The sequence below is a fragment of the Streptomyces sp. 1114.5 genome, from assembly GCF_003635085.1.
In the GTDB taxonomy this organism is placed as follows: Bacteria; Actinomycetota; Actinomycetes; order Streptomycetales; family Streptomycetaceae; genus Kitasatospora.
The window spans coordinates 3086738-3141977 of sequence record NZ_RBXE01000001.1 but is presented as its reverse complement, the minus strand read 5'-3'; the positions used below and the strand labels follow the sequence as shown (position 1 = coordinate 3141977).

The 55240-nt window shown below is 72.6% G+C and carries 53 protein-coding genes, 1 pseudogene and 2 riboswitches (2 of these 56 cut by a window edge); of the genes and pseudogenes, 24 read left to right on the top strand and 30 right to left on the bottom strand.

Annotation, left to right across the window (positions count from 1 at the left end; genetic code table 11):
• The 3 genes in view from BX285_RS13890 to BX285_RS13880 are tightly spaced (at most 29 nt apart) and all read right to left on the bottom strand, a layout consistent with a single transcriptional unit that may run on beyond the window.
• Nucleotides 1-503: the 5' portion of a response regulator transcription factor gene (locus BX285_RS13890; RefSeq protein ID WP_257032822.1), read on the bottom strand. It extends 196 nt beyond the left edge of the window; 503 of the gene's 699 nt are visible here — the first part of the coding sequence; it begins with the start codon at nt 501-503; its stop codon lies off the left edge, out of view.
• On the bottom strand, nt 500-1720 hold the full coding sequence (gene macS, locus BX285_RS13885; RefSeq protein WP_257032821.1) for a MacS family sensor histidine kinase: 1221 nt from the start codon (nt 1718-1720) through the stop codon (nt 500-502). The genes BX285_RS13890 and macS overlap by 4 nt, the downstream gene beginning before the upstream one ends.
• A gap of 29 nt (nt 1721-1749) precedes the next feature.
• Nucleotides 1750-2598, bottom strand: a complete 849-nt coding sequence (locus tag BX285_RS13880; RefSeq protein ID WP_121177499.1) for a 1-acyl-sn-glycerol-3-phosphate acyltransferase — start codon at nt 2596-2598, stop codon at nt 1750-1752.
• A gap of 193 nt (nt 2599-2791) precedes the next feature.
• Here BX285_RS13880 and BX285_RS13875 point away from each other — a divergent pair, with 193 nt between their 5' ends.
• Together BX285_RS13875 and BX285_RS39210 are read left to right on the top strand one after the other, a co-directional pair.
• Nucleotides 2792-3586: a carboxylesterase gene (locus tag BX285_RS13875; RefSeq protein WP_097238249.1), complete on the top strand. Its 795-nt coding sequence runs from the start codon at nt 2792-2794 to the stop codon at nt 3584-3586.
• A 10-nt stretch (nt 3587-3596) separates the two neighbouring features.
• A complete protein-coding gene (locus BX285_RS39210) occupies nt 3597-4391 on the top strand; it encodes a hypothetical protein (protein WP_310794205.1) in 795 nt (264 codons plus the stop codon).
• On the opposite strand, the gene BX285_RS13865 is transcribed toward BX285_RS39210, so the two are convergent.
• The 5 genes from BX285_RS13865 to BX285_RS13845 all read right to left on the bottom strand — a co-directional run bounded on the left by BX285_RS13865 (nt 4388) and on the right by BX285_RS13845 (nt 8655).
• Nucleotides 4388-5221, bottom strand: a complete 834-nt coding sequence (locus tag BX285_RS13865; RefSeq protein WP_121175293.1) for an endonuclease/exonuclease/phosphatase family protein — start codon at nt 5219-5221, stop codon at nt 4388-4390. The two genes, BX285_RS39210 and BX285_RS13865, sit on opposite strands and share 4 nt — an antisense overlap.
• Nucleotides 5222-5351: 130 nt before the next feature.
• Nucleotides 5352-6296 (bottom strand): ROK family glucokinase, encoded by a 945-nt coding sequence (locus BX285_RS13860; RefSeq protein WP_097238248.1) that lies wholly within the window; start codon nt 6294-6296, stop codon nt 5352-5354.
• Between the two features lie 192 nt (nt 6297-6488).
• On the bottom strand, nt 6489-6929 hold the full coding sequence (locus tag BX285_RS38350; RefSeq protein ID WP_121175292.1) for a DUF5304 family protein: 441 nt from the start codon (nt 6927-6929) through the stop codon (nt 6489-6491).
• A 93-nt stretch (nt 6930-7022) separates the two neighbouring features.
• Nucleotides 7023-8195, bottom strand: coding sequence for an ArsA family ATPase (locus BX285_RS13850; protein WP_121175291.1), 1173 nt, complete (start codon nt 8193-8195; stop codon nt 7023-7025).
• 25 nt (nt 8196-8220) lie between these two features.
• The gene (locus BX285_RS13845; RefSeq protein WP_097238245.1) at nt 8221-8655 is read right to left on the bottom strand and encodes an SRPBCC family protein; all 435 of its coding nucleotides are present in this window, start codon (nt 8653-8655) and stop codon (nt 8221-8223) included.
• A 509-nt stretch (nt 8656-9164) separates the two neighbouring features.
• Between BX285_RS13845 and BX285_RS13840 the strand changes: the two genes are divergently transcribed.
• Nucleotides 9165-10958, top strand: coding sequence for a long-chain fatty acid--CoA ligase (locus tag BX285_RS13840; protein ID WP_097238244.1), 1794 nt, complete (start codon nt 9165-9167; stop codon nt 10956-10958).
• A gap of 62 nt (nt 10959-11020) precedes the next feature.
• On the opposite strand, the gene BX285_RS13835 is transcribed toward BX285_RS13840, so the two are convergent.
• On the bottom strand, nt 11021-12157 hold the full coding sequence (locus BX285_RS13835) for a glycosyltransferase family 4 protein (protein ID WP_097238243.1): 1137 nt from the start codon (nt 12155-12157) through the stop codon (nt 11021-11023).
• 234 nt (nt 12158-12391) lie between these two features.
• On the opposite strand from BX285_RS13835, the gene BX285_RS13830 reads away from it, so the two are divergent.
• Nucleotides 12392-13765 (top strand): glycosyltransferase 87 family protein, encoded by a 1374-nt coding sequence (locus tag BX285_RS13830; RefSeq protein ID WP_097238242.1) that lies wholly within the window; start codon nt 12392-12394, stop codon nt 13763-13765.
• 16 nt (nt 13766-13781) lie between these two features.
• On the opposite strand, the gene BX285_RS13825 is transcribed toward BX285_RS13830, so the two are convergent.
• The 6 genes from BX285_RS13825 to BX285_RS13800 form a co-directional block, all read right to left on the bottom strand.
• Nucleotides 13782-14804, bottom strand: coding sequence for a hypothetical protein (locus BX285_RS13825; protein ID WP_121175290.1), 1023 nt, complete (start codon nt 14802-14804; stop codon nt 13782-13784).
• Between the two features lie 191 nt (nt 14805-14995).
• The gene (locus BX285_RS13820) at nt 14996-16042 is read right to left on the bottom strand and encodes a C40 family peptidase (protein ID WP_097238240.1); all 1047 of its coding nucleotides are present in this window, start codon (nt 16040-16042) and stop codon (nt 14996-14998) included.
• Nucleotides 16043-16265: 223 nt separating this feature from the next.
• The gene (locus tag BX285_RS13815; RefSeq protein ID WP_097238239.1) at nt 16266-17387 is read right to left on the bottom strand and encodes a C40 family peptidase; all 1122 of its coding nucleotides are present in this window, start codon (nt 17385-17387) and stop codon (nt 16266-16268) included.
• Between the two features lie 10 nt (nt 17388-17397).
• Nucleotides 17398-17551, bottom strand: a riboswitch (cyclic di-AMP (ydaO/yuaA leader).
• A 338-nt stretch (nt 17552-17889) separates the two neighbouring features.
• A complete protein-coding gene (locus tag BX285_RS13810; RefSeq protein WP_097238238.1) occupies nt 17890-18927 on the bottom strand; it encodes a C40 family peptidase in 1038 nt (345 codons plus the stop codon).
• Nucleotides 18928-19126: 199 nt separating this feature from the next.
• Nucleotides 19127-20461, bottom strand: a complete 1335-nt coding sequence (locus tag BX285_RS13805; protein ID WP_121177494.1) for an NYN domain-containing protein — start codon at nt 20459-20461, stop codon at nt 19127-19129.
• 250 nt (nt 20462-20711) lie between these two features.
• Complete coding sequence (locus tag BX285_RS13800) at nt 20712-20975, bottom strand: hypothetical protein (RefSeq protein ID WP_097238237.1); 264 nt, start codon at nt 20973-20975, stop codon at nt 20712-20714.
• Nucleotides 20976-21176: 201 nt separating this feature from the next.
• Between BX285_RS13800 and BX285_RS13795 the strand changes: the two genes are divergently transcribed.
• Both BX285_RS13795 and BX285_RS13790 read left to right on the top strand, forming a co-directional pair.
• Entirely contained in the window at nt 21177-21959 is a 783-nt protein-coding gene (locus BX285_RS13795; RefSeq protein ID WP_097238236.1) for a rhomboid family intramembrane serine protease, read from the top strand.
• 42 nt (nt 21960-22001) lie between these two features.
• The gene (locus BX285_RS13790; protein ID WP_030060206.1) at nt 22002-22283 is read left to right on the top strand and encodes an Lrp/AsnC ligand binding domain-containing protein; all 282 of its coding nucleotides are present in this window, start codon (nt 22002-22004) and stop codon (nt 22281-22283) included.
• Nucleotides 22284-22305: 22 nt separating this feature from the next.
• On the opposite strand, the gene BX285_RS13785 is transcribed toward BX285_RS13790, so the two are convergent.
• From BX285_RS13785 to BX285_RS13775, 3 genes are all read right to left on the bottom strand, one after another.
• Nucleotides 22306-23664 carry an aminotransferase class V-fold PLP-dependent enzyme gene (locus BX285_RS13785; protein ID WP_097238235.1) on the bottom strand — a complete coding sequence of 453 codons (1359 nt, stop codon included), beginning with the start codon at nt 23662-23664 and terminating at the stop codon, nt 22306-22308.
• A 52-nt stretch (nt 23665-23716) separates the two neighbouring features.
• Nucleotides 23717-23835: riboswitch (SAM riboswitch) on the bottom strand.
• Between the two features lie 145 nt (nt 23836-23980).
• Nucleotides 23981-25057 (bottom strand): anthranilate phosphoribosyltransferase, encoded by a 1077-nt coding sequence (trpD, locus tag BX285_RS13780; protein WP_097238234.1) that lies wholly within the window; start codon nt 25055-25057, stop codon nt 23981-23983.
• Nucleotides 25058-25175: 118 nt separating this feature from the next.
• Complete coding sequence (locus tag BX285_RS13775; protein ID WP_097238233.1) at nt 25176-25601, bottom strand: hypothetical protein; 426 nt, start codon at nt 25599-25601, stop codon at nt 25176-25178.
• Nucleotides 25602-25995: 394 nt separating this feature from the next.
• On the opposite strand from BX285_RS13775, the gene BX285_RS13770 reads away from it, so the two are divergent.
• The 5 genes from BX285_RS13770 to BX285_RS13750 all read left to right on the top strand — a co-directional run bounded on the left by BX285_RS13770 (nt 25996) and on the right by BX285_RS13750 (nt 30820).
• The gene (locus BX285_RS13770) at nt 25996-26616 is read left to right on the top strand and encodes a heme-copper oxidase subunit III (RefSeq protein ID WP_097238232.1); all 621 of its coding nucleotides are present in this window, start codon (nt 25996-25998) and stop codon (nt 26614-26616) included.
• Between the two features lie 187 nt (nt 26617-26803).
• Complete coding sequence (locus BX285_RS13765; RefSeq protein WP_097238231.1) at nt 26804-27613, top strand: c-type cytochrome; 810 nt, start codon at nt 26804-26806, stop codon at nt 27611-27613.
• Nucleotides 27614-27621: 8 nt separating this feature from the next.
• A complete protein-coding gene (locus BX285_RS13760; RefSeq protein WP_179852901.1) occupies nt 27622-28674 on the top strand; it encodes a ubiquinol-cytochrome c reductase iron-sulfur subunit in 1053 nt (350 codons plus the stop codon).
• Nucleotides 28671-30329 (top strand): cytochrome bc complex cytochrome b subunit, encoded by a 1659-nt coding sequence (locus BX285_RS13755; RefSeq protein WP_097238229.1) that lies wholly within the window; start codon nt 28671-28673, stop codon nt 30327-30329. Before BX285_RS13760 ends, BX285_RS13755 begins: the two co-directional genes overlap by 4 nt.
• A 119-nt stretch (nt 30330-30448) precedes the next feature.
• Nucleotides 30449-30820: a GntR family transcriptional regulator gene (locus BX285_RS13750; RefSeq protein WP_121175289.1), complete on the top strand. Its 372-nt coding sequence runs from the start codon at nt 30449-30451 to the stop codon at nt 30818-30820.
• Nucleotides 30821-30851: 31 nt separating this feature from the next.
• Here BX285_RS13750 and BX285_RS13745 read toward each other — a convergent pair whose 3' ends face one another.
• The 4 genes from BX285_RS13745 to coxB all read right to left on the bottom strand — a co-directional run bounded on the left by BX285_RS13745 (nt 30852) and on the right by coxB (nt 35323).
• On the bottom strand, nt 30852-32108 hold the full coding sequence (locus tag BX285_RS13745) for an Ig-like domain-containing protein (protein ID WP_097238227.1): 1257 nt from the start codon (nt 32106-32108) through the stop codon (nt 30852-30854).
• A 172-nt stretch (nt 32109-32280) separates the two neighbouring features.
• Nucleotides 32281-32697, bottom strand: coding sequence for a cytochrome c oxidase subunit 4 (locus BX285_RS13740; RefSeq protein WP_097238226.1), 417 nt, complete (start codon nt 32695-32697; stop codon nt 32281-32283).
• Nucleotides 32697-34472 (bottom strand): cytochrome c oxidase subunit I, encoded by a 1776-nt coding sequence (gene ctaD / locus BX285_RS13735; protein ID WP_097238225.1) that lies wholly within the window; start codon nt 34470-34472, stop codon nt 32697-32699. Before ctaD ends, BX285_RS13740 begins: the two co-directional genes overlap by 1 nt.
• Complete coding sequence (gene coxB, locus BX285_RS13730) at nt 34469-35323, bottom strand: cytochrome c oxidase subunit II (RefSeq protein ID WP_097238224.1); 855 nt, start codon at nt 35321-35323, stop codon at nt 34469-34471. Before coxB ends, ctaD begins: the two co-directional genes overlap by 4 nt.
• A 363-nt stretch (nt 35324-35686) precedes the next feature.
• Here coxB and BX285_RS13725 point away from each other — a divergent pair, with 363 nt between their 5' ends.
• Nucleotides 35687-37090: a cysteine desulfurase/sulfurtransferase TusA family protein gene (locus tag BX285_RS13725; protein WP_259470526.1), complete on the top strand. Its 1404-nt coding sequence runs from the start codon at nt 35687-35689 to the stop codon at nt 37088-37090.
• Here BX285_RS13725 and BX285_RS13720 read toward each other — a convergent pair.
• Nucleotides 37083-38060, bottom strand: coding sequence for a carbohydrate kinase family protein (locus BX285_RS13720; protein WP_121175288.1), 978 nt, complete (start codon nt 38058-38060; stop codon nt 37083-37085). The two genes, BX285_RS13725 and BX285_RS13720, sit on opposite strands and share 8 nt — an antisense overlap.
• 279 nt (nt 38061-38339) lie before the next feature.
• On the opposite strand from BX285_RS13720, the gene BX285_RS13715 reads away from it, so the two are divergent.
• Together BX285_RS13715 and BX285_RS13710 are read left to right on the top strand one after the other, a co-directional pair.
• Nucleotides 38340-38546, top strand: a complete 207-nt coding sequence (locus BX285_RS13715; protein WP_121175287.1) for a hypothetical protein — start codon at nt 38340-38342, stop codon at nt 38544-38546.
• Between the two features lie 104 nt (nt 38547-38650).
• Nucleotides 38651-39331, top strand: a complete 681-nt coding sequence (locus BX285_RS13710; RefSeq protein ID WP_121175286.1) for a hypothetical protein — start codon at nt 38651-38653, stop codon at nt 39329-39331.
• A 92-nt stretch (nt 39332-39423) separates the two neighbouring features.
• Here the strand turns inward: BX285_RS13710 and erpA are convergent, their stop codons facing one another.
• Nucleotides 39424-39777: an iron-sulfur cluster insertion protein ErpA gene (gene erpA, locus BX285_RS13705; protein WP_049651846.1), complete on the bottom strand. Its 354-nt coding sequence runs from the start codon at nt 39775-39777 to the stop codon at nt 39424-39426.
• 150 nt (nt 39778-39927) lie between these two features.
• On the opposite strand from erpA, the gene BX285_RS13700 reads away from it, so the two are divergent.
• Nucleotides 39928-40884 carry a GNAT family N-acetyltransferase gene (locus BX285_RS13700; protein WP_121175285.1) on the top strand — a complete coding sequence of 319 codons (957 nt, stop codon included), beginning with the start codon at nt 39928-39930 and terminating at the stop codon, nt 40882-40884.
• A gap of 90 nt (nt 40885-40974) precedes the next feature.
• Here the strand turns inward: BX285_RS13700 and BX285_RS13695 are convergent, their stop codons facing one another.
• From BX285_RS13695 to BX285_RS13685, 3 genes are all read right to left on the bottom strand, one after another.
• On the bottom strand, nt 40975-42342 hold the full coding sequence (locus tag BX285_RS13695; protein WP_121175284.1) for a pyridoxal-dependent decarboxylase: 1368 nt from the start codon (nt 42340-42342) through the stop codon (nt 40975-40977).
• Between the two features lie 192 nt (nt 42343-42534).
• Nucleotides 42535-42999, bottom strand: coding sequence for an Lrp/AsnC family transcriptional regulator (locus tag BX285_RS13690; protein WP_051829676.1), 465 nt, complete (start codon nt 42997-42999; stop codon nt 42535-42537).
• Nucleotides 43000-43168: 169 nt separating this feature from the next.
• On the bottom strand, nt 43169-44092 hold the full coding sequence (locus BX285_RS13685) for an NADP-dependent oxidoreductase (protein ID WP_097238218.1): 924 nt from the start codon (nt 44090-44092) through the stop codon (nt 43169-43171).
• Nucleotides 44093-44282: 190 nt separating this feature from the next.
• Between BX285_RS13685 and nadA the strand changes: the two genes are divergently transcribed.
• Nucleotides 44283-45467, top strand: a complete 1185-nt coding sequence (nadA, locus tag BX285_RS13680; RefSeq protein WP_373560516.1) for a quinolinate synthase NadA — start codon at nt 44283-44285, stop codon at nt 45465-45467.
• A gap of 80 nt (nt 45468-45547) precedes the next feature.
• Here the strand turns inward: nadA and BX285_RS13675 are convergent, their stop codons facing one another.
• Both BX285_RS13675 and BX285_RS13670 read right to left on the bottom strand, forming a co-directional pair.
• A complete protein-coding gene (locus tag BX285_RS13675; RefSeq protein ID WP_097238217.1) occupies nt 45548-45841 on the bottom strand; it encodes a PspA-associated protein PspAA in 294 nt (97 codons plus the stop codon).
• A 37-nt stretch (nt 45842-45878) separates the two neighbouring features.
• Complete coding sequence (locus tag BX285_RS13670; protein WP_097238216.1) at nt 45879-46697, bottom strand: PspA/IM30 family protein; 819 nt, start codon at nt 46695-46697, stop codon at nt 45879-45881.
• Nucleotides 46698-46999: 302 nt separating this feature from the next.
• Between BX285_RS13670 and BX285_RS13665 the strand changes: the two genes are divergently transcribed.
• Both BX285_RS13665 and BX285_RS13660 read left to right on the top strand, forming a co-directional pair.
• The gene (locus BX285_RS13665) at nt 47000-47599 is read left to right on the top strand and encodes a DUF3043 domain-containing protein (protein WP_097238215.1); all 600 of its coding nucleotides are present in this window, start codon (nt 47000-47002) and stop codon (nt 47597-47599) included.
• Nucleotides 47600-47772: 173 nt separating this feature from the next.
• Complete coding sequence (locus tag BX285_RS13660) at nt 47773-48513, top strand: class I SAM-dependent methyltransferase (protein WP_179853070.1); 741 nt, start codon at nt 47773-47775, stop codon at nt 48511-48513.
• A gap of 55 nt (nt 48514-48568) precedes the next feature.
• On the opposite strand, the gene BX285_RS13655 is transcribed toward BX285_RS13660, so the two are convergent.
• Nucleotides 48569-48769: a hypothetical protein gene (locus BX285_RS13655; protein ID WP_097238213.1), complete on the bottom strand. Its 201-nt coding sequence runs from the start codon at nt 48767-48769 to the stop codon at nt 48569-48571.
• A gap of 109 nt (nt 48770-48878) precedes the next feature.
• Between BX285_RS13655 and cobU the strand changes: the two are divergent.
• The 6 genes and pseudogenes from cobU to sucB form a co-directional block, all read left to right on the top strand.
• Nucleotides 48879-49451: pseudogene (gene cobU, locus BX285_RS13650) on the top strand (bifunctional adenosylcobinamide kinase/adenosylcobinamide-phosphate guanylyltransferase); the annotation flags it as partial.
• Between the two features lie 28 nt (nt 49452-49479).
• Nucleotides 49480-50595: a nicotinate-nucleotide--dimethylbenzimidazole phosphoribosyltransferase gene (locus BX285_RS13645; RefSeq protein WP_097238211.1), complete on the top strand. Its 1116-nt coding sequence runs from the start codon at nt 49480-49482 to the stop codon at nt 50593-50595.
• Nucleotides 50596-50676: 81 nt separating this feature from the next.
• Complete coding sequence (locus BX285_RS13640; protein ID WP_121175283.1) at nt 50677-51468, top strand: adenosylcobinamide-GDP ribazoletransferase; 792 nt, start codon at nt 50677-50679, stop codon at nt 51466-51468.
• A 257-nt stretch (nt 51469-51725) separates the two neighbouring features.
• The gene (locus tag BX285_RS13635) at nt 51726-53225 is read left to right on the top strand and encodes a leucyl aminopeptidase (protein WP_121175282.1); all 1500 of its coding nucleotides are present in this window, start codon (nt 51726-51728) and stop codon (nt 53223-53225) included.
• Nucleotides 53226-53675: 450 nt separating this feature from the next.
• Entirely contained in the window at nt 53676-55082 is a 1407-nt protein-coding gene (gene lpdA / locus BX285_RS13630) for a dihydrolipoyl dehydrogenase (protein ID WP_097238208.1), read from the top strand.
• 80 nt (nt 55083-55162) lie between these two features.
• Nucleotides 55163-55240: the beginning of a 2-oxoglutarate dehydrogenase, E2 component, dihydrolipoamide succinyltransferase gene (gene sucB, locus BX285_RS13625; RefSeq protein ID WP_121175281.1), read on the top strand. Its footprint extends 1704 nt past the window's final position; only the first 78 of its 1782 coding nucleotides appear in the window; its start codon is at nt 55163-55165; its stop codon lies off the right edge, out of view.

Genomic DNA, 55240 nt, shown 5'->3' with positions numbered 1-55240 from the left:
TGCGGGGCGGCCGGCGCCGAGGCGGGGGCCGGCTCGGCCGCCAGCCGGCGGAACTCGCCGAGCACCAGGCCGGCCAGGCCCGGGGTGAACACCGCGTCGCCGACGGCCGTGCGCCGCACCGCGTCCAGCAGCTCCTCCCGGCCGGCCGACTTCACCAGGTACCCGGTCGCGCCGGACTTCACCGCCTCCAGCACGTCCTGGTGCTCCCCGCTGGCCGACAGCACCAGCACCCGCACCGCCGGGTCCTGCGCGACCACCTGCCGGCACACCTCCGCGCCCGGCAGGCCGGGCAGGTTGAGGTCCAGCACGACGACCTGCGGCGAGCAGGCCCGGGCGCGGCGGACGGCCTCCTCGCCGTCACCCGCGGTGGCCACCACGTCCAGCCCGGCCTCGGCGAGGTCGCGCGAGACGGCGTCCCGCCACATCGGGTGGTCGTCCACCACCATCACCCGCACCGGCCGGCCGGTGGTCGGCTGATCGATCATCAGCTGCTGGTCGGTCATGGAGTGGCCTTCCTCGGGACGCGCAGTTCGACCTCGACGCCCTCCCCGGGCGCCGAGTACAGCTCGGCCGTACCGCCGAGGTCCAGCAGCCGACCGCGGATGGACTGGGAGACGCCCAGCCGGCCCGCCCGCTCCGCCTCACCGAGCCGGCCGGGGGCGAACCCGGGGCCGTCGTCGCGGATGCTGACCGTGACGGCCTCCGGCTCGTCCTCGACCAGGATCCAGGCCCGGGCCTGCTCACCGGCGTGCCGGCGGACGTTGTCCACGGCCGCGCCGACGGCCGCGGCGAGCTCGCCCGCGGCCGGGCCGGGCAGCAGCACCGGGGTGCCGGGGGCGGAGAGCGTGATCCGCTCGTCGCCGTACGGGCGCAGCAGCGCGGTGAGGTCGCGCGGCTCGGCGGCGTCCGGCTCCGGCAGGCGCTGGGCCGGGATCGGCCCGCCGGTCATCAGGGTCCGCAGCGCGCGCTCCTGCTCGCCGGCCAGCCGCCCCAGCTCGGCGAAGCCCGTACCGGCGCCGGCACCGGCGCCGCCCGTCCCGTCGCCCAGCTCCGCGCCGCGCCGCTGGACCAGGGCGAGCACCTGCAGCACGCCGTCGTGGATGTCCCGGGAGAGCCGCTCGCGCTCCCGGGTGGCCGCCTCGACCTGCAGCGCCCGGGTGAGCGTGGCCTCGCTGGCCCGGGCCAGCTCGATCACGTAGCCGATCGCACACCCGGCGACCAGCAGCAGCACGATGTTGTGGAGGTTGTCGCCGGTCGGCCCGCCGTGGCAGAGGATGTTGGCGGCGCCGATCACCGAGCCCGAGGCCGCCGCCGGGCGCCAGCCGCCCTTCGCGGCGCAGCCGAGGACCGTGCCGGCGGCCCAGATGGTCGGCAGGGTGGGCGCGCCGTGGCTGATCCGGCCCGGGGCGTCGGTCAGACCGCTCATCACGATCCCGGTGACCACGAGGGTGAGGTCCACGCCCAGGACGTACCAGGTGCAGCGCTGCGGGTTGGCGAAGGCCCGGGTGGTGGCGAGGGTCCAGAGGGTGAGCGCGCCGAGGAAGATCCAGCCGGCGACGGGGTGCAGGAAGTGCAGGTACGAGTTGACGTACCGCAGCAGCGCGTAGATCAGCGCCAGCACCCGGAAGTAGGAGATGGCCTTCCAGAGCGGGAGTTCGACGGACATGCCGCCGGCCGCCACCGTACCGCCCACCGCGCCGGCTCTGCCGACGTCCGTCATCCCGCCCCTCCCCTGGGCCCGGCGGGCCGTCAGGCCGAGCCGGTCTCCTTGTCCGCTTCGGCGGTCTTCTGCGCCTCGGCGGTCTTCTCGGCCTCAGCGGCCTTCTCCGCCTCGGCCGCGGCAGCCTTCTCGGCCTTCTCGGCTTCGGCGGCCTCCGCCTTCTCCGCCTTGGCCGCCGCCCGGCGCTCGGCGTCGGCCTTCTTCTTCTCGTCGGCGATCTGCCGCTTGGCGGCGGTCGCGTAGATGTCCACGTACTCCTGGCCGGAGAGCCGCATGATCTCGTACATCACCTCGTCCGTCACCGAACGGAGGATGAAGCGGTCGTTCTCCATGCCCTGGTAGCGGGAGAAGTCCAGCGGGCGGCCGATCCGGATGCCGGGGCGGATGCCGAAGTTGGGGACGACCTGGCCGGGCGGCTGCACCTTCTCGGTGTCGATCATGGCGACCGGGATCACCGGGGCGCCGGTGGCCAGCGCGACGCGGGCCAGGCCACCGACCTTGCCGCGGTACAGCTTGCCGTCGGGCGAGCGGGTGCCCTCGGGGTAGACGCCGAACAGCTCGCCCCGCTCCAGCACCGCGATGGCGCTGCGGATCGCGGCCTCGCCGGCGCCTCGCACGCCCGAGCGGTCCACCGGCAGCTGGCCGACGCCCTTGAAGAAGGCGGCGGTCAGCCGGCCCTTGAGGCCCGGGGTGTTGAAGTACTCGGCCTTCGCGATGAAGGTGACCCGGCGCTTGATCAGCGCGGGGAAGAAGAAGGAGTCCGAGAAGGACAGGTGGTTGCTCGCGATGATCGCCGCACCCTCGGTGGGGATGTTCTCCTCACCTTCGAGCCACGGCCGGAAGAAGATCCGAAGCAGTGGCGCGACGATCATCTTCATCAGTCGGTAGAACAAGCCGGGCCTCCTGTTATGCGGACCGCTAGATCCTAATGCCCCGTGGGCGTCGGCTGCGCCCGGCCCCGCCGAAGGGGGTGTACGGCCCGGCGCGGGGCGTGGGACGATGCGGATTCCCCGCAGCTCCCCCCTCCAGCGTCCCCTCCCCCAGCGCCACCTGCCCGCGAAGGAGCCCGCCATGCCGTTGCTGCCCGGTGCCGAACCGTACCGCCACCGCGGCGGACCGGTGGGAGTACTGCTCTGTCACGGCTTCACCGGCTCGCCGCAGTCGCTGCGGCCCTGGGCCGAGGACCTGGCCGCGGCCGGGTACACGGTGTCGCTGCCGCTGCTGCCGGGGCACGGCACCCGCTGGCAGGACATGCAGCTCACCCGTTGGGAGGACTGGTACGCCGAGGTCGAGCGGGAGCTGCTGACCCTCGCCGACGAGTGCGAGCAGGTGTTCGTCTTCGCGCTGTCGATGGGCGGCGCGCTGGCGCTGCGGCTCGCCGCGCTGCACGGCCCGACGGTGTCCGGGCTGGTGCTGGTCAACCCGTCGGTGCGCGCGGACACCCCCGCGAGTGTGCTGCTTCCGGTGCTGCGCCACCTCGTCCCGAGCGTGCCCGGGATCGTGAACGACATCGCCAAGGCCGGCTCCACCGAGGTCGGTTACCACCGGACGCCGCTGCACGCCGCCTGGTCCCTGAGCCGGCTGTGGCGGGAGGTCCAGCGACGCCTGCCGGAGGTGACCCAGCCGGTGCTGCTCTTCCACAGCCCGCAGGACCACGTCGTCTCGCCGGCCAACTCGGAACTGGTGCTGGCCCGGATATCCTCGACCGACGTGACGGAGCGGCTGTGCGGGCGCAGCTTCCACGTCGCGACGCTGGACCACGACGCGGCGGAAATATTCGCGGCCGGCCGGGACTTCATCCGACGGCTGGTTCCCGCACACGCGGCGGGCGCCACCCGGGTCGAATCCGACGATCACCATGGCTGAAGGGCCGGAAGTGCACGAGAGCAGCACGGCGGGCAGCGGGGACGAAGCTCCCCGCGAGGACGGCGCGACGACGGACGGCGGGGCGACGGGCGCCGCCGCCCCGGGCGGTGCGCCGACGGACCGTACCGGCGCGGGCGGCGCCGTGACGCCCCCGCCCGCGCAGAACGCCGCCGCCACCGACGCCGCCGCCGCCGGCGATGACATCGGCGACGACACCGGCGGTGCCGAGGCCCCCACCCCGCCGAAGGCCCCCGCCGAGCCCCGGCCGCGCCGCGCGCCCGAGCGCAGCCAGGCCGAACAGGACGAGATCTTCGCCGCCCTGATCGCCCAGTTCGACGACCCGGTCGACCTCAACAACCCCAACTGGCCGGAGGTCGAGAACCTCCGGGCCCAGAACGAGCTCAAGGGCGGCTACAAGGACGGCACCGGCGGCCACGGTGACCAGGACGACCTCGCCGACCTCGCCCCGCAGCCCCGCCCCCGCTCCGGCCGGCCGGTGCTGCCGGCCGCCGAATCGGGCCCGCGCGACTTCGAGCTGGCCGAGGAGACCGACGAGGGCCACTTCGTCCCGCCGGAGCCGCCTCCGCTGCCCGAGGCCGACGTGACCGCCAAGTTCGCCTGGCTCGCCGTGCTCGGCGGCCCGGCCCTGCTGCTGATCGACGCCACGGTCTGGCGGGAGATCTCCGGCTGGCCCGCCTGGGTCGGGATCACCGCCTTCCTCGGCGGCTTCGTCACCCTGGTGGCCCGGATGCGGGACCGCGACGAGGACGAGCCGGAGGACCCGGACCACGGCGCGGTCGTCTAGCGTTCCGGCGGTTCGGGGGCTTCGCGTTCCGGCAGTTCGAGGACGGCGAGCACCGGCAGGTGGTCGGTCGCGGCCCGGAGGTCGGCTTCGGTGACCCCGGGCAGCCCGTGCGGCACCCCGCAGCCCAGGACGGTGATCCCGGGCGTGGCGAACACGGCGTCGATCCGCTGGTAGGGGCGCTCCGGTACGGAGGTGAACTCGCCGCCCCAGGGAGCGGTCGGGTACCCGTCCTGCAGCCGGGAGGCCAGCAGCTGCCAGCCCGGGCCGTCCGGGTGCTCGTTGAAGTCCCCTGCCACGATGCCGTGTTCGGCGATCGCCAGCTGCTCCGGCAGCAGTTCGAACTGCCCGTACCGCTCCTCGGGATCCAGGCTGAGGTGGCAGCTGGTGACGGTGAACGGCGCCGCGCCCGGCACCCGCAGCAGTGCGGTGGCGAAGCCCCGGGCGTGCAGGCCGCGGGTCTTGGGCAGCAGCCGGTCGTGCACCCCCAGCACCTCCACCGCGCCGGGCCGGCCGAGCAGCAGCGGACCGGCCGCGGTCCGGCCGCCGCCGGCCAGGACGGCCGTCCCGGTGCTCCGGGCCAGCCACCGGGCCTGGCCCTTGGGCCGCCAGTAGCGCGGTGACTCCTGGATGCAGACCAGGTCGGGAGCGCAGGCCCGGACCACCCGGGCCAGCGCCCGCCGGTCGTCGCGCAGCGAACGGATGTTGTAGCTGAGCAGCCGCAGCCGGCGCGGTCCGGACGGCGGCGGTTCGAGGGGCGCGGCAGTGGCGGCGGTCACGGCGGTCGCGTTCGCGGTGCTGCTGGTCGCGGCGGTCACGGGTCCGGCGGTCATGGGTCCGACCGTACGCGGCGGTCCCGGGACGTGCGACGGCGGCGGTGCGTCCGGGAGCGGTCGGGGCCCGGTCGCACCGCCGCCGGCGGGCTGGGAGGGGTCACACAGCTGGGGTGAGGGGCAGGGCGGGTCAGGGCACCCGGGCCAGGTCCGCCGCACCGACGATGCCGGCGGCGGAGCCCATCGAGGCCAGGACGACCTCGGCGCGCGGGCGGTGCACACCGCCGGTCAGGTAGTGCTCGAAGGCCTTGGCGACCGGGTCGAGCAGCAGGCGGCCGGAGTCGGAGACGCCGCCTCCGAGCACGAAGACGCCCGGGTCGAACAGCGCGGCGAGGTCGGCCATGCCGCGGCCGAGCCAGTCGGCCAGCTCCGCGTAGCACTCCAGGGCCAGCGGATCGCCCTCCTCGGCGGCCTGGGTGATGTGGATGCCGCGGATGGTCTCGGCGACGCCGTCGTTGAGCTCCAGCATCCGGCGGCCGCGCACCGGGTCGGCGGCGGACTTCTCCCGGCCGTAGCGGCGCAGCGCGCGCCCGGAGCCGTACTGCTCCCAGCAGCCCTTGCCGCCGCAGCCGCAGGTCAGGCCGTCCGGGACCATGTTGAGGTGGCCGATCTCGCCGGCCACGCCGAAGCGGCCGCGGTGCAGGCGGCCGTCGAGCACGATGCCGCCGCCGATGCCGGTGCCGACGGTGATCAGCACCATGTCCTGGTGGTCGGCGGCCGCGCCGAAGCGGAACTCGGCCCAGGCGGCGCAGTTGGCGTCGTTCTCGACCACGGTGTCCAGGCCGGTGAGCTCCTCGACCCGGCCGCGCAGCGGCTCGTTCTCCCAGTCGATGTTGGGGGCGAAGATCACCGTCGAGCGGTTGCTGTCGACGAAGCCGGGTGCTCCGACGCCGACCGCGGTGACGCCGGGGTGCTGCTCCTTGAGCTCGCGCACGGCCTGCGCGATGGCGTCGACCGCCCACTGCGGGTCGGCCGGGGTGGGCACCCTGGTCCGGGCCAGGATCGCGCCCGCCTCGTCGACCACGCCTGCCGCGATCTTGGTCCCGCCGACATCGACGCCGATGGTCAGAGCCATGTGTCCCTCAGCTATTCACTCGTTCCCGCTGGACGGAACGGTACCGCCCAACCCTGCCCCCGTACACAGCCTCGCATACATTAACCGAAGACAATTCTGGGATAACCGGGCCAGGACACTTCAAAAGTCTTATCTAATCTCCTTCTTCGTGACGTACGAGAGCAACGCGGTCACGCTCCGGAAGTTACGGTTTCACTGCTTGGCGGACGGCTCGTCAGTCCCCTCAGGCCCGTCCGGCCCATCTGGCCCCTCAGGCCCGTCGAGGTCGATCTTCTCGGCGGCCGCGCCCTGCCCCGCGGTCCAGCGACTCTCGTGCCCGGCCACGGCGGCGCGGTAGGCGGCCAGCAGTTCGGCACCCGCGGCGGCGATCCCGGAGCCGGCGGCGGTGAGGTGGGTGTACACCTCCGGCTGCTGGGTGCGCAGGCGGTCGGCCAGGCCGGAGAGGGCGATCAGGGTGGTGGCGCTCGCCTCCTGGGCCTTCTCGCCGAGCGCGCCCGCGAACCGGCGCACCTCGTCCACCAGCGGACCCAGCTCCGGCCCGAACGGGTGACCGTCGACGGGCTCCGTACGGCCGTCAGTCCGATCACCGGTGCGGTCGTCGACGGGCTCGGTGCGGTCGTCGGTGCTGGTCATCGCGGGCGCCTCCTCAGCCGTGGCCGCACCCCGCGGCCCTCCGGCCCGACGCTACCCGACCGGCCGCAGCACCCGGAACGGCCGAACGGCCCGTCAGCCCTGTGGCCAGAGCGAAGGGTCGGGTGCGAACCGCACCGAGAGCACCCCGTCGAGCAGCCCCGCACCGGCGACCGTGCAGCGGCGCAGCGCGGAGGGCAGGGTGAGCACCCTGCGATGGGTGCCGAGTCCGACCACCAGGTCGTCGCCCCGGCGGACCAGGTCCAGTTCGGCCCGATCGGCGCCGGGCAGGTCGAGGTGCCAGACCAGCAGGCCGTCCTCGGCGAGCCGGTCCTCGACCGTCCACGGCGCAGGGGCCAGGCGCTCGGGCCCGGGGCCGTCCCCGTACAGGCGGTCGGCGACGGCCTCCAGGGTGGCGTCGGCCAGGCCGGTGGCCAGCACGGGGGCGTCGGTCCCGGCGGCGAGCCCGGCCAGCTCCTCCGCCCGGCGGCGGGCCAGCGCGGCCAGCCAGGGGTCGGGCGAGGAGGCGGCGGCCTCGGGCAGCACGCCGTGCACGACCACGGCGTCCGGCCGGTGCCCGTACAGCGCGAGTCCGGCCCGGATCCGGCGCAGCTCCGGGTACGGGTGGCCGTCGGCGGGGACGACCAGGCGGACGCTGGTGCCGGGGTCGGTGATCGCGGCGGCGGACTCGGCGAGCGCCGCGGCGGCCTTGGCCCGCCCCTCGTACAGCCAGTCGGCGGGCATCGGGACGCCGGCCAACCCGGCCAGCAGCGGGCGCAGCGCCCGGGCGGCCTGCCGCTGCTCGGGGACGAGGCGGTCCAGGTAGCGCGCCAGTTGCTCGGGCAGGGCGAGGGTGGCGATCAGCTCGGCGGGCGGCGGGGCGAGCACGACCAGGACGTCCTGGTCGGCGGCGGGCAGGGCGCGCAGCAGGGCGAGCCGGGCGATGCCGGGGAGGGCGGTGAGCTCCTCGGGGTCGAGCTGTTCGGCGCCGAGCAGGTCGAGGGCGGGCTTGAGCCGGCCGGTGAGCTCGCCGACGGCGTAGCGGAAGGCTGCCTGCTCGTCGATCCGGGAGACGGTCAGACCCGGGGCGTACCGGAGGGGTTCGGGCTCCAGGCGGCTGCCCAGGACGGAGTCCAGCGCGCGGTGCGGGTCGTCGGCCGCCAGCAGCCAGGTGCGGTGGCCGCGCCGGGCGGCGTGCAGGGCGGTGGCCGCGGCCACCGCGGGTGCGCCCGCGTCGCCGCTGACCAGGATGGTGCGTGTCGCCGTCATGCCGTTCGGGTCCCGTTCCGCCGCGTCAGTCCTCGACGCGCTTCTTCAGCCCGCTCAGGGCGCGGTCGATGATGACCTTCTCGGCCTTGCGCTTGATCATGCCGAGCATCGGGATCTTGACGTCCACGGCGAGCTGGTAGGTGACCTCGGTCCGGCCGCCGGACAGTGCGGTGAGGGTGTACGAGCCGTCCAGGGAGCGGAGCATCTGACTGCGGACGAGGGTCCAGCCGACCTCGCGGTCGCCGTCCCAGGTGTACGCGAGGACGTGCTCGTCGCGGATCGCGCCGGCGTCGAGCAGCAGCCGGACCTGGGTGGCGCGGCCGTCCTCGCCGGTCTCCAGGACCTCGATCTCCTTGACCTCACCGGTCCAGGCCGGGTAGGCGGCGAAGTCGGCGATCACGGCCATGACCGTGGCCGGGGTCGCCTCGATGGTGATGCTCGACCTGGTGTGCTCCGCCATGGAATGGCCCTCCGCGTCGTCCCTCTGCCTGCCGGTCCGGCCGCCGCGCGCTCGGCCCGGTCCGCCCGGAGCAGGCTATCGCGCCCGCCCCTCCCCACCTAAGGCGCGGGCTCTCCCCACTCAGGGCGCGGGCTGCCCCCGCCCCGCCCGGAGCGCCGACCGTCGGCACCGGGCCGGAGCGCCCCGGACGCGAGCGGGCGAGTCCCCGCCCCGAGCCGAAGGGGCGCGCCGGTGCCGAAAGGGAGAAGCGAGGGAGCGAAGCGAGGGAGCGCCGACCGTCGGCACCGGGTCGGAGCGCCCCGGAGGCGAGCGGGCGAGTACCACCCACCGGGCTACCGACGGGTCACCGCGGCACTGCCGTAGGGTGCCATTCGAACGACCCGGTCACGGCCTGGTCGGACCCGGCCCGGGTGTGACACTTCGAACACCGGGGCCGACCCCCCTGGTCGAAGCCGCCTACCGGGCAGTAACGTCCTGCCGTCCCGCAGCGTCGCGAACGAGGAGCAGTCTTGCTCGACTTCAGCCTTCCGGCCCTCTACCAGGTACCGAGCGGCGGTAACCTCTCCGACCTCGTGCACCAGAACGCCGAGCGGCACCCGGACGTCGTGGTGCTCAGCCGCAAGGTGGACGGCCAGTGGCAGGAGTTGACCGCCGCCCAGTTCCTGGTCGAGGTGCGGGCCGCCGCCAAGGGCCTGGTCGCGGCCGGCATCGGCCCCGGCGACCGAGTGGGCATCATGTCCCGGACCCGCTACGAGTGGACGCTGCTGGACTTCGCGATCTGGTCGGCCGGGGCGATCACCGTGCCGGTGTACGAGACCTCCTCCCCCGAGCAGGTCGAGTGGATCCTCGGCGACTCCGGCGCGGTGGCCGTGCTCACCGAGACCGGCAGGCACGCCGAGGTGGTCGAGCAGGTCCGCGAGCGGCTGCCGGAGCTGAAGCACACCTGGCAGATCGAGGCCGGCGCCCTGGCCGCGCTGGCCGAGGCGGGGCAGCAGGTCCCCGACGCGACCGTCGACGAGCGCCGCTCGACGGCGGCGGCCGACTCGATCGCCACCATCGTCTACACCTCGGGCACCACCGGCCGCCCCAAGGGCTGCCAGCTGACCCACGGCAACTTCCTCGCCGAGCTCGGCAACGTGACGGCCCGGATGGAGTCGCTGTTCCGGACCGGCGAGGGCTCCGTCCTGCTGTTCCTCCCGCTCGCGCACGTGCTCGGCCGGATCGCCGAGATCGCCGCCGCGATCGCCCCGATCAAGCTCGGCCACGTCTCGGACGTCAAGGACGTCACGGCCGAGCTCGCCTCGTTCCGGCCGACGCTGATCCTGGGCGTGCCCAGAGTCTTCGAGAAGGTCTACAACACCGCCCGTGCCAAGGCCCAGGCCGACGGCAAGGGCAAGATCTTCGACAAGGCCGCCGAGACGGCGATCGCCTACAGCCGGGCCCTGGACGCCGGCGGCGCGGGCCTGGTCCTGCGGATCAAGCACGCGGTCTTCGACAAGCTGGTCTACAGCAAGCTGCGCGCCGCCCTCGGCGGCCGGGCCACCCACGCGATCTCCGGCGGCGCCCCGCTCGGCGAGCGCCTGGGCCACTTCTACCGGGGCATCGGCTTCACCGTCCTGGAGGGCTACGGCCTGACGGAGACCTGCGCGGCCACCGCCTTCAACCCGCACGACAAGCCGAAGATCGGCACCGTCGGCCAGCCGCTGCCCGGCTCGGCCGTGCGGATCGCCGAGGACGGCGAGGTGCTGCTGAAGGGCCCGCAGATCTTCACCGGCTACTGGAACAACCCGCAGGCCACCGCGGACGCCCTGCAGGACGGCTGGTTCGCCACCGGTGACCTCGGCTCGCTGGACTCCGAGGGCTACCTGACCATCACCGGCCGCAAGAAGGAGATCATCGTCACCGCCGGCGGCAAGAACGTCGCCCCGGCCGTGATCGAGGACCGGATCCGGGCCCACGCCCTGGTCGGCGAGGTCATGGTGGTCGGCGACCGCAAGCCCTTCGTCGCCTGCCTGATCACCATCGACCCGGACTTCTTCCCCAAGTGGAAGGAGCTCAACGGCAAGTCCGCCGACGCCACCATCGCCGACCTCGCCCAGGACCCGGAGCTGCTGGCCGCCCTGCAGTCCGCGGTGGACGACGGCAACGCGGCCGTCTCGCACGCCGAGGCGGTCAAGAAGTTCCGCCTCCTGGACGTCGAGTTCTCCGAGGACAACGGCTACCTGACGCCCTCGCTCAAGCTGAAGCGCAACGTCGTGCTGAAGGACTTCGCCGCCGACATCGAGGCGCTGTACCAGAAGTAGCGGCCCCGTACGGAAGCAACCGCAAGGGCCCCGTCTCCCGGAGGAGGCGGGGCCCGCGCGCGTCAGCCCGCCAGCAGCGAGGTCAGCCGCCCGGCCAGCAGGTCCCAGCGCCAGGAGCGCTCCACCCACCGCCGCCCGGCCTCGCCCAGGCGCCGGCGCAGCTCCTCGTCGCGCAGCAGCCGGACGATCCGCTCGGCGGCCGCCGCGGCCGAGCCGCCGGGCACCACGTACCCGGTCTCGCCCTCCAGCACCGCGTCCGGTGCGCCGCCGGAGTCGCCCGCGACCACCGGCAGGCCGGTCGCCGAGGCCTCCAGGTAGACGATGCCCAGGCCCTCGACGTCCAGCCCCCCGCGCCTGGTGCGGCAGGGCATCGCGAAGACGTCCCCGGCCCCGTAGTGGGCGGGCAGCTCCTCCCACGGCACCGAGCCGGTGAACCGCACGGAGTCCCGTACGCCCTTGGCGTCCGCCAGCTTCTCCAGGTCCGCCCGGTACGGGCCGCCGCCGACGATCAGCAGCACCGCGTCCGGCACGTCGGCGAGGATCTGCGGCATCGCCTCGATGAGGGTGTCCTGGCCCTTGCGCGGCACCAGCCGGGAGACGCAGACCACCACCGGCCGGTCCGCCAGCCCGAGCCGGCGGCGGACCTCGGCGCCCCCGGACTCCGGGTGGAAGGTCGTCTCGTCCACGCCCGGCGGCAGCTGCACCATCCGGGCCGCGGCCTGCGGCCCGACCGCGGCGGCGATCCGCGAGCGGGTGTACTCGCCCAGGTAGGTCAGCACGTCGGTGCCCGCGCCGATCCGGCGCAGCAGCTGGCGGGAGACGGGCAGCTGGGCCCAGGCGGCCTCGTGCCCGTGGGTCATGCCGAGCAGCCGCCCGGCGCCGGCCCTGCGCAGCGCGGGCGCCATCAGGCCGAGCGGGGCCGCGGCGCCGAACCAGACCGAGTCGCACTGCTCGGCGCGCAGGATCTCGGCGGCCCGCCGGGTGACCCGGGGTGTGGGAACCATCACCTTCGTCCGGTCCCGGATCACCGGGAACGGCTGCTCGGCGTCGAAGCGCCGCACCTCGCTGCCGTCCCGCCAGGTCGAGGCGTACACGACGACGCTTCCTGCGGGCTGACGGACGGCCATGTTGTGCACGAAGGCCTGGATGCCCCCCGGGCGGGGCGGGAAGTCATTGGTGACGATCAAGGTTCTGTGCATCTGGCCATGGCTCGCTCGGTCGGGGGGTGCTCGGCGCACCGCTGGGTGATCCGTACGATAGGTCAACACCATGACCCGCCGGGAACGGAACCGCGTACGGCAACCGTTTGACCGCCGGGTCAGTCCTAGTAGGTGGGTCCGGAGACCGGCCCCAGGGCCGTCGTCCGGGACGCGGCCCGGGCGTCCGTCAGTTCGACGCCTGGTGAGGACGTCCGCGACGAACGAGGGAGCGCAGTGGAATTGGCCCCGGCCACCGAGTCCGGTTCTCCGCGCGGCCGCCTCGGCCGCCCGCTCGGGGCGCTCGCCGCGCTCGGCGCGACCTGGGTGGCCACCCGGACCGTGCTGGTGCTGCTGATCACCGGCGTCCTGAAGTCGCCCGGCGGCGACGTCACGGCCGACGTGTGGATGATCTACCACGCCTGGTACGGCGTGCTGCAGACCGGCACCTTCCCGTTCGACGACGTGACCTGGCAGTACCCGCCGGGCGCCGCCCTGGTGATCCTGCTGCCGGGGCTGCTGCCCTGGTCGTACCTGGTCTCGTTCTGGGTGATCTGCGGGATCGCCGACGCCGCCGCGCTCGCGCTGCTGGTCCGCACGGGGCTGCGCCGGGGCCGGGCCCTGACCGGCGCCTGGCTGTGGGTGGTGGCCGTCCCGCTGCTCGGCCCGATGATCTACAACCGCTTCGACATCATCGTCACCGCGGTCGCCCTGGCCGGCCTGCTCGCGCTGATCCGGCGCCCGGCGGTCGGCGGGCTGCTGCTGGGTCTGGGCGGCATCGTCAAGGTCTGGCCGCTGCTCGGGCTGATCGGCACCCCGTCCGGACGCCGTACCCGCCGTTCCTGGACGCTGGCGGGGGCCACCGCCGTCTCGGTCGGGTTCCTGCTCGCGGCGGGGATGAACGGCGCCTTCGACTTCCTGGCCTTCCAGAAGGACCGCGGCATCGAGGTGGAGTCGGTCGGCGCGCTGCCGCTGCACTTCGCCCGGATCGCCGGGGGCTGGGGCGGCCGGGTCACCATGAACTACGGCTCCCCCGAGATGCTCGGGCCGTGGGTCACCGTGATCAGCAAGGTGATGATGGCCGGCACCGTGCTCGGCTTCCTCTGGCTGCTGCTGTGGCGCTTCACCTCCAAGCGCCGCAACGCGGCCACCATGTACGACGCGGCGCTGTGCGCGCTGCTGATCTTCGTGGTGACCAGCCGGGTGATCAGCCCGCAGTACCTGGTCTGGCTGGTCGGCGTCGCGGCGGTCTGCCTGACCGTGCGCGGCACCAGCCAGCGGCCGGTGGCCCTGCTGATCCTGGTCGCCTGCCCGCTGACGCTGGTCGAGTTCCCGACCATGTTCACCCAGGTCCTGGCCAGCGAGCCCGGCGCGATCACCGTGCTGGCCCTGCGCAACCTGCTGCTGGTGGCCGCCACCGTGCTGTCCTGCATCCGGCTCTGGCGCTCCACCCGCGGCGAGGCGCCGCTGCCGCCGACCGTGGTGCTGGACCGCGAGCCCGCCGCGCTGCCGGCCGGCTCCGGCTACCCGGTGCGCCCGGGCATCGCGTACGAGCAGGACCTGCTGGACGGCATCGACCACCCGGGCGCCCCGGCCGAGCAGCGGCGCTGACCGGCCCTTCGACGTCTCAGGCCTTCAGCGCCGCCACCGCGTCCAGCCAGAGCCGGGTGAACTCAGCCAAACCGACGCCCAGTTCGGCGCGCAGCAGCCGGTCCGTACGGCGGTCCCGGTCCTCGCCCTGCCCGTCGCCCGCGCCGACGGCCCGGTAGAAGCCGACCAGCCGCTGCGGCCCGTAGCGGCGGGCGATCAGCTCGCAGGCCAGCCAGGACTGTTCGTAGGCCTGGGCGATGCCGGTGGCGCCGGCGGCGAAGTCCCGGTCGGCGGGCAGTTCGGTGGGCAGCCGCCCGGCGGTGACGTCCCGGGCCAGCTCGGGGGCGATCTGCCGCGGGGTGCGGCCGGAGTCCCGGTAGGCGGTCCAGTCGGCGACGCCCTCGGAGAGCCACAGCGGGGTCCAGGCCCGGGTGTCGGCCCTGGTCGCGACGTGCGTGGCCTCGTGGGTGACGACCACCTGCCGACCGAAGTCGCTGAGCCGCCCGTACGCCTCCGGGTTGACCAGCACCCGGTCCGCCGGGGTGTGCGAGGGCGCGCCGGGGGCGGCCACGGTGACCGCCGCCATGCCCGCCCAGGCCGCCGGGTCGCCCTCCAGCAGCCGGGCGAACTGCGCCTCGGTGGCGGACAGTTCGAACAGCAGTCGGCCGGGCCAGGCATCGCCCCAGACCGCGGTGACGGCGGGTACCGCGCGGTCCCCCACCGCGGCCAGCCCGGCCGGGTCGGGTCCGTCGGCCAGGCCGAGCACCAGGCAGTGCGCGCCCGGCGCCGACCGCGTGGCGCCGAGGTCCCAGAGCGCGGGCGGCCCGCCCGTGCCCTCCTCGTGCTCGACCCGCCAGCCGTCCCCGGCCCGGACCAGCTCGATCCGGCGCGGGTACACCACCGGGTGGTCGTCGTACCCGGCGATCCGCACCGCCAGGTCGGCGGCGGCGGTCAGCCGGTCCGGCGGCCCGGCCGCGGCGAGCACCAGGTTGCGGTACGAGGCCTCGGCGACCGGCAGCCCGGTCCGGGCCGGCAGCGAGCGCGCCCGCTCCGCCAGCACCGAGGCGACCGCGCCGCGCAGGTCGCCCCGCAGGCCGGCCGCCTGCCGGGCGGGCGCCGCCGCCGGAGCCGCGGGCGGCAGCGACAGCTGGAGCAGCCCGCCGGCCGCGAGCAGCAGCGCACCGCGCCGGGACAGCGCCCGGCGCGGTATGTGGGCGGGGTCGTGGCCGGCGGGGCCGGACGGCGACGCGCTCAGAGCCGGACCACCCCCGCGACCGGCATGGCGTTGACGCTCTCGTAACGGACCCTGGCGCCCGGGTAGGGGGCGTGGACGATGACACCGCCGCCGGCGTACATGCCGACGTGGTGCATGTCCCGGTAGAAGATCACCAGGTCTCCCGGTCGCGCGTCGGAGAGGTTGACCCGCTGCCCGGCGGACGCCTGGGCCTGCGAGGTCCGCGGCAGGGTCACTCCGGCCTGCCGCCAGCTGTAGTACATCAGACCGGAACAGTCGAACGCGCGGGGCCCAGTGGCCCCGTAGACGTACGGCGCACCGATCATCCGCACCGCGGCGGCCAGCGCGGCGGCCCCGCGCTCGGAGGCGGGCGGGGTGGTGCCCAGGTCCAGCCGGTCGGTGCCCCGGGTGGCGCGCTGCTCGGCGTCCCGGGCGTCCTGGGCGGTCAACCTGGCCCGCTCGACGGCGCCCAGGCCGTTGAGCAGCTTCTGCGCCGCGGCCAGCCGCTGCTGGATCTGCTGCTTGCTGTCGGCGAGCGAGCGGCGGGTCTCGTCCAGCTCGGCGAGCTTGCCGGCCGCCTCGGTGCGGCGCTGGTCGAGCCGGCGCTGGCGGGTCACCAGCTCGTGCAGGGCCTCCTGCTGCCGCTCGGCGGCCTGGCCGAGGGTACGGGCGCGGGCGAGGTAGTCCTCCGGGTCGGGCGAGAGCATCAGCTGGGCGGTCTGGTTCATCCCGCCACCGCGGTACTCGGCCCCGGCGACGGTCGCCAGGTCGCCGCGCAGCTCGTTGAGCTGGTCCTGGGCGACGGCGATCTCGCCCTGCAGGGTCGTGGTCTCGCCCTGGAGCCTGCGCTGGGCCTCCTGCGCGGCGTTGTACTTCTCCGACGCCTGCTCGGCCTCGTCGTAGAGCTGCTCCACCTGCGCCTTGACGTCCTTGCGGTCGGCCGGGTCCGGGGTGCCGGGGGCGGCCTGGGCGCTGCCGCTGGTCGCGACACCCAGCGCGGTGGTGGCGGCCGCCGTCAGCACCAGCGCACGGGCGAGCAGTTGGGAACGGCGGTGCACGGGCATGGCGGCAGCAGCTCCAATCCTGCGGTTCGGCCCCGCCGCCGCACTGCGGGCGGCCGTCGAGCGGGAGTCCGGTGGCAGACGTTAGCGAGTCCGGGCAAGCGAGTCCAAACCCCTCCCGACCCGAATATTTGACCCGTAATCGGACATCGGCCCGAACCGCGGACAAAGCCGCAGGCCCGGCCTTCCCTGACGGAAGACCGGGCCTGGCGGCGTCGGGCGGGAGTCAGACCCGCACGATGGAGGTCAGCGGCATGTTGGTGACGGCCTCGTAGCGGACGCTGGCACCCGGCTTGGGCGCGTGCAGCACCTGGCCGTTGCCCGCGTAGATGCCGACGTGGTGGGCGTCGCTGTAGAAGATCAGCAGGTCGCCGGGCTGGGCCTGGGACAGGTCGGTGCCGATCCGGGTGCCGGCGTTGGCCTGCTCCTGCGAGGTGCGCGGCAGCGAGACGCCGACCTGGTTGAACGACCAGACCATCAGACCGGAGCAGTCGAAGGAGCCCGGGCCCACGGCGCCGTAGACGTACGGGCTGCCGATCTTCGAGGCGGCGACGGACAGTGCAGCGGCACCGCGGGAGCTGCCGGGCGCGGCCGGCTTGACGACCGGCGAGGCCGGGCTCGTGGCGATGTCGCCGCGGCTGTTGTCGCGCGAGGCGCGGTCCGCGGCCTGCTGCTGGGCCTTGGCGGCGTCGGCCTGGGCCTTGGCGTCCGCGGCGGCCTTGTCCTCGGCCGCCTTCAGCGCCGCGCGCTCCTGGTCGGTGAGGGTGTTGAGCAGGGCCTGGGCGGCGTTCAGCTTCTTCTGGACCTCGTCCTTGGAGGCCTTCAGCTGCTGGGTGGTGGACTCCAGCTCGGCGAGCTTGCCCTGGGCCTCGGTGCGGTCCTGGTCCAGCTTGCGCTGCTGCTCCTGGAGCTGCTTCAGCTGGTTCCTCTGGGTGTCACCGGCCTGGTTCAGCGCACCGGCCTGGTTGAGGAAGTTGTCCGGGCTGGAGGAGAACATCAGCTGGACGGTCGGGGATATGCCGCCGTTGCGGTACTGCTCCCCGGCGATCTCGGCGAGGCCGCCCTGCAGATCGGTCACCTGGGCCTGCTGGCGGGCCACCTGGTCCTGCAGGCCGGAGACCTGCTTCTCCAGCGTCTGCTGCTTCTCCTGGGCGGCGTTGTACTGCTCGGTCGCCACCTCGGCCTGCTCGTTGAGCTGGTCGACCTGCTCCTTGACCTGGTCCTTGGTCGGCTGCGGGTCGGCGTGCGCGCCGGACTGCGCGGAGAGGGCGACGGCTGCGGCGGCGACACCGGTCAGGATCGAGACCCGGGCACGGCCTGCTGGCTTGGGACGACGATGGGACGCCACGAAGGCGGACTCCTTCTTCCTGCGTCCGCCTACCGGGTGAGCTGACGGGTTCGGGCCGGAAGCATGCCCTACGACGCCTCACGGCCGTTCTACCGGCCGACCTGGCGCCGATTCACCCCGGAGGAACGTGGTTCCCCGGCTCCGCTCCGCAGCGCCCCCGACCACTGGGCTCCCCTGTCGGGCAGTCGCTTCGACCTGCCCCGCTGCCTCGCGAACTCGGCGGTAACCACCGCCGCCACCCGGGCTGGGTGATCGACAGTGCGGTGGTTCGGGGCACGACCCTAGTAACTGAACCGTGATCGGTTCAAATCCTTGTCAGAAAAAAGACGGAAGATTACCCAAGTTCTCTTGTGAAAATGACCGATGGTGATCGCCACCGTACGCAAGGCTGATCAGGTCTCACCAGTCGGTCGCAAAACGACGGAAAGCCGCGCGCCACCCCCGACCGGAGGTGGCGCGGATCACAGGGCCGAAACCCGGGCCCCTTCGGCGTGTCGGGCCGTCAGACCCGGCGGATCGTGTTGATCGGCATCGCGTCGGCCTTCATCACCTTCACCACGTCACCGGTGTGCGGCGCGTGGACCACCATGCCGTTGCCGATGTACATCCCGACGTGGTGCATGTCGCCGCCGTAGACGACCAGGTCGCCCGGCTGCGCCGCGGCCAGCCCGGGCACGGCGGTGCCGTAGTGGCCCTGCTCCTGCGAGGTGCGCGGCAGCGAGACGCCGGCCTGCCCGTACGCCCAGACCATCAGGCCCGAGCAGTCGAAGGTGGTGGACCCGGTGGCGCCCCACACGTACGCGGAGCCCTGCTTGCTCATCGCCTTGGACACCGCGACGGCCGCGTAACCGCTGGCCGGCGGCAGGCTGCTGAGGTCGACCCGGTCGCTGCCGCGCGAGGCGCGGTCGTCCTGCGCCTGCTGCGCCTTCAGCGCCGCGCGCTCGGCGGAGCTGAGCGAGTTCAGCAGGTCCTGGGCGGCCTTCAGCTTGGTGTTGACGTCCGACTTGGCCTGGTTCAGGTCCTTGGTGGTGGAGTCCAGCGAGGCCAGCACCGCGGCCGCCTCGGCCTTCTCCTGGTCCAGCCGGCGCTGCTGCTCCAACAGCCCCTTGAGCGCCTCGGCCTGGGTGGTGCTGGCCTGCTGGACGGTGGAGGCCTTCTCCAGGTAGCCGGACGGGTCGGAGGAGAGCATCAGCTGGACGGACGGGTCGATGCCGCCGGTGCGGTACTGCTCGCCCGCCACCTCGGCCAGGCCGCCCTGCAGCTGGGTCATCTGCTCCTGGCTGCGGGCCACCTGGTCCTGCAGCTGGTCGGCCTGCTTGCGCAGCTGGTCGGCCCGCTCCTTGGCGCCGTTGTACTTCTCCGCCGCCTGCTCCTGCTCCTGCTGGAGCTGGTCGATCTGCGCCTTGACGTCCGTCGTGTTCGGCTGCGGCGCGGCGTGCGCGGCCACCTGGGCGGAGAGCGCGACCGCGGTCGCAGCCGCAGCAGTGAGCACGGAGACTCGCGCGCGGCTCGGCTGCTTGGGACGGCGGTGGGAGGCCAAGGGCCCGGCTCCTTCTTCCATCGGACTCACCCGATCGGACGAGATTCCGGAAAATAGGTTTGACGCCAGACCCTAGTGAAGATCTAACCGATTTGCCACTCCCCCAAAGGCGTGAAGTCCGTTTCCCACACTGACTTCACCGGAAGCGCACACCGTCGCGAAACCCGCACCGACCAGCCGTCATGCCGCCCGACCGAGGTCAGGGCCGGGCCAGCCGGTTCAGCAGCAGCACCGAGGCCACCGGGCGCGCGCCCGCCTTCCGCACGCCCTCCGCGACCTCCCGGTCGGTGGAGACCACCACCACCGGACGGCCCTGCGGCTCGGCCCGCACCAGACGGCGGATCAGCTCGTCCGCGGTCTCCCCGGTCCGGCTGAACCGCACCCGGACCCCGCGCGGAGGCGCCATGATCACCGGAACGTCCAGGTCCTGCCCGTCGAACACACAGGTGACCTCCGCCTGCGTGCGCTGGGCCAGCATCGCCAGCCCGCCCAGCAGCCGGATCCGCTGCTGCTCCAGCGGCAGCGTCGGATAGCCGGTCTTCGTCACGTTGTAGCCGTCCACCACCAGGTGCACCTGTGGGATCGCCAGCAGCTGGTCCAGCAGCGCCGGATCGTCCTCGGCCAGCCCGCGCCGCGCCACGTCGTGCGGCGAGGCCGCACCCGGCACCACCGCCTCCACCAGGTCCGCCGGGCGGATCTGGGAGACCGGCAGCGCCAGCTCCCGCTGCAGCCCCTGGGCCGACTGCAGCACGGTGTCCAGCAGCAGCCGCAGCCGCATGTCCTCGACGCTGCGCCCCTCCCGGGCCGACCGGCGCCCCTGCTCGGCGGCGGTCTCCAGCTCGGAGACCCGGTGCCGGAGCCGCCGTGCCTCGCCCTCCGCAGCACTGCGCTCGGCCGCGCCCTGGGCCTTCGCCGCCTCCAGCTCCGCGGTCACCCGGCGCGTCTCGGCCTGCGCCCGGCGGGTGTCGCTCTCCAGCGACCGCAGCTTCTTGCGCAGCGACTCGGCCTCCCGCCGGACGCCCTCGAACTCCGCGCGCTGCCGGTCCAGGTCCGCCCGCGCCGCGGCCCGCACCTCGGCCAGCTCCGCCTGCAGCTTCTCCACCAGCCGGGTCGCCTCGGCGGCCGCGTCCTCGGCACCGGCCCGCTCGGCCTCGTCACCGGCCTCGGCGACCAGCCGGCTCCAGCCCGCCGAGCGCACCAGGTAGGCGGCAGCGGCGACGTCCATCGGATCGGCGGCGCCCGGGACGCTGCCCGACTCCAGCGCACGGACCAGATCCGGCTGCCCCAGCCGCAGCCGCTCCGCTATCCGCACCCGGAAGGCCGGCTCCGCCTCCAGCGCCGCGGCCAGCGCGGTGGCCGCGTACTTGGCCCGCCGCGCAGGGGTGAACTTCACGTACTGACGCAGGCTCTGCGGCAGCTCACCCGGCGGCAGTCCGCCCAAGGCGTCCGAGGCCAGCCCGACCACGCGCCGGCGCACCCCCTCCGGCAGCGGCCGGTCGAGCTTCTCGACCGCACGCTCCGACCCTGGCTCCACGGAGTCGGACGGGGCAGTGCTCTGCGCCGGGCCCACCCCGGCGTCCGGCGCCTGCGCCTGCGCAGCGGGCCGAAGTCCCTGCGCTTCGCCGGGCTCCTTCGCTGCGTCCACCACGTCCTCGGCTCCGATCCTGTTGTCCGGCGGGTACGGCCGCGACCCCCCTGTCGTCACGCTCCGTGCTTCTTGTCTGTTCTGTATTGTCCCGTGCGGCGGACGGGCGCGCCGCGCACCGCCCGCCGGACCGGCGGGATCAGCCCTGCTCGGCCGGGGTCTGCGCGTCCTCGGCGCCCGGACGGGCCACCAGCTCGACCTGGTCCACGGCGTTGCACCAGCGGCAGCGCACCGACTCGACGGTCTCGCTCAGCACCTCGGTCTCCTCGACCTTGGACTCGCCGGCCAGGTCGAAGTGCAGGAACTCGGTCACCCGCGCGGTGCGGGTCACGTCGAAACGGGTGAGGTTGCCGCACAGCGTGCAGCGCCAGCGCGTCTCGGCGGTCAGGGCGGGGACGGTCATCGGGGATCCTCTCGGGTTTTCCCTGCGTGGGCCAGGCGCTCCCCCCGGAGCCCCGGCATCGGCGGCGGGAGGCGGGATTGCCCGCCCCAAGCCTATTGCCTGGGGCAACCGTCACGACCATCGGTCAGCCGAATAAGGCAGCTAGTCCACCTGCCGTAAACCGCCGTGTCACCTGCGGCGCCCGGAGGGATGCTTGGCCGCATGGCGCTCACGGCCCCCGACCACACCGCCGCACGGGGCGGCGGGCCGCAGCCCCCGGCCCCGGCGGTCACCTACGCCCTGATCGCGGTCAACACCCTGGTCTTCCTGCTCGGCCCGGCCGCCGGACTCAACCCGCTGTACGGCACCGGCCAGGCCCGGGTCTGCGCGGAGCAGCGGTACGAACAGCGCTGGGGCGCCGTCCCGGCCGAACTCCTGGCCGGACGGCCGCTGACCGCCGAACAGCTGGCCGAGGCCCCCGACCCGGTCCCCGGCTGCCGGGCCGCCCCGACCCCGGGCAAGCACCCGGCGCTGTCCGTCCTCTCCGGCCTCTTCCTGCACGCCGGCTGGCTGCACCTGCTGGGCAACCTGCTCTTCCTCTACGTCTTCGGCCCGACCGTCGAGCAGCGGCTCGGCCGGGCCCGGTACGCCCTCTTCTACCTGGCCGCCGGCAGCCTGGCCACGTACGGTTTCGCGCTTGCCGAGGCGCACTCGCCGGACTCCACCCGGGTCCTCATCGGAGCCTCCGGCGCGATCTCCGCCGTCCTCGGCGCCTACCTGCGCTTCCACCCGCGCTCCCGGGTGACCACGCTGGTCCCGCTGCTGTTCTTCCTGCCGCTGCGCTTCCCGGCCTGGCTGGTGCTCGGACTCTGGTTCGCCCTCCAGTGGTGGTCGGTGCACTCGGCGGGCCCGGGGGTGGCCTACCTGGTGCACGTGATCGGCTTCTCGGCCGGCTTCCTGTACGCCTGCACCGTGGTCCGCCACCCCTCAAGACGCCCCGGCTGACGCCCGATACGCTGGCGGCACCCCACAAAGGAGCCCGAAACAGTGATCACCGCCATCGTCCTGATCAAGACCAGTGTCGACCGCATCCCGGAGATCGCCGAGGCCATCGCCGCGATCGAGGGCGTCAGCGAGGTGTACTCGGTGACCGGCGGGTACGACCTGGTGGCGATGGTCCGGGTGCGCCGCCACGACGACCTGGCCGACGTCATCCCGGGCCGGCTCAACAAGGTCCCGGGCGTGGCCCACACCGAGACCCAGATCGCCTTCCGCACCTACTCCCAGCACGACCTGGAGGCCGCCTTCGCCCTCGGCCTGGACGAGTAGCGCCCGGTCCGAGGCTCAGGCTCTAGCGCCGGGTGTCCGCCACGCAACGCCCGCCCTCGTTGCGGTAGTTCCAGGCCGCGCCGTCCGTGACCAGCTCCCGGACGGCGGTCAGGAAGCGGTCGATGTGCTCGTCCGGGGTGCCGGCGCCGAAGCTCACCCGGATCGCGTTCAGGCTGCGCTCGCCCGGCAGCGAGGGCTCCGGCGCGCCGCACTCCGAGACCGCCACGTCCTCGTCCCCGAGCAGGGTCCGCACCAGCGGATGGGCGCAGAAGAGCCCGTCGCGCACCCCGATGCCGTACTCGGCGGACAGCGCGGCCGAGAAATGCGAGCTGTTCCAGCCCTGCACCACGAAGGACAGCACGCCGACCCGCGGCGAATCGGTACCGAACAGGTTCAGCACCCTGACCTGCGGGATCTCCGCCAGGCCCACCGTCAGCCGGGCGACCAGCTGCCGCTCCCGGGCCTCCAGCGCGTCGAAGCCGGCCTCGCTCAGGGCCCGGCAGGCCGAGGCGATCGCGTAGGCGCCGATGACGTTCGGCGAGCCGGCCTCGTGCCGGGCCGGGCCGGTGTGCCACTGCACGGCCACCGAGCCGTCGGTCTCCCGGGCCACCGTACGGGTCGCCCCGCCGCCGGCCAGGTACGGCTCGGCCGCGTCCAGCCAGTCCGCCCGGCCGGCCAGCACCCCGGCGCCGAACGGCGCGTAGATCTTGTGGCCGGAGAAGGCGATCCAGTCGACGTCCAGGTCGCGCACCGAGACCCGGTGGTGCGGGGCCAGCTGGGCGGCGTCCAGCACGACCCGGGCGCCGTGCCGGTGCGCGGTCGCGGTCAGCTCGGCGACCGGCCACAGCTCGCCGGTCACGTTGGAGGCGCCGGTGACGCAGAGCAGCTTGGGGCCCTCGGGCGCCGCGGCCAGCGCGGTGTCCAGGGCGGCGACCGCCTCGGCCCGCGAGCGCGGCGCGCGCAGGTAGCTGACGTCCAGTCCGGCGTGCGCCCAGGGCAGCAGCGAGGCGTGGTGCTCGGTCTCGAAGGCGAACACCCGGGTGCCGGCCGGGACGGCGCCGGCCAGCAGGTTGAGCGAGTCGGTGGTGGCCCGGGTGAAGACCACCTGGTCGCCCTCGCGCAGGTCGAGGAACTCGGCGACGGTGCGGCGGCTCTGCTCGAACAGGTCGGTGGACAGCTGCGAGAGGTACCCGGCCCCGCGGTGCACGCTGCCGTAGTACGGCGCGTAGGCGGCGACGTCGTCCCAGACCCGCTGCAGCGCCGGCGAGCTGGCCGCATAGTCGAGCGCCGCGTAGCCGACCTTCTCACCGCTGACGAGCGGGACCTGGACGTCGGCGCCGAGGACGGGGAGCGGGGCGCAGATTTCAGTGGAGACCGACATGAGGATGCACTCCTTCGGGGGTAAGGGACCCCCGGGAGTGCTCATCGTCGGGCGTCCGCGCTTGCCGCACGGACGGTTTGCCGTGGCGACCCGGTCCTCACCCAGGGCACCCCGCCACGGACGGAGGGTTGCCGGACAGCAAGCTGGGGCTTGACGCTGTCACTCATGACCTGCCGAAGACTCTAGGTCGCGTCCAGCGGGTGGTCAAACGGGCATCCACCATCCGGACAGCGCCTCCGACCCGCTCGCCTCCGGTACGCCCGGGCACGCCGAGGAGCCCGCACCGGCGTACCGGTACGGGCTCCCGACTGCCGCTTCAGTTCCGGCTGGTGGCTTCCGACCAGCGCCGCAGCTGGTCCTGCGCGGCACCGGAGTCGATGGCCTCCGCGGCCCGCGCCATGCCCGCCGCGAGCTGTTGCGTCAGCGGTGCGTCGCCGAGGTCGCGCGCGACCAGGGCCGCCGCGGTGTTCAGCAGGACGGCGTCCCGCACCGGCCCGCGCTCCCCCGCCAGCAGCCGGCGCGCGACCTCGGCGTTGTACGCCGGGTCCCCGCCGCGCAGCGTCTCGATGCCGACCAGCTCGATGCCGACGTCCCGCGGGTCGAAGGTGGTCTCGGTGACCGCCCCGTCACGCACCACCCAGACCCGCGAGGTGGTGGTGATGGTCAGCTCGTCCAGCCCGTCGTCACCGCGGAACACCAGCGCCGTCGAGCCGCGTCGGGCGAGCACCCCGGCGATCAGCCCGGCCAGCCGGGTGTCGAAGCAGCCGATGGCGTGGGCGGTGACCTTGGCCGGGTTGGTGAGCGGACCGAGGATGTTGAAGGCGGTCGGCACCCCGAGGTCGCGCCGGGCGGTGGCGGCGTGCCGCATGGAGGGGTGGAACTTCGCCGCGAAGCAGAAGGTGAGCCCGACCTCCTCGGCCACCTCGGCGACCCGCCGGGCGGAGAGGTCCAGTGCCACGCCCAGCTTCTCCAGCACGTCCGAGGATCCGCTGGAGGAGGAGGCGGCCCGGTTGCCGTGCTTGACCACCTTGACGCCGGCCGCCGCCGCGACGATCGCCGACATGGTGGAGATGTTGACGGTCTTCGCCCGGTCGCCACCGGTGCCGACGATGTCCACCGCCGGGCCGGGGATGTCCAGCGGCTCGGCGTGCTCGTACATCGCGTCCACCAGACCGGTGACCTCGTCGACCGTCTCGCCCTTGGCCCGCAGCGCGATCATGAAGCCGGCCACCTGGACGGGCGAGGCCTCGCCGCTCATGATCCGGTCCATCGCCCAGGCGGTGGAGGCGCGGTCGAGGTCCTCCCCCTTCAACAGCGCCGCCAGGAGGTCCGGCCAGGTGCGGACCACCTGCACGGGGTCGCTACCGCCGTTCGCAGGGTTCACGTTCACCATGGCTGACTCCACTGTTGTCGGTTCCCCGCTCGGCGGGGGACGTCCGTACGGATGGAGCCAGCCTATCGAGCGACCGGGAACCGCCGGGTCCCCTTCTCTAGTAGTGAAACACCACTGCTCAGCGGGCCACCGGAGCCCGCTTCGCCAGCCGTGCCCGCAGCAGGGTGGCGACCGCGTCGGCCAGCGCCACCGGCTCCACCGGGTGGGAGATCGCAGCGTCGGCCCGGCTCCAGGCGGCGAGCCAGGAGTCCTGCGGCCGGCCGATCAGCACCAGCACCGGCGGGCAGCCGTAGATCTCGTCCTTGAGCTGGCGCCCGAGCCCCAGCCCGCCGGCCGGCACCGCCTCGCCGTCCAGCACGCAGAGGTCCACGCCGCCCTTCTCCAGCGCCTTGAGCACCGCGGGGGTGGTCGCGCACTCCAGGTAGGACAGCTCCGGAAGATCCTCGGCCGGCCGGCGGCCGAGCGCCGTCAGCACCTGCTCGCGGGTGTTGCGGTCGTCGCTGTAGACGAGGACGGTGAGCGTCTCATCGGTGGTGTACGCCATGGACCCTGCTCCCTCAAGTGTGATCCGGACCACGTTCGCCTGATCCGGATGCTACTCCCGATCACCGCCCGCCGAGCCCCCTCGGACACGTTCCTTCTCAAGCCGCCGCGCCCCGGGCTCACCCGCCTGGAGGACGGCGCGTCACCCGACCCGGCCCGGTCCACCCGTACGGCCGACGCGGCCCGCTCCCCCCTACCTCCCGCGGCTACTCCGACCGGGCAACGACGCGCCGGGCAACGGGGTCGCGAGCACTCCGAGGAACCGTCAGAAAAGGGACACGCGGCTGCTCAGCCGCCGTACGGACACCCCGCCGCCCCCCAAGCGGGCATACCGCACGCACCGGACACTCCGAGGGACACCCCCCGGCGTGAAGACGGAATAAGGGACCGACATAATGTCCGTCGTGGCGACAGCAACAGCAGTAGAAACCGGGCACGCGCACGGATCGGTCAACCGGCCGAACATGGTCAGCGTCGGAACGATCGTCTGGCTCAGTTCCGAGTTGATGTTCTTCGCGGCCCTCTTCGCGATGTACTTCACGCTCCGCTCCGTCAAGGGAGCCGAGTTCTGGACCGAGAAGGCCCACGCGCTCAACGTGCCCTTCTCCTCGGTCAACACCACGATCCTGGTGCTCTCCTCGCTGACCTGCCAGCTCGGTGTGTTCGCTGCCGAGCGCGGTGACGTGAAGAAGCTTCGGGCGTGGTTCATCCTCACGTTCGCAATGGGCGCGATCTTCATCGGCGGCCAGGTGTACGAGTACACCGCGCTGGTCAAGGAGGACGGCCTGTCGCTGTCCTCCGACCCGTACGGCACGGTGTTCTACCTCACCACCGGCTTCCACGGCCTGCACGTGACGGGTGGTCTGATCGCCTTCCTGCTGGTCCTGGGACGGACGTACGCAGCCAAGCGCTTCACGCACGAGCAGGCCACCGCCGCGATCGTCGTGTCGTACTACTGGCACTTCGTCGACGTCGTGTGGATCGGCCTGTTCGCGACCATCTACCTGATCAAGTAACCAGCTGATCAGGTCGCTGGCCACCGGCTGCGGCCCCCGCCCTCACCGGCGACGGGCCGCTTCTGCCGGTGCCGACGCTCCCACCGACCGACCGCGCGCGCAGCCCTAGACAGGCAGCCTCGTGCCGGCCAGACCGGCCGCCGGGTGCACCCACCAGTCGACCAGATCCTGACACCGGGGTTATTCCGTGAAAAAGCTCTCCGCACGACGGCGCCACCCATTGGCGGCGCTGGTCGTCCTACTTCTCGCCCTGGCGGCAACCGGGGGGCTGTACGCCGCGTTCGCGCCCGCCGACAAGGCGCAGGCCGACGTCGCCGCGCAGTCGCTCGCGATCGATGAGGGCAAGAAGCTCTTCGCCGTGGGCTGCTCCTCCTGCCACGGCCTGAACGGCCAGGGCGGCAGCGACGGTCCCAGCCTGGTCGGCGTCGGCTCCGCCTCCGTCGACTTCCAGGTCGGCACCGGCCGCATGCCGGCCCAGCAGCCCGGCGCCCAGGTGCCGCGCAAGAAGAACATCTACACGCAGGCCGAGATCGACCAGCTCGCCGCCTTCGTCGCCTCCCTCGGTCCCGGCCCGGTGACCCCGAAGGAGGAGCAGTACACCTCGACCAACCCCGACGACATCTCCAAGGGTGGCGAGCTGTTCCGCACCAACTGCGCCCAGTGCCACAACTTCGCCGGCCAGGGTGGTGCCCTGACCAAGGGCAAGTACGCCCCGTCGCTGGAGGGCGTGGACGCCAAGCACATCTACGAGGCCATGCAGACCGGCCCGCAGAACATGCCGTCGTTCCCGGACACCACCATGCCCGAGGAGCAGAAGAAGCAGATCGTGGCCTTCGTCCGCCACACCACCTCCGATGAGCCCAACCCCGGTGGTCTCACGCTCGGCAGCCTCGGTCCGGTGACCGAGGGTCTGTTCGGCTGGATCTTCGGCCTCGGCACGCTCATCGCGGTCGCGATCTGGGTCGCCGCCCACACCACCAAGGCCAAGAAGTCATGAGCCACGACATGTCAGAAGAGAAGCTCCCGGAGTCCCACGGCTCCGCCGGCGAGGTGGCCCACCACGGCGACCCGTTCGCCGACCCGGGTCTGCCGGCCCACGAGCCCCGGCGCACCGACATCGACGAGCGGGCCGCCCAGCGGGCCGAGCGCCAGGTGTCGCTGATGTTCGTGATCTCGATGCTCGCCACCATCGGCTTCATCGCCTCGTACGTGGCCATCGACCCGGACAAGATCGTCTACATCTTCCCGCTGGGCCACGTCAGCGCGCTGAACTTCGCGCTCGGCCTGACCCTGGGCGTCGCCCTCTTCATGATCGGCGCGGGCGCGGTCCACTGGGCCCGCACCCTGATGTCGGACGTCGAGCTGCCGGCCGAGCGTCACCCGATCGAGGCTGACGACGAGGTCCGCGCGGACGTCATCGAGCAGTTCAAGACCGGTGCCGCCGAGTCCGGTTTCGGCCGCCGCAAGATGATCCGCAACACGCTCATCGGCTCGATGGCGCTGGTCCCGCTCTCCGGCGTGGTCCTGCTCCGCGACCTCGGCCCGCTCCCGGAGAAGAAGCTCCAGGAGACCGGCTGGAAGGAGGCGACGGCGACCAAGCCGCTGTCCCTCATCAACATGAGCACCATGCAGCCGATGAAGCCCGAGGACATCGTCGTCGGCTCGCTGACCTTCGCCATGCCGGAGGGCCTGTCCACGCACAGCGAGGACTTCCAGCAGCGGATCGCCAAGGACGCCCTGATGCTCGTCCGCATCGCGCCCGAGGACATCAAGGACGACAAGTCCAAGGAGCTGGGCTTCGAGGGCATCCTCGCCTACTCCAAGATCTGCACCCACGTCGGCTGCCCGATCAGCCTGTACGAGCAGCAGACCCACCACGCGCTCTGCCCCTGCCACCAGTCGACCTTCGACCTGGCGGACGGCGCGCGCGTCATCTTCGGCCCGGCCGGCCACCCGCTGCCGCAGCTGAAGATCACCACTGACGAGAAGGGCAACCTGGTCGCCACCGGCGACTTCAAGGAGCCTGTCGGCCCGAGCTTCTGGGAGCGTGCTCGATGAGTAGCGCGAGCAGCACCACGACCGGTGCCGCCAAGCCCTCCAGCACGCGCGCCAAGCCCGCCAACAAGTGGGAGGCCGCGGCTGACTGGACGGACGGCCGGCTGGGGATCTACTCCCTGGCCAAGGCCAACCTGCGGAAGATCTTCCCGGACCACTGGTCCTTCATGCTGGGCGAGATCTGCCTCTACTCGTTCGTCATCATCATCCTGACCGGCGTCTACCTGACGCTGTTCTTCAAGCCCTCCATGGGCGAGGTGATCTACAACGGGTCGTACGTCCCGCTCAAGGGCATCGGCATGTCCGAGGCCTACGCGTCGACGCTCGACATCAGCTTCGAGGTCCGCGGCGGCCTGCTGATCCGTCAGATCCACCACTGGGCCGCGCTGGTCTTCGTCGCCGCGATGCTCGTGCACATGATGCGCGTGTTCTTCACCGGCGCGTTCCGCAAGCCGCGCGAGATCAACTGGGTCTTCGGCTTCCTGCTGCTGGTCCTGGGCATGTTCGACGGCTTCTTCGGCTACTCGCTGCCCGACGACCTGCTCTCCGGCACCGGTATCCGCTTCATGGAAGGCGCGATCCTCGCCGTCCCGCTGATCGGCACGTACATCCAGATGTTCCTGTACGGCGGCGAGTTCCCCGGGCACGACATCATCCCGCGGTTCTTCACCATCCACGTGCTGCTGATCCCCGGCATCATGCTCGGCCTGCTGGTGGCGCACCTGATCCTGGTCTTCTACCACAAGCACACCCAGTGGGCGGGCCCGGGCAAGACCGAGAAGAACGTCGTCGGCATGCCGCTGATGCCGGTCTACATGGCCAAGGCCGGCGGGTTCTTCTTCCTGGTCTTCGGCATCATCGCCGCCATCTCGGCGATCGCCTCGATCAACCCGATCTGGGCCTACGGCCCGTACCGCCCGGATCAGGTCTCCACGGACGCCCAGCCGGACTGGTACATGGGCTTCTCCGAGGGTCTGATCCGCGTCATGCCGGGCTGGGAGATCAGCCTGTGGGGCCACACCCTGAACCTGGGTGTCTTCATCCCGCTGATGATCTTCCCGCTGGTCCTGGTCGCCATCGCGGTCTACCCGTTCATCGAGGGCTGGATCACCGGCGACAAGCGCGAGCACCACATCCTGGACCGCCCGCGCAACGCCCCGGTCCGCACCGGCCTGGGCGCCGCCTGGATCAGCCTGTACCTGGTGCTGCTGATCGGTGGTGGCAACGACCTGTTCGCCACGCACTTCCACCTGTCGCTGAACTCGATCACCTACTTCGTGCGCGTCGGCTTCTTCGTGGTGCCGGTCATCACCTTCATCGTCACCAAGCGCTGGTGCCTCGGCCTCCAGCGCCGTGACAAGGAGAAGGTGCTGCACGGCCGCGAGACGGGCGTCATCAAGCGCCTGCCGCACGGCGAGTTCATCGAGGTGCACGCCCAGCTGCCGCAGAAGGACCTGTTCAAGCTCACCGCGCACGAGCAGAACCAGCCGGTCGAGCTGCCGGCCCAGACGGACGAGAACGGCGTGGCCCGCAAGGCCGGCGTCCTCACCCGCACCCGGGCCAAGCTGTCCCGCGGCTTCTACGGCGAGGGCGGCCAGATCCCCAAGCCGACCTCCGAGGAGCACCACGAGATCACCAGCGGCCACGGCCACCACTGATCCCGTACGCACCCCGCGTCACCCCGAGGGCCGCCGACCAGAGTTCGTCTGGTCGGCGGCCCTCGGGCCTTTTCGCATCCACCGGCCCCGCAGCCGCCCACGTCCCCCAGGAGCCCCCCGTGCAGCTCTCCGTCGACCCCGACTCCGCCACTCCCCCGTACGAGCAGATCCGCGCCCGGATCGCCGAGCAGGCCCGCTCCGGCGAGCTGCCGGCCGGGCTGCGACTGCCGACCGTACGGGCTCTGGCCGAGGAACTGGGGCTGGCCGCCGGGACCGTCGCCCGGGCGTACCGGGAGCTGGAGGCCGACGGGGTGGTGGAGACCCACGGCCGGCGCGGCACGCTGATCGCCGCCGCCGGGGACACCGCGCACCGGCTGGCCGCCGCGGCCGCCACCGAGTACGCCGAGCGCGCGGACCGCCTCGGGCTCTCCCACGCGGACGCCCTGGCCGCGGTGGTCACCGCCCTGCGGCTGGCCTACCCCGAGGCCTAGGACCTGTCCGGCGGGCCCCCGCAGGCCTGCCCTAGACCTCAGGGCGGATCATGCCCGAGGCCGGGGCCTGGGCGGGCGGCGCGGTGGTGCTGAGGGGTTGTCCGACGGCGCTGTGCTTGACCCAGTCGGTCCAGCCGACGTTCCAGTCGCCGAAGCCGTTGCCGAACGCCTCCATCTGGGGGCCGCGGCTGTTCACCACCGTGACCAGGTCCCCCACCCGGGTGTTGTCGTAGAACCACTTGGCGTTGTCGGTGCTCATGCCGGTACAGCCGTGGCTGACGTTCTCCACGCCCTGCGAGCTGACCGACCAGGGCGCCGCGTGGACGTACTCGCCGCTCCAGGTCACCCGGGTGGCCCACTCGACGTTCAGGTCGTAGGCCTCCGAGCTGCCGGTGGCTATGCCGATCGTCTCGCCGTTCATCCGGACCGAGCGCTCCTGGCCGAGCACCACCTTGGTGCCGTTGCGGGTGTCGAAGCCCGGCTTGCCGGTGGTGACCGGGATGGTCCGCACGACCTCGCCGTCACGCTTCAGGGTGAGTTCGTGGGCGGCCGCATCGATCACCGACTCCACCCGTGCGCCGATCCGCAGCTTGAGCGCGCTGCGGTCGCCCCCGTAGAGGCCGTCCGCGATCCGGCTGCCGGTGCCGTCGAAGGACAGCGAGACGGTCGTCCCGGCCGGCCAGTAGTCCTCCGGGCGGAAGTGCAGGTTCTTGTCATCCACCCAGTACCAGGCGCCCGTGACGGCGGGCTGGGAGCTGACGGTCAGGTCGCGCTCGACCTCCTGACGGGCCTGCGGGTCCTTCACCGCCTCGGAGAGCTGCACGGTGAGCGGCTGGCCCACCCCGTAGACGCCGCTGCCGGAGGAGTCCGGGCCGAGCTTCGCGGTGAGCAGGCGCTGGGCGGCGAGGGTGCTGAAGCTCGCGGTGGTGTCGCCCCGGCCGCCCTTGCCGTCGTCGGCGGAGATCCGCACGGAGTAGGCGGTGGCGGCCTTCAGCCGGCCGGTGGTCTGCCAGCTGCGCTGGTCGTCGGCGAGCGTTCCGGCGACCACCCGGCCGTCCGGGCCGACCACGGTGACGTCGGTGAGCCGGCTGCCCGCCACCGCGGTGACGGTGACCGGCTGGGAGGGATCGACCTTGCCGTCCGCCGAGAGGTGGACCAGCGGGGCCGCATCGATCCGGTGCGGCCCGGCGGACTCGTCGTCACCGGACGAGCAGGCGGCCAGCGGGGCCAGTACTACGAGGGCCAGCGAGATGCTGCCGATGCCTGCGATTCCGCGCCTGTCGGCCATGACCGCCTCCGAGGGTTCGCACGATTGATCTGATCGTAGGAACGCCTTCTGGCGGAGCGACATCCAGGGGACCCGCCGTTCACCCGGCTGAGTGAGGCCGTCACCCAGGAGATGCACCAGGGCCGGTCCCCCCGTGCGGGAGGACCGGCCCTGGTGTCGGCGAGCGGGAACCCTACTGGTTCTGGTTCTCGCCCCGGTAGAACTCGAAGACCCATCCGAAGATGCCGATCATGATGATCGGGGCGGCCCAGAACATCAGCCACCAGCCGAAGATCACGCCCAGGAAGGCCAGCGCGCCACCGAGCGCCAGCGAGAGCGGCTGCCAGCTGTGCGGGGCGAAGAAGCCCAGCTCGCCGGCGTCGTCCGCGACCTCGGCCTCGGGGTTGTCACCCGCGCCGCTGTCCACCCGGCGGGCGGTGAAGGCGAGGTAGTACCCGATGAAGGCGCACAGCGCGAAGGCCAGGAACAGCGCGGTGGTACCGGCGGCCTCCAGGCCCGGCCCCGAGTTGTTGGTCCACAGGCCGTAGGTGATGGCCATCGCCAGCACGAAGACCGACAGGCCAAGGAAGATCTTTCCCTGTTCCTTCATCAGGCGTCGCCCTCCTTGTTGCCCTTGCCCAGCTTCGGGGCGTCGTACTTCGCCGGGGTCACGCCGGCGAGGTGCTTGGCCGGCTCACCGTGGTTCTCCAGGTAGTCCAGCGCGGCGATCTCCGGGTGGTGGAGGTCGAAGGCCGGGGATTCGGAGCGGATCCGGGGCAGGGTGAGGAAGTTGTGCCGCGGCGGCGGGCAGGAGGTCGCCCACTCCAGGGAGCGGCCGAAGCCCCACGGGTCGTCCACGGTGACCTTCTCGCCGTACTTGGCGGTCTTCCAGACGTTGTAGAGGAACGGCAGGATCGACAGGCCGAGCACGAAGGAGCCGATGGTCGAGACGGTGTTCAGGGTGGTGAAGCCGTCCGAGGCCAGGTAGTCGGCGTAGCGGCGGGGCATGCCCTCCGCGCCGAGCCAGTGCTGCACCAGGAAGGTGGTGTGGAAGCCGAAGAACAGCGTCCAGAAGGTGATCTTGCCGAGGCGCTCGTCCAGCATCTTGCCGGTCATCTTCGGCCACCAGAAGTGGAAGCCGGCGAACATCGCGAAGACGACGGTGCCGAAGACCACGTAGTGGAAGTGGGCGACGACGAAGTACGAGTCCGAGACGTGGAAGTCGATCGGCGGCGAGGCGAGCAGGACACCGGTCAGACCACCGAAGAGGAAGGTGACCAGGAAGCCGACCGTCCAGAGCATCGGGGTCTCGAAGCTCAGCGAGCCCTTCCACATGGTGCCGACCCAGTTGAAGAACTTCACACCGGTCGGGACCGCGATCAGGAAGGTCATGAACGAGAAGAACGGCAGCAGGACCTGTCCGGTGACGTACATGTGGTGCGCCCACACCGTCACGGACAGACCGGCGATCGCGATGGTGGCCGCGATCAGACCGGAGTAGCCGAACATCGGCTTGCGGCTGAAGACCGGGATGATCTCCGACACGATGCCGAAGAACGGCAGCGCGATGATGTACACCTCGGGGTGGCCGAAGAACCAGAACAGGTGCTGCCAGAGCATCGCCCCGCCGTTGGCCGGGTCGAAGACGTGGGCACCGAACTTGCGGTCGGCCTCCAGAGCGAACAGCGCGGCGGCCAGGACCGGGAAGGCCAGCAGGACCAGCACCGAGGTCAGCAGGACGTTCCAGACGAAGATCGACATCCGGAACATCGTCATGCCCGGGGCGCGCATGCAGATGATCGTGGTGATGAAGTTGACCGCACCGAGGATCGTGCCGAAGCCGGAGAAGGCCAGACCCATGATCCACATGTCGCCGCCGACGCCGGGCGAGTGCACCGCGTCCGACAGCGGGGAGTAGGCGAACCAACCGAAGTTGGCGGCGCCGTTCGGGGTCAGGAAGCCGCAGACCGCGATGGTCGAACCGAAGAGGTACAGCCAGTACGCGAACATGTTCAGACGCGGGAACGCCACGTCCGGGGCGCCGATCTGCAGCGGCATGATCCAGTTCGCGAAGCCCGCGAACAGCGGCGTCGCGAACATCAGCAGCATGATCGTGCCGTGCATCGTGAACGCCTGGTTGAACTGCTCGTTCGACAGGATCTGGGTCCCGGGACGAGCCAGCTCGGCACGCATGACCAGGGCGAGGATGCCACCGATCAGGAAGAAGGCGAACGACGTGCCCAGGTACAGGGTGCCGATCGTCTTGTGGTCAGTGGTGGTCAGCCACTTGATGATGGTCGAACCCGGCTTCCGGGTCCGCTGCGCCCCGACCGTGACGGCCTCGGCGCCCCCGCCGGCCGCGGCGGGCTCGTTGAGGATGGTCACTTCTCTTCACTTCCCATGGTGATGAGGCCGGAGGGCACCGCACCGTTCTGGCCCTTGGCGCGAAGCTCGGCCAGGTGCTTGTCGTAGTCGGCGCGATCGACGACCTTGACGTTGAACAGCATGCGCGAGTGGTCGGTGCCGCAGAGCTCGGCACACTTGCCCATGTACTCGCCCTTGACGGTCGGGGTGACCTCGAACTTGTTCACCACGCCCGGCACGACGTCCATCTTCATCATGAAGTTGACGGGCCAGAAGTCGTGGATGACGTCACGCGAGGTGAGACGGAACTGGACCGTCTCGTTGACCGGCAGCCAGAGCGTCGGAGCGTCCTTGGGAGTGCCGACCTCGTAGGCGGCGTCCTTGTTGGCCGGGTCAGGGGTCTCGGTGTTCTCGTAGTTGAACGCCCAGCTCCACTGGAAGCCGACCACGTTGACGTAGTGCTGCGGCTTCTCGGAGACGGCGGTCAGCTTGCTCTCGTCGCGGGCAACGAAGTAGAAGAGCACCGAAACGATGATGATGGGGACCGCGGTGTAGAGCGCCTCGATGGGCACGTTGTACCGGGTCTGCGGGGGGACCTCCACACCGGTGCGCTTGCGCCGGTGGAAGATCACGCTCCAGATGATCAGACCCCACATCAGTACGCCGACCACCAGCGCCGCGATCCAGGACCCCTGCCACATCTGGAGGACCATCGGCCCTTCCTTGGTGACGGGGCTCGGGAGGCCAAGCCTGGGGAGGTCGTTGGCCGAGCAGCCGGTGGCGGTCGCGATGACGAGGCCCAGTGCCAGCGCCTGAGGCAGCTTCCGCCGCATCGTGCGCCGCGGCGAGCGGTCGGAGCCGTTGGGACTCACGTAGCGCCTTCCCGAAGTCTCGCCCGCCTTCGCGTCGCCCCGGGGAGGAGTGTGAGCCTCCCCGGCGACCCGTCCACGGGCACGGTTTGAATGCTTATGCGGGCCAAACCCTACTCCAGCCTTATGCGCTCCTGACGGGCAGCCCCCGGTAACGCGCCGCCCGGTAGCCCGATCAGGGCCGGTGGGGGCTGCGCCGCAGGTCATCGTAGGCATCCGAGGTCCGTACGCCCGATCGGGGGATGACCTCGAACAACGGCCGTGACGATCCGTCGGACGCGGACGAAGCGGACATTCGGGGTGATCCACTGACGGTGGGTGAGCCGTGCGGCCGGGCCGGAACGCGCCCGGGGTGTGGCGTTAAATGTGACCGTGTACTTCGACGCGGCCTCGACGGCCCCTCTGCACCCCGTCGCGCGGCAGGCACTGACCGCCGCCCTGGACGAGGGCTGGGCCGATCCGGCCCGGCTGTACCGCTCCGGCCGGCAGGCCCGGATGCTGCTCGACGCCGCCCGGGAGACGGTCGCCGCGGTGCTCGGCGCCCGGGCCGACGAGATCGCCTTCACCGCGAGCGGGACGCAGGCCGTCCAACTCGGCCTGCTGGGCGCCCTGGCCGGGAACCGGCGGCGCGGCGGCCACCTGGTGCACTCGGCGGTGGAGCACTCCAGCGTGCTGCACGTCGCCGAGCGCCACGAGGCCGCGGGCGGGGAGGTCTCGGTGGTCCCGGTGGACCGGGGCGGCCGGGTCGACCCGGAGGCCTTCGGCGCGCTGCTGCGCCCGGACACCGCCCTGGCCGCGCTGCAGAGCGCCAACCACGAGGTGGGCACCGTCCAGCCGGTCGGCGAGGTCGCCGCGCTGTGCGCCGAGGCCGGCGTCCCGCTGCTGGTCGACGCGGCGCAGAGCGCCGGGCGGGTGGACGTCCCGGCCGGCTGGTCACTGCTGACCGCGAGCGCCCACAAGTGGGGCGGCCCGCCAGGGGTCGGGGTGCTGGCGGTGCGCAAGGGCGTCCGGTACGCCTCGCCGCTGCCCGCCGACGAGCGCGAGGGCGGCCGGGTGCCCGGCTACGTCAACGTCCCGGCGATCGTGGCCGCGGCCGCCTCGCTACGGGCCGTACGGGCCGAGGCAGAGCAGGAGAACGCCCGGCTGCACGCGCTGGTGGAGCGGATCCGGGCCCGGGTGCCGCAGCTGGTGCCCGAGGTCGAGGTGGTCGGCGACCCGGTGCGGCGGCTGCCGCACATCGTCACCTTCTCCTGCCTGTACGTGGACGGCGAGGTGCTGCTGACCGAGCTGGACCGGGCGGGCTTCGCGGTCTCCTCCGGCTCCTCCTGCACCTCCTCCACCCTGACGCCCAGCCATGTGCTGGCCGCGATGGGGGTGCTCACCGAGGGGAACGTCCGGGTCTCGCTGCCGTACGGGACGGCCGAGGCCGACGTGGAGCGCTTCCTCGCCGTGCTGCCCGACCTGGTGGCCGGGGTCCGGGCGCCGCTGGGGCTGGACCTGCCGGCGCCGAAGGCGACGGCGGAGGCCGCCACCCTCGTCATCGACGCCCTGGGCAAGCGGTGCCCGCTGCCGGTGATCGAGCTGGCGAAGCGGATCGGCGAGGTGCCGCCGGGCGGCACGGTGGTCGTGCTGGCGGACGACGAGGCGGCCCGACTGGACATCCCGGCCTGGTGCGAGATGCGCGGGCAGGAGTACGCGGGCGAGGCCCCGGCCGCCGACTACGGCGGCGACCGGGGCTCGGCCTACCTCGTCGTCCGGCGTACTACTTGACCAGGCGCGCGCGGATCTCGGCGGCCGCCTCGGCGCCGTAGGTGTCCTCGAAGCGCTTGAGGAAGGTGGCCGGGCGCAGCTCGTACTCCTGGGTGCCGACGGTCTCGATCACCAGGGTGGCGAGCATGCAGCCGAGCTGGGCGGAGCGCTCCAGGTCGAGCTCCCAGGACAGGCCGGCGAGGAAGCCGGCCCGGAAGGCGTCGCCGACGCCGGTCGGGTCGACCTTCGCGTCCTCCTTGGCGCAGCCGACCAGGATCGGGGCCTCGCCCTTGCGCTCGATCCGGACGCCCTTGCTGCCCAGGGTGGTGATCCGGGTGCCGACGCGGGTCAGCAGCTCCTCGGCGTCCCAGCCGGTCTTGGTCTCGATCAGCGCGGCCTCGTACTCGTTGGTGAAGAGGTACGCGGCGCCGTCCACGATCTCGCGGATGTCGTGGCCGTCCAGGCGGGCCAGCTGCTGGGAGGGGTCGGCGGCGAAGGCGTAGCCGCGGGTGCGGCACTCCTGGGTGTGGCGGACCATGCCCTGCGGGTCGTCGGCGCCGATCAGGACGAGGTCCAGGCCGCCGACGCGGTCGGCGATCGGCTTCAGCTCGATGCTGCGGGCCTCGGCCATGGCACCGGTGTAGAACGAGGCGATCTGGTTGTGGTCCTCGTCCGTGGTGCACATGAAGCGGGCCGTGTGCCGGGTCTCGGAGATGTGGACGGAGTCGCAGTCCACGTTGTTGCGCTCCAGCCAGCTGCGGTACTCGGCGAAGTCCGCACCGGCGGCGCCGACCAGGACCGGGCGGAGCCCGAGCACGCCCATGCCGAAGGCGATGTTCGGCGCGACCCCGCCGCGGCGGATGTCCAGGGTGTCGACCAGGAAGGACAGCGACACGGTGTGCAGCTGCTCGGCGACGAGCTGGTCGGCGAACCGGCCGGGGAACGTCATCAGGTGGTCGGTGGCGATCGAGCCGGCGACGGCGATACGCACGGAAGGTCTCCTCAGGATGGCTACTGGGCCAGCGGGCATGCAGGGGCGAACCCACTTACGGTACCCGGCCGGGCGACGCGGCCAGGCAGGAGTGGCCCAAGTTGCCGCCCGCTCGGCCATGGTGGCACCCGTTGCCGTCGAACGTGTACTACCTCCGGGTAGCACTGGTGGGCGGCCCGAACCCCGGCCTAGGGTCGGCCTCAGGAGGCCCGCCGCGCGGGTGGGCCCCGACGTCGACCGTGGCAGTGCGGCCACGGCCCTGGATCGGAGCGATGCCCGATGACGACCGACCCCTCCCCTGTGCCCGGCCTGCGTGCCGAGGACGGCGAGACCCTGGACGCCCTGGTGGACTCCTCCCGACGGCTGCGCCGGTTCTGGCCCCAGCTGACGGCCGGCCCGGAGCCCACGGCCCCGGTGTCCGCCGGTTTCCGGGTCCCCTCCGGGGCTCGGCGGGTGGTCGCCGGAATGCCCGAGTACGGCCTCTGAAGCCGTACCGGATCCGCGGCGGAACCGGATCGGTCCGGAGCACGTCACATCCGCGCGGAGCGGCCGAGGAGGCGGCGCCGCTGAGCCCTCGGGAGGATGTGCAGATGGATCTGGAGACGATGCCGCGGCGCGGTCGGCGGGCCCTGGCCCTGGCGGGTCTGGCGCTGGCGACGGTGATGACGGTGGCCGGTTGCGACGGCGGCGGCAAGCCCGCCTCGGACTCGGCCACGGCCGGTGCCTCGGCCTCGGCGAGCGCCTCCCCGCAGGCCCCGACGCCCCCCGGCAGCCCGTCCGCGACCGCCGAGCCGGGCAGCCCCTCGGGCGCCACCCAGCCGGCCACGCCGCCGACCGGCTTCGACCCCACCCCGGCTTCGCCGCCGCCCGGGAAGCCCGATCCGGCCACTCCCCCGGGCAACGGGATCGCGCCGGGCGAGCCCAACCCGAACGGTTCGACCCCGCCGACCCGCCCGCCGGTCGCCTACCGGGTGGACGGCACCACCAAGCTGACCGTGTACTTCTTCGGCGGGGTCTGCACGAAGTACGCGCTGAAGGCGGACGAGTCGCAGCCGGGCCGGGTGGACGTGACGGTCGTGCCGGGCCCGCCGGCCGTACAGCCCGGACAGGTCTGCAACGCGCTGGCCAAGCGGCAGTCGGTCTCGGCCGACCTGCGCTCGCCGCTGGCCGGGCGGACGGTGGTGGACCGGACCAGCGGGCAGGAGCTGCCGCTGGAGGGCGACCCGCACGCCGGACCGGACCCGGTGGCCCCGGACATCGCCGGCCAGTAGCAGGCCGACCAGGAGCGGGTGGGCACACCCCCGCGCAGGCCGAAACGAAAAGGCGGCCCCGGGAGCACCCGGGGCCGCCTTTCGCAGCGGGCTTAGCTGAACGAGTCGCCGCAGGCGCAGGAGCCGGTGGCGTTCGGGTTGTCGATGGTGAAGCCCTGCTTCTCGATGGTGTCGACGAAGTCGACGGTGGCGCCGCCCAGGTACGGGGCGCTCATCCGGTCGGTGACGACCTTCACACCGTCGAAGTCCTTGATCACGTCGCCGTCGAGCGAGCGCTCGTCGAAGAACAGCTGGTAACGCAGGCCGGAGCAGCCGCCGGGCTGGACGGCGACGCGCAGCGCCAGGTCCTCGCGGCCTTCCTGCTCCAGCAGGGCCTTGACCTTGGCCGCGGCGGCATCGGTAAGGAGGATGCCACTCTCGACGGTGGTCTCGTCCTGGACGGTCATCTGCTTTCTCCCGGTCTTTGACGACGGTCTGCCGCCAGTGCCAACCACCGGTCGTCCGGATTCATTTCCGGACGGCGATGGATTTCTGCGGCCTGTTCGCGGCTGGTTACCCGCGGGACGGGTGTGCCACCCGTGGCCCCTACGCTCCCCATGCTCGCACAACCCGGCAGGGACGGTCACCGCCCCGGGTGCGGATCGGTGCGAACCGGCCCCGCGGCGGCCCGCCGGACTGCCAGGATGGTGCCCGTGATCCTTCGCCCGGTCAGGGACACCGCCGCGGACGCGGAGGCCGTCCAGGAGCTGTCCGCCGCCGCGTTCACCGACCCCGCCGGTGCCGGGCCGGCGCCGCGGCCGACGCCGCTCCAGCTGGCGCGGACCAGACACCTGGCGCGCACCGACCCCGGGGGCTGCTGGCTGGCCGAGAGCGGCGGGGAGCCGGTCGGGGTGGTGCTGTCGATGCGCCGGGAGGGGCTGTGGTCGCCGTCCCTGTACGCGGTGCGGCCGTCCGCGCAGGGCAAGGGCGTCGGGCGGCTGCTGCTGGACCGGGCGGCGACGCATGCCCGGGGCTGTCTGCGCGGGATGGTCTGCGCCTCGGACTCCGCGGCGGCGGCGCGCCGCTACCGGATGGCCGGGTTCACCCTGCACCCGGCGATGCGGCTGTCCGGGCGGGTCGACCGGGAGGGGCTGCTCGACCCCGGGGACATTCCGGTGCACCGCGGCAACGCCACCCACCTGCACCTGCTGGACTCGGTGGACCGCCGGCTGCGCGGCTCCGCGCACGGGCCCGACCACGAGCTGATGCTGGGCCACTTCGAGGAGCTGCTGATCGCCGACGCGCTGGCCGGCAGCGGCTACTGCTACCGGGACGGCGGCGCGGTGAAGCTGCTGGCGGCCACCAGCAAGCGGATCGCCGCCCGGCTGCTGCGCGAGGCGCTGGCCCGGGTGCCGTACGACGTCGAGGCCCGGCTCGAATTCCTCACCGCGGAACAGGAGTGGGCGCTGGACGTCGGCCTGGAGGTCGGGCTGACACCGCGGGCCGGGGGCTTCGTCGGGGTGCGCGGGATGCGACCGCCGACGCCGTACCTGCCGAGCGGGGCGTTCCTGTAGGCCTGCGGTGCCGCAGCGTGCGGCAATGCGTACGGCCCTACCGGGAGCCGGTGGGGCCGTACGTCGGAGCCTCTGAGCCGGGAGCCTCGATCAGGCCATGGTGTCCAGGATCTCCTTGACCATCTCCATGGTCGTGCCCGGGTGCAGGAAGGCGAAGCGGGCGACCGTCTCGCCGTCCCAGCCGGTGGGGGTGACGAAGCCGATCTGGTCCGCGAGCAGCTGCTGCGACCAGCGGTAGTAGTCGTCGTTGGTCCAGCCCTTGCGCTTGAAGCAGACCGCGGAGAGCTGCGGGTCGAACAGCAGCTCCAGGTAGTCGGTCTCGCGGATCAGCTGCGCGGTGTCCCGGGCGAGCGTGAGGCCGGCCTCGATGGCGTCGGTGTAGGCCTGGACGCCGTGCACGGCCAGCGAGAACCAGAGCGGCAGGCCGCGGGCGCGCCGGGTCAGGTGGTAGGCGTAGTCGGTGGGGTTCCACTCGTCGCCCTCGGTGTGCAGGACGTCCAGGTAGGAGGCGTCCTGGGTGTGCACGGCGCGGGCGAGCTGCGGGTTGCGGTAGATCAGCGCGGCGCAGTCGAAGGGGGCGAACAGCCACTTGTGCGGGTCGACCACGAAGGAGTCGGCGTGCTCGATGCCGTTGTAGCGCTCGCGCACCGAGGGGGCGAAGAGGCCCGCGCCGCCGTAGGCGCCGTCCACGTGGAACCACAGGTCGCGCTCGCGGGCGACCTCGGCCAGGCCGGCCAGGTCGTCGACGATGCCCTCGTTGGTGGTGCCGCCGGTGCCGACGACGGCGATCACCGTCTCCGGGTTCGGGTCGGCGGCCAGCGCGGCGCGCAGCGCCTCGCCGGTGAACCGCCGGTCGACGGTCGGGACCTTGAAGGCCTCGACGCCGATGATGTTGAAGGTGTTCTTGACCGAGGAGTGGACCTGGTCGGCGACGGCTATCCGCAGTCGCGCCTCCGGGCCGACGCCGAGGCGGCGGCGGGCGGTGTCGCGGGCGACCACCAGGGCGGAGAGGTTGCCCGCCGAGCCGCCGGAGACGAAGCAGCCGCCGGCCGTCCCGGGCAGGCCCGCGCGGTCGGCGATCAGGCGCAGAACCTGGTTCTCGGCGGCGATCGCGCCGGCCGCCTCCAGCCAGGAGATGCCCTGCAGCGAGGCGCAGGAGACGACCATGTCGAACAGCAGCGCGGCCTTGGTCGGGGCGCACGGGATGAAGGACAGGTAGCGCGGGCTGTCGGCGGAGATGACGGCCCGGGACAGCTCGTGGTCGTAGAGCTTGAGGACGTCGACCGGGTTGTTGCCGTCCTGGTTCAGCAGGCCGGACAGCTGGGCGCGCAGGTGCTCGCCGTCACCGGGGTGGTCGAGCGGTACGGGGTCGTACTGCAGCCGCTCCCGCATGTAGTCGAAAACCAGGTCGACCAGTTCGTTGTCGGGCCGGTGCATGCGGTCGGGGGCTGCGGACACGGCTGGTCCCTCTCGGCTGTGGGGTCGGGGTGAGGATCCGGCCCGGTCGGCGGGAGGCTTCACCGCGACGACCGGACGTGATCAGCGTAGGCAGCCGGAGTACTCCGCCGCGCGTCGGAACGCGGCTGGTCAGGCAGGTTTCGAGCGTCTTCGGACGGGTGCGCGCAGGATTCCTGCGTACGCTTTCCGGGTTCAGCCGATGAGCTGGGAGAGGACCACCGAGGAGCGGCTGCGCTGGACTCCGGGCTCGCGCCGGATGCGCTCGATGACGGCCTCCAGATGGCGCATGTCGGCGGCTCTCAGGTGGACCAGGGCGTCCGGATCGCCGGTGACCGTCCAGGCGGCGACGACCTCGGGGAACTGCCGCAGGCTGGCCAGGATCTCCTCGGGGGCGGTGCGCTCGCGGCAGTAGACCTCGACGAAGGCCTCGGTCTGCCAGCCGAGGACGGCCGGGTCGAGCACCACGGTGAAGCCCCGCACCACGCCGCGCGCCCGCAGCCGGTCGATCCGTCGGCGCACGGCGGTGGCGGAGAGGTTCACCTGCAGGCCGATCTCGGCGTACGAGGCGCGGCCGTCGCGGCCGAGGCGGGCGAGCAGCAGCCGGTCGGTCTCGTCCAGGTCGGCCCCGACCACCTCGTGCGCTCGGCTGCTGCTCATCGGTGCGGGGCTCCACGGGTCGTGCGGGGTTCGGCGGGGCGCGTCCCGGTGGTGGCGACCACGGCCGACCACGGCCGACCCCTGCCGAAACGGTTCGCCACCATTCTGGCGGATGACCTGAACGAGTTCACCGCCGACGGATGACGAGTGGGCGACCGTCAGCCGTGCTCTAGTCCATGATCAGGACGATCTTGCCCCGGGTGCGGCCCTCCGCGCTGAGCGCCTGGGCGGAGGCGGCCTGGGCCAGCGGGAAGGTGGAGGCGACGGTGACGGTCAGCCGGCCGTCGTCGGCGAGCGCGGCGAGTTCGGCCAGGCCCTCGGCGTCCGGGCGGACCCAGACGTACCGGCCGCCGAGGGCCTTGACCCCGAAATCGACGATCGAGGCGATCCGGCCGGGGTCGGCCACCAGGCCGGCCGAGACCTGCACGGCGCCGCGGCCGACCAGGTCGAGGGCCGCGTCCACCCCGTCCGGGGCCAGTGCACGGACCCGGTCGGCCAGTCCCTCGCCGTGGACGACCGGCTCGGCGCCCAGGCCGCGCAGGTAGTCGTGGTTGTGCTCGGCCGCGGTGCCGATCACCCGGGCGCCGCGGGCCCGGGCCAGCTGCACGGCCAGGTGGCCGACCCCGCCCGCCGCGGCGTGCACCAGGACGGTCTCCCCCTCGGCGAGCCGCAGCGCCTTCAGGGCCTGCAGCGCGCTGAGCCCGGCCAGCGGCAGGCCGCCCGCCTGCGCCCAGTCCAGGGCGGCCGGCTTGCGGGCGAGGGTGCGGACGGGCGCGGAGACCAGCTCGGCGTAGGTGCCGTGCTCGACGGCGTCCTTGCGGACGTAGCCGTAGACCTCGTCGCCCGGGGCGAACTCGGTGACCCCGCCGCCGACCGCACGGACCACCCCGGCCGCGTCCCAGCCCATGACCAGGGGGAAGTGGGCGTCCAGCACGCCGTCCAGGGCGCCCTCCCGGACCTTCCAGTCCACCGGGTTCACCCCGGCCGCCCGGACCTCCACCAGAACCGAGTCCGGGCCGACCTTGGGGTCGGGCAGATCGGTGTACTCGACCACTTCGGGGCCGCCGTAGCGGTTGATGACGATTGCTTTCATGGCCCAGCCATACCCGAAGGCTTCGAAATATCGATTCGGATACGCCCGGAAGCATCCGTTTCGGCGAGCGGTTCTCGTCACATCGACAGGATGGCCATCGTCACTCTGACGCTAACCGGTTATCATAGATAGCGTCAGTTAGACGAAAAGGCTTCACCGCTTGATCGGCCGCACAGAAGGGCACCCGCCCGTGACCACCACCATCACCGAGACCTACGGCGTCGACCCCACTCCGACGCCGCTCGCTCTGCTGCTGCTCGGCCGCGAGGCCGACCCGAACAGCGAGCGCGGCGTCGAGTGCCCCGGTGACCTCCCCCCGGCCTCCGACCCGAACCTCGTCGAGCGCGCCCGGGCGGCCAAGGCCGCGCTCGGCGACCGCGTTTTCATCCTCGGCCACCACTACCAGCGCGACGAGGTGATCGAGTTCGCCGACGTCACCGGCGACTCCTTCAAGCTCGCCCGCGACGCGGCCGCCCGCCCCGAGGCCGAGTACATCGTCTTCTGCGGCGTGCACTTCATGGCCGAGTCCGCGGACATCCTCACCGGTGACGCCCAGCAGGTCGTCCTGCCGGACCTCGCCGCCGGCTGCTCGATGGCCGACATGGCCACCGCCGAGCAGGTCGCCGAGTGCTGGGACGTGCTGACCGACGCCGGCATAGCCGACGTGACCGTCCCGGTCTCGTACATGAACTCCTCCGCCGACATCAAGGCCTTCACCGGCCGGCACGGCGGCACCATCTGCACCTCCTCCAACGCCAAGCGCGCGCTGGAGTGGGCGTTCGAGCAGGGCCAGAAGGTGCTGTTCCTGCCCGACCAGCACCTCGGCCGCAACACCGCGGTCCGCGACATGGGCTTCTCGCTGGACGACTGCGTGGTCTACAACCCGCACCGGCCGAACGGCGGCCTGACCGCCGAGCAGCTGCGCGACGCGAAGATGATCCTCTGGCGCGGCCACTGCTCGGTGCACGGCCGGTTCAGCCTGGACTCGGTGAACGACGTCCGCGAGCGGATCCCCGGCGTGACCGTCCTGGTGCACCCCGAGTGCAAACACGAGGTCGTCGCGGCCGCCGACATGGTGGGCTCGACCGAGTACATCATCAAGGCGCTGGACGCCGCCGAGCCCGGCACCAAGTGGGCCATCGGCACCGAGCTGAACCTCGTCCGCCGCCTGGCCAAGGCGCACCCGGACAAGGAGATCGTCTTCCTGGACCGCGCGGTCTGCTTCTGCTCGACCATGAACCGGATCGACCTCCCGCACCTCGTCTGGGCGCTGGAGTCGCTGGTCGAGGGCCGGGTGCCGAACGTGATCACCGTCGACCCGGAGACCGAGAAGTACGCCAAGGCGGCGCTGGACCGGATGCTGGCCCTGCCGTAACCGGCCTCCTCGTAGCGCGAAAGGGCGGGCCCCCTCCGTGTGGAGGGGGCCCGCCCTTTCGTCTGGCAGCGGCCGCGGTGTTACTCCGGGAAGCCCGGGATGACGCCCTCGCCGTCGGCCATCAGCAGCTCGCGGACCTCGCCGATCGTCGCATCGGCGCTCGGCAGGATCAGCTCGGACGGCTCCAGCGAATCCAGCGGCACCGGGGTGCCGTACTGCTTCACCGCGCCCAGCAGCTTGCCGTAGGCCTGGCGGAAGAGCTCCTCGTCCCCCGAGTCCACTGCGGTGACGAGCTCGGCGTCGAGCTCGTTGAGCAGGGTCAGGTGGGCCTCGCCCACCTCGAACTGCCCTTCACCCATGACCCTCATGATCATGCCGTGCGTCTCCCTGGTTCGTGGGGTCGAGCTCAGATCACTTGTTGTAGTTGATGCGAGGGGTGTCCTGCTGCGGCTGGGCGTGCGGCTGCGGCTGGGCGTCCTGCGGCTTGCCCTGCTCGATCGCGGCCGGACCGGACGCGGGACCGCCGGACAGCTCGGCCTTCATCCGGGCCAGCTCCAGCTCGACGTCGGACCCGCCGGCGACGCGCTCCAGCTCGGCCTCGATGTCGTCCTTGCGGCCGAGACCGCTCGCGTCGTCGAGCGCGCCGGAGGCGAGCAGCTCGTCGATGGCGCCGGCCCGGGCCTGCATCTGGGCCGTCTTGTCCTCGGCCCGCTGGATGGCCAGGCCGACGTCGCCCATCTCCTCCGAGATGCCCGAGAAGGACTCGGCGATGCGGGTCTGCGCCTGGGCGGCGGTGTAGGTCGCCTTGATGGTCTCCTTCTTGGTGCGGAAGGCGTCCACCTTGGCCTGGAGCCGCTGGGAGGCGAGGGTGAGCTTCTCCTCCTCGGCCTGCAGCTGCTGGTACTGCGTCTCCAGATCGGTGATCTGGGACTGCATGTTGGCCTTGCGGGTCAGCGCCTCACGGGCGAGGTCCTCACGGCCGAGCGACAGCGCCTTGCGGCCCTGGTCCTCGTACTTGGCCGACTGCTGCTGGAGCTGGGTCAGCTGGAGTTCGAGGCGCTTGCGCGAGGTCGCGACGTCCGCGACGCCACGCCGTACCTTCTGCAGCAGTTCGAGCTGCTTCTGGTAGGAGTAGTCGAGCGTCTCACGGGGATCCTCCGCCCGATCCAAGGCCTTGTTCGCCTTGGAGCGGAAGATCAGCCCCATACGCTTCATGATTCCGTCGCTCATGGGCCTCGGGTGCCCCCTTCTCCGGCCTGCGGTCTCTATCTCGTTACCAGACACGACGAGTGTATGTGCAGCGAGCCCGTCGCCGCAGTGCACCTGCCTGCAACAAGACTGCTACAGCGACCAGTGGCGTTTCCTCATCCCCCGGGTGGATCCGCCCCTCATCCCCCCCATCGTCCATCCGATTGATCCCCTACGGGAAGTCCCCGGGAAATCCGGGCGGGAAGCGCCGGCTCGCGGTATCGATATGCGTTCGGTTCCGAGGGCACCCGTGGAAGCCGCTCCGCACCCCGTACGCTGGTGGTGTGTTCCGACGCCGTTCAGATGATGCCGCCGCCTCCGCCACCGTGCTGGAGAAGCAGGACGAGACCGCCCAGGCCCGCCACCCGGAGGCCAAGAAGGGCCGCCCCACCCCCAAGCGCAGCGAGGCCGAGGCCGGCCGGCGCACCCGGGTGACGGTGCCCAAGGACCGCAAGGAGGCCGCCCGCCAGGCCCGCGACCGGATGCGGGGCGAGCGCGAGAAGCAGCGCCAGGCACTGATGGACGGCGACGAGCGCCACCTGCCGGCCCGTGACAAGGGCCCGGTGCGCCGGTTCGCCCGCGACTACGTGGACGCCCGCTGGTCGCTCGCCGAGTTCTTCCTGCCGGCCGCCGTGGTCATCCTGGTGCTCAGCATCATCAAGGTCGCGCAGCTGCAGGTGCTCTCCACGCTGCTGTTCCTGCTGTTCTTCGTCTTCGTGATCCTGGACTTCGTCCGCCTCGGCCTCGGCCTGCGCAAGCAGCTCGCCGCGCGCTTCCCGAACGAGAACACCCGCGGCGCGATCGCGTACGGCATCATGCGCACCCTGCAGATGCGCCGGCTGCGCCTGCCCAAGCCGCAGGTGCGGCGCGGGGAGAAGCCCTGACCGCCGAACCGGTCGACTCCGGCTGGGCCCCGCCTTCCTGGGAGGGGCCCGGCCTGTACGCGCTGCCGGGGCAGGGCCACGGCGGCCACGACCGGCTGGGCCAGGAGCGGGCCGGCCAGGAGCGCCGGCTGCCCTCCCGCAGCGGGTCCTTCGCCGGCGGCACCGCCGCCTGGCTGGAGCGGCTCGGCGGACTGCGCAACTTCGTCCGCCAGGAACTCGTCACCCGCCAGCTCGCCGAACAGCTCACCGGCCGCAGCGCACAACGCGTCCTCGACATCGGCTGCGGCCAGGGCACCCAGGCGCTGCGGCTGGCCCGGGCCGGCCACTACGTCACCGGGATCGACTCGGACCCGGTCGCACTCGGCGTCGCCCAGGGGGCGCTCGGCGAGGAGCCGCCGGAGGTCCGCGGCCGGCTGCAGCTGCTCAGCGGGGACGGCCACCAGTGCGGGCGCTGGTTCGGCCCGCGCAGCTTCGACGTGGTGCTCTGCCACGGCGTCCTGATGTACCTGCCCGACCCGGATCCGATGATCGCCTCGCTGGCCCGGCTGCTGGCACCCGGCGGGCTGCTCTCGCTGCTGGTCCGCAACCGGGACGCGCTCGCGCTGCGGCCCGCCGCTGCCGGGGACTGGCGGGCCGCCCTGCACGCCTTCGAGAGCGACCGGTACTACAACCGGCTCGGACTGGCCGCCCGCGCCGACCGGCTCGCCGACCTCTCCGTCACCCTCTCCGAGGTGTCGGTGCCGATCCGGCACTGGTACGGCGTGCGCGTCTTCACCGACAACGCCCCCGACGACGCGGCCCCGCCGGTGGACGGGCGGCAGCTGGCCCAGCTGCTGGAAGCCGAGGACCGGGCCGGCCGCACCGACCCGTACCGGCAGGTCGCCGCGCTGCTGCACGTGATCGGCTCGAAGTAGCAGAAGCCGGTGCAGCAGGAGCCGGTGCAGCAGGAGCGAGCGGGAGCAGCCGGGGCTACTCCTCGTGCAGGCTCATCGCGTAGACGACCCGGTCGTCCTCCAGCAGCACCGCCGTGTCGACGCCGTCCTCCGCGAGCTGCTTCCAGGTCTCCCCGATCCAGGTCTCGGCGTCCCCCTGGCCGGCGAACTCCTCCTGGCTGCCGTCGAGCGTCACCGCGCTGCCGTCCGCCTTCTCGTACCGCCACGTCCACGCCATGCCCGGCTCCTCCCACCGACGACGCTGCCTGTGATGCTGCGCACCTTAGCCTGCCCGGCCCGATCTTCCGTATGCCTGGTCGGGCAGGATGAGCCGCATGGCGACCCACCCCCCGCTCCCCCGCACGCTGCTGCTCGGCGGCGCCCGCTCCGGCAAGTCCACCCGCGCCGAGCAGCTGCTCGCCGACCGGCCGGACGTCCTGTACGTGGCCACCGGCGGCACCCGGGACGGCGACGCCGAGTGGGCGCAGCGGGTCGCCCTGCACCGTGAGCGCCGGCCGGCGAGCTGGCGCACCGCGGAGACCTGCGACCTGGAGGCCGTGCTGGCCGACACCGCTGACCCGGCGCCGGTGCTGGTCGACTGCCTGGCGCTCTGGCTGACCGCGGTGATGGACGAGTGCGGCGCCTGGGACGACGAGGGCTGGGCGAACGGGGCCGAGGCCGCGGTGCAGCGGCGCTGCGAGGCGCTGGCGGCGGCCTGGGCGGCCACCGGACGGACCGTCGTCGCGGTGAGCAACGAGGTCGGCATGGGGGTGGTCCCGGCCACCGCCGCCGGGCGCCGCTTCCGCGACACCCTGGGCCGGCTGAACATGGCCGTGGCGGACGCCTCGGAGCGCGTCCTGCTGGTCGTGGCAGGTCAGGTGCTGACCATCAAGCCGGACGTCAAGCCAGCCGCAGGCTGAACACCCGCGCCGTGTAGCCTTCCCGACGATGGACACGACCGTGGATCTCGATACGTTCTCCTCGCTCGTCGAGCGCCCCGACGAGAGCGCCCGGCGGGCCGCCGAGGAGCGCTGGCAGGCGGCCGGACGGCCGCCCGGCGGGCTCGGCAGGCTGGAGGAGCTGGGCAGCTGGCTGGCCTCCGTCCAGGGGCGCTCATCGGTACGGCCGATCTCCGCGCCCAAGGTGCTGTTGTTCGCCGCCGACCACGGCGTGGCGGCGCTCGGGGTCTCCCGGCTGCCCGCCGAGGGCGGCACGGCGGCCCGGGTGCGGGCCGTGCTGGACGGCACCGCTCCGGTGGCCCGGCTGGCCTCGCGCTACGGCGCCGAGGTGCGGATCGTCGACGTCGCGGTGGACACCGACCCGGCGGACTTCCCGGACGACGTGGTCGCCCACCGGATCCGGCGCGGCTCCGGGCGGATCGACACCGAGGACGCGCTCAGCCCGGAGGAGACCGTCCGGGCCTTCCGGGCCGGCATGGCCGTCGCCGACGAGGAGGCCGACGCCGGCACCGACCTGGTGCTGCTCGGCGACCTCGGGGTCGGCTCCACCACGGTGGCCGGCGTCCTGGTCGGCGCGCTGTGCGGGACGGACGCGGCGGCGGTGACCGGGCGCGGCTCGGGGATCGACGACCGGGTGTGGATGGTCAAGTGCGCCACCATCCGGGACTCGCTGCGCCGGGCCCGGCCGGTGCTCGGCGACCAGCTGGCGCTGCTCGGCGCCACCGGCGGGGCCGACTTCGCGGCGATCACCGGCTTCCTGCTGCAGGCGGCCGTGCGACGGCTGCCGGTGGTGCTGGACGGGGTGGTCTCGGCGGCCTGCGCGCTGGTCGCCCAGCGGATCGCCTTCCGGGCGCCGGAGTGGTGGCGGGCCGGGCAGTCCAGCGGCGAGCCCGCGCAGGCGAAGGCGTACGACCGGCTGACCCTGACGCCGCTGCAGGACCAGGGGATCACCCTGGGCGAGGGCGTCGGCGCCCTGCTGGCGCTGCCGCTGCTGCAGGCGGCGGGGGACGCGCTCGCCGACGAGGCGCCGAAGCCGTACGTGCCGGCCGCGCCGAAGGAGCAGCCGAAGCTGCCCTCGGCGGCGGACCTGCTCAGAAGGCTCTAGGGCGTGGACAACCGGACCCCCAGCTCCCCGTCAGGGGCACTGGGGGTCCGTTCCGTACGGGGCGGTTGAGGAGTGAGGGCGATGACGGACCTCCGGGACCGGGCCGGCTGGGGGGACGGGCTGCGGTTCGCGTTCGGAACCCTGTCGGTGTTGCGGGTGCGGGTCGAGCGGTGGGACCGGGAGGCGGGGGCACGGGCGATGGTGGCGGCCCCGCTGGTGGGGCTGGCGCTGGGAGCCCTGGCTGCCGCGGCGGGGGCGCTGGTGGCCTGGCGGGCGGGCGGGCCGCTCGGCGCGGTGGCGGCGGTCGGGGTGCTCGCCGGGCTGACCCGCGGGCTGCACCTGGACGGCCTGGCGGACGTCGCGGACGGGCTGGGCAGCGGGAAGCCGGCCGAGGACGCGCTGCGCATCATGAAGCAGTCCGACATCGGCCCGTTCGGCGTGCTCACCCTGGTCCTCGTCCTGCTGGCCCAGGTCGCGGCGCTGGCCGGGCAGTTCGGGCAGTCGCCGCTGCGCGGCGCGCTCGCGGTGCTGGCCTCGGCGACGGCCGCCCGGTGCGCGCTCGCCTGGGGCTGCCTGCGGTCGGTGCCGGCCGCCCGGCCGGGCGGGCTGGGCGCGATGGTGGCGAGCACGGTGTCGCCCGCCGGCGCGGTCGCCGCAACTGCCGGCGCGGCACTGGCCCTGGCCGCACTCGGACTGTTCGACGGATGGTCAGCCCTGCGCCTCCCGGTGGCCCTTGTGCTCGGGGCGGGCTGCGCCCGACTGCTGCTCGGACGGTGCGTACGGCGGCTCGGCGGGATCACCGGGGACGTGCTCGGGGCGATGGCGGAGACCGCTGCGACCGGCACCTTGTTCGCCCTGGCGTTGCTCGGCTGACACCGGGCGGCGCGTGATCCCACCATGCGGACTACCATGCGTGAAGCACCGCAGCCCTGCACCGTGGCAGGTCCTGCCCGCCCGGCGCGTACCGAGGAGCCGGGACCTCTGGTGTGCGTGCCCGTCCGGCGGGTTCGCGTAGCCAGGGGGCCCGGACCCGGAGGCCCGCCGGCGGACGGGCCTGCAACGGCGGGCTGCGCCGGTGCGGCAGCCTCGCCGTGACCGGCCGTGGACCGCGAAAGAACAGGACGCATTACGTGACTGCATTGTCTGTGAGCACCTCCTCCGCCGCCTCGCTGCGCGCGGACGCCCTGGTGGTCGGTGTCGCGAAGGGGCCGAAGGGCGTTGTGCTGGCCCCCGGCGCCGAGGCCGTGAACGAGGCGTTCGAGGGCAAGCTGGCCGAGGTCCTCAGCACCCTGGGCGCGACCGGCGCCGAGGGCGAGGCCGTGAAGGTCCCCTCCCCCGCCGGCCTGAAGGCCGCGCTCGTGCTCGCGGTCGGCCTCGGCGAGGCCGAGGAGGGCTACGCGCTGGAGGCTCTGCGCCGCGCCGCCGGTGTCGCCGCCCGCACCCTGGCCGGCGCCAAGAAGGTCGCGCTGGCCCTGCCGGTCGAGTCCGCGGACGAGGTCGAGGCGGTCGCGCTGGGCGGCCTGCTCGGCTCGTACTCCTTCGGCACGTACAAGGGCAACGGCAACGGCAAGGAGCCGGTCGGCGAGCTGGTCGTGCTGGCCGCCCGCAAGGGCAGCAAGGACGCCAAGGCCGCCGTGGAGCGCGCCGCCGCGATCGGCGAGGAGATGAACCGCGCCCGCGACCTGGTCAACACCGCGCCGAACGACCTGAACCCGAAGAGCTTCGCCGCGATCGCCCAGGCGGCCGGCAAGGAGCACGGCCTCAAGGTCGAGGTGCTGGACGAGAAGGCGCTGACCAAGGGCGGCTTCGGCGGCCTGCTGGGCGTCGGCAACGGCTCGACGAACCCGCCCCGCCTGGTGAAGGTGGCCTACACCCACCCGAAGGCCAAGGCCACCCTGGCGTTCGTCGGCAAGGGCATCACCTACGACTCGGGCGGCATCTCGCTGAAGCCGGCCGGCCACAACGAGACCATGAAGTGCGACATGGCCGGCGCCGCCGCCGTGTTCGCCGCCGTGGTGGCCGCCAAGCGCCTCGGCCTGGCCGTCAACGTGACCGGCTGGCTGGCGCTGGCCGAGAACATGCCGTCCGGCTCCGCCACCCGCCCGGGCGACGTGCTGCGCATGTACGGCGGCAAGACCGTCGAGGTGCTGAACACCGACGCCGAGGGCCGTCTGGTGCTGGCCGACGCCATCGTGCGGGCCGGCGAGGAGAACCCGGACGTCATCGTCGACGTGGCCACCCTGACCGGCGCCATGGTGCTGGCCCTGGGCAACCGCACCTTCGGCGTGATGGCCAACAGCGACGAGCTGCGCGACGACCTGCACGCCCTCGCGGGCGAGGTGGGCGAGCAGTCCTGGCCGATGCCGCTGCCGGCCGACCTGCGCAAGGGCATGACCGAGTCGACCATCGCCGACCTGGCCAACATGGGCGAGCGGATGGGCGGCGGCCTGGTGGCCGGTCTGTTCCTGAAGGAGTTCGTGGCCGAGGGCATCGACTGGGCGCACCTGGACATCGCCGGCCCGGCGTTCCACGAGGGCGCGCCGTTCGGCTACACCCCGAAGGGCGGCACCGCGAGCGCGGTGCGCACCCTGGTCCGCTTCGCCGAGCGGACGGCGAACGGCAAGGCCTGATCAGGCACCTGCGGTGACGGGGCCCGGCGCGTGTGCGCCGGGCCCCGTCGGCGTTCCGGGCACGTCAGGCCGGTCCGGGCCGGGTCGAGTCGGTCCGCGTCGGACCGGCGGGGTTCCGACGAGGTTCCGGCGCGGTTACCTGCGAGTAGGCCGGAACAGTGCGGCGCACGCGTGTTCGCTGCGGGCGAAACTTTGTTCCGCAGTGCGGAAGAGACCGCGCCGAACGGCCCGGAAGACCCCCGTCCGGCGGCTGTCAACACGGCCCTGAGCTGCGATGATGCCCATCCGTCGGGGGTGTTGCCGCCCCGGTGACCGCTCCGCGGGACACCCCTGGGGTGGACCCGGACATCAGCCACCGCGAACAAGTGCGAAGATGTATTTCCGGCACGACTGGGCGCCCCACAAAGGCTTCCGACCCACCGGACCGCGACCGGCCCGGCGACCCACCCCATGCATGGAGGACGTGACGTGGCGAACGACGCCAGCACCGTTTTCGACGTAGTCATTCTCGGAGGCGGAAGCGGCGGTTACGCCGCGGCGCTCCGCGCCGCTCAGCTGGGCCTGAGCGTCGCCCTGGTCGAGAAGGGTGAGCTGGGCGGCACCTGCCTGCACCGCGGCTGCATCCCGACCAAGGCTCTGCTGCACGCCGCGGAGATCGCGGACGAGACGAAGGAGGCCGCCGAGTTCGGCGTTCTGGCCACCTTCCAGGGCATCGACATCAACGGCGTCCACAAGTACAAGGACGACGTCATCGCCGGCCTGTACAAGGGCCTGCAGGGCCTGGTGGCGTCCCGCAAGGTCACCTTCATCCAGGGCGAGGGCAAGCTCTCCTCGCAGACCTCGGTGGACGTCAACGGCCAGCGCATCGAAGGCCGCCACATCGTCCTGGCCACCGGTTCCGTGCCGCGCTCGATCCCGGGCCTGGAGATCGACGGCAACCGCGTGATCTCCTCGGACCACGCCCTCAAGCTCGACCGCATCCCGAAGTCGGCCGTCATCCTCGGCGGCGGCGTGATCGGCGTCGAGTTCGCCTCGGTCTGGAAGTCCTTCGGCGTCGAGGTCACCATCGTCGAGGCGCTGCCGCACCTCGTCCCGCTGGAGGACGAGAACTCCTCCAAGCTGCTGGAGCGTGCGTTCCGCAAGCGCGGCATCAAGTTCGAGCTGAAGGCCCGCTTCTCCGGCGTCGAGTACACCGAGACCGGTGTCCGCGTCTCCACCGAGAACGGCAAGCAGATCGACGCCGACCTGCTGCTCGTCGCCATCGGCCGCGGCCCGGTCTCGGCCGGCCTCGGCTACGAGGAGAACGGCGTCGCGATGGACCGCGGCTACGTCCTGGTCGACGAGTACATGCGCACCAACGTGCCCACCATCTCCGCCGTCGGCGACCTCGCCCCGACCCTGCAGCTGGCCCACGTCGGCTTCGCCGAGGGCATCCTGGTCGCCGAGCGCCTGGCCGGCCTCAAGCCGGTGCCGATCGACTACGACGGCGTCCCGCGCGTGACCTACTCCAACCCCGAGGTGGCCTCCGTCGGCATCTCCGAGGCCAAGGCCGTCGAGCTGTACGGCAAGGAGAAGGTCGTCACCCTCAAGTACAACCTGGCCGGCAACGGCAAGAGCAAGATCCTGAAGACCGCCGGCGAGATCAAGCTCGTCCAGGTCAAGGACGGCGCCGTGGTCGGTGTCCACATGGTCGGTGCCCGCATGGGCGAGCAGGTCGGCGAAGCCCAGCTGATCTACAACTGGGAAGCCCTGCCGGCCGAGGTCGCGCAGCTCATCCACGCGCACCCGACCCAGTCCGAGGCCCTGGGCGAGGCGCACCTGGCGCTGGCCGGCAAGCCGCTGCACGCGCACGACTGATCGCGCCCCACCCCCCTTTTCCGGTACTTCCCGTACGCAAGTACTTCCGTACGCAAGACTTGATAGGAGTCGCTGAAACCATGGCGGTCTCAGTAACACTGCCCGCACTGGGCGAGAGCGTTTCCGAGGGCACTGTCACCCGTTGGCTGAAGGCCGAG

What these genes read in the sequence shown, in the direction of transcription:
- macS (WP_257032821.1), bottom strand. Translation starts at nt 1,720, where the DNA reads ATGACGGACGTCGGCAGAGCCGGCGCGGTGGGCGGTACGGTGGCGGCC.
- BX285_RS13880 (WP_121177499.1), bottom strand. Translation starts at nt 2,598, where the DNA reads ATGAAGATGATCGTCGCGCCACTGCTTCGGATCTTCTTCCGGCCGTGG.
- BX285_RS13875 (WP_097238249.1), top strand. Translation starts at nt 2,792, where the DNA reads ATGCCGTTGCTGCCCGGTGCCGAACCGTACCGCCACCGCGGCGGACCG.
- BX285_RS13865 (WP_121175293.1), bottom strand. Translation starts at nt 5,221, where the DNA reads ATGACCGCCGGACCCGTGACCGCCGCGACCAGCAGCACCGCGAACGCG.
- BX285_RS13860 (WP_097238248.1), bottom strand. Translation starts at nt 6,296, where the DNA reads ATGGCTCTGACCATCGGCGTCGATGTCGGCGGGACCAAGATCGCGGCA.
- BX285_RS38350 (WP_121175292.1), bottom strand. Translation starts at nt 6,929, where the DNA reads ATGACCAGCACCGACGACCGCACCGAGCCCGTCGACGACCGCACCGGT.
- BX285_RS13850 (WP_121175291.1), bottom strand. Translation starts at nt 8,195, where the DNA reads ATGACGGCGACACGCACCATCCTGGTCAGCGGCGACGCGGGCGCACCC.
- BX285_RS13845 (WP_097238245.1), bottom strand. Translation starts at nt 8,655, where the DNA reads ATGGCGGAGCACACCAGGTCGAGCATCACCATCGAGGCGACCCCGGCC.
- BX285_RS13835 (WP_097238243.1), bottom strand. Translation starts at nt 12,157, where the DNA reads ATGCACAGAACCTTGATCGTCACCAATGACTTCCCGCCCCGCCCGGGG.
- BX285_RS13820 (WP_097238240.1), bottom strand. Translation starts at nt 16,042, where the DNA reads ATGCCCGTGCACCGCCGTTCCCAACTGCTCGCCCGTGCGCTGGTGCTG.
- BX285_RS13800 (WP_097238237.1), bottom strand. Translation starts at nt 20,975, where the DNA reads ATGACCGTCCCCGCCCTGACCGCCGAGACGCGCTGGCGCTGCACGCTG.
- BX285_RS13795 (WP_097238236.1), top strand. Translation starts at nt 21,177, where the DNA reads ATGGCGCTCACGGCCCCCGACCACACCGCCGCACGGGGCGGCGGGCCG.
- BX285_RS13785 (WP_097238235.1), bottom strand. Translation starts at nt 23,664, where the DNA reads ATGTCGGTCTCCACTGAAATCTGCGCCCCGCTCCCCGTCCTCGGCGCC.
- trpD (WP_097238234.1), bottom strand. Translation starts at nt 25,057, where the DNA reads ATGGTGAACGTGAACCCTGCGAACGGCGGTAGCGACCCCGTGCAGGTG.
- BX285_RS13775 (WP_097238233.1), bottom strand. Translation starts at nt 25,601, where the DNA reads ATGGCGTACACCACCGATGAGACGCTCACCGTCCTCGTCTACAGCGAC.
- BX285_RS13770 (WP_097238232.1), top strand. Translation starts at nt 25,996, where the DNA reads ATGTCCGTCGTGGCGACAGCAACAGCAGTAGAAACCGGGCACGCGCAC.
- BX285_RS13760 (WP_179852901.1), top strand. Translation starts at nt 27,622, where the DNA reads ATGTCAGAAGAGAAGCTCCCGGAGTCCCACGGCTCCGCCGGCGAGGTG.
- BX285_RS13755 (WP_097238229.1), top strand. Translation starts at nt 28,671, where the DNA reads ATGAGTAGCGCGAGCAGCACCACGACCGGTGCCGCCAAGCCCTCCAGC.
- BX285_RS13745 (WP_097238227.1), bottom strand. Translation starts at nt 32,108, where the DNA reads ATGGCCGACAGGCGCGGAATCGCAGGCATCGGCAGCATCTCGCTGGCC.
- BX285_RS13740 (WP_097238226.1), bottom strand. Translation starts at nt 32,697, where the DNA reads ATGAAGGAACAGGGAAAGATCTTCCTTGGCCTGTCGGTCTTCGTGCTG.
- BX285_RS13715 (WP_121175287.1), top strand. Translation starts at nt 38,340, where the DNA reads ATGACGACCGACCCCTCCCCTGTGCCCGGCCTGCGTGCCGAGGACGGC.
- BX285_RS13710 (WP_121175286.1), top strand. Translation starts at nt 38,651, where the DNA reads ATGGATCTGGAGACGATGCCGCGGCGCGGTCGGCGGGCCCTGGCCCTG.
- erpA (WP_049651846.1), bottom strand. Translation starts at nt 39,777, where the DNA reads ATGACCGTCCAGGACGAGACCACCGTCGAGAGTGGCATCCTCCTTACC.
- BX285_RS13700 (WP_121175285.1), top strand. Translation starts at nt 39,928, where the DNA reads ATGCTCGCACAACCCGGCAGGGACGGTCACCGCCCCGGGTGCGGATCG.
- BX285_RS13690 (WP_051829676.1), bottom strand. Translation starts at nt 42,999, where the DNA reads ATGAGCAGCAGCCGAGCGCACGAGGTGGTCGGGGCCGACCTGGACGAG.
- BX285_RS13685 (WP_097238218.1), bottom strand. Translation starts at nt 44,092, where the DNA reads ATGAAAGCAATCGTCATCAACCGCTACGGCGGCCCCGAAGTGGTCGAG.
- BX285_RS13675 (WP_097238217.1), bottom strand. Translation starts at nt 45,841, where the DNA reads ATGATCATGAGGGTCATGGGTGAAGGGCAGTTCGAGGTGGGCGAGGCC.
- BX285_RS13670 (WP_097238216.1), bottom strand. Translation starts at nt 46,697, where the DNA reads ATGAGCGACGGAATCATGAAGCGTATGGGGCTGATCTTCCGCTCCAAG.
- BX285_RS13655 (WP_097238213.1), bottom strand. Translation starts at nt 48,769, where the DNA reads ATGGCGTGGACGTGGCGGTACGAGAAGGCGGACGGCAGCGCGGTGACG.
- BX285_RS13645 (WP_097238211.1), top strand. Translation starts at nt 49,480, where the DNA reads ATGGACACGACCGTGGATCTCGATACGTTCTCCTCGCTCGTCGAGCGC.
- BX285_RS13640 (WP_121175283.1), top strand. Translation starts at nt 50,677, where the DNA reads ATGACGGACCTCCGGGACCGGGCCGGCTGGGGGGACGGGCTGCGGTTC.
- lpdA (WP_097238208.1), top strand. Translation starts at nt 53,676, where the DNA reads ATGCATGGAGGACGTGACGTGGCGAACGACGCCAGCACCGTTTTCGAC.